This is a genomic window from Halopiger djelfimassiliensis, assembly GCF_000455365.1.
GTDB lineage: Archaea > Halobacteriota > Halobacteria > Halobacteriales > Natrialbaceae > Halopiger_B > Halopiger_B djelfimassiliensis.
Map to the genome: position 1 here is coordinate 1 of NZ_HG315687.1, position 55713 is coordinate 55713.

Here is a 55713-nt window from a genome sequence, read left to right on the forward strand (position 1 = left end):
GGTGCGACCTCGCGGGAATCCCCCATCGACCCCCGCCGACCGCCGGACTCGAGCGGGCCGGTTCGGCACGACCGCCGAACGCGACCCAAACACGCACCTCGGACGCGCCGCTATCCGTGTCGAGCGAACGGAATGTCGTGCGAGACGTTTATGTCTCGGGAGCGGGTACGCAATCATGGCTTCAGACCTTTCCGGGTTGGAAGCCACGTCTCGGGTGCCTCTAACACCCGGGGCATTTCAGCGCATGCCCCCTGCGACCGATTGGAGACTGTAGCTTCCGGAAAGAACTAACGCACAGATAGACTTATATCTACTGATGAGTGTGCGAAACTATCGCCATCGAGGGCTTCATCGACGCTGCACTCGGATCGAGAACGATGGGACGGGTTGGGTGGCTCGAGTCGCTGTCGGGGCGGCCGAGCACGAAGAACCACCGAGTAGGGCCAAACGCTAGCAACTCGACCGTCAATCCGGTTTGCGGTCGGGGTTGTCGCTTACCGCCGTGATCACGGCTGCGACAACGGTCGTGAGATTCATGCACCCGGAGCGCCAACCGGGGCGCATGAACAGACGGAACAAAGTCCTCGCGTTCCTGTTTGCCGTGCTCATGGCGACGTCGATGGTCGCCATGCCTGCGATGCATCTCTTCTAGGCTTGCGGCCCCCCGCCACGGTGGGTGGGAACCCGCCTGCGTCTACCCGTCGGTATCCCAGACGTCAGCCAGCGGGCTCGAGTCCGACGACCGGCGTCTCCGACCCGACCGCCCGCCGTCGCGGTCGGTTCCCGGGTCGCTCGTCGTCCCGGCCGTCGACCCCGTTCCGGAACTCGCGGTCGTGGTTCCGGTCCCCGACCCTCGTCGCCGGCCGCGCGTCGGCGTCGACGAGGTCGTCCCGAGCGCCGCTCGCGGCTCGAATTCGGGGAGGTCCGGGCGTTCCATCCGGTCGACCTGCGATTCGAACCAGTCGGGCATATCAGTCCGCGCACGCTCGAAGAGATCCACCAGACTCGAGTCCGCGAGATAGGTCGCCCCGTGATCGTCGGGTGCCCGAACGACGCGGCCACAGGCCTGAATGACCGTGCGCAACGTGGTGCGATAGTACCACGCCCATTGTCCCTCCTCTAAGCGGTGGGCGACCCGCGAGTCGCCGGTGTTGAGAAACGGCGCTTTACAGAGGACCTGCCAGCGACAGAGTTCACCTTTGAGATCCAGCGCTTCCTCCATCTTGACCGAGAGGAAGACGTCGGGATCGTCGCTCGCCTTCCACCCCTCGAGGGCGGCGTCGCGGCCGTCCCGGTCGTGGACCCGGATTCGGTCGCCGACGCCGAAGTCACACAGGAGATCCGCGAGCCGTTCCTGAATGTCGTAGGAGTGGGCGTGAACCAGCCCCTTCTCGTCGGGGTGTCGCTGCATGAGCCGAACGATCGTCCGGGCGATCTTCGGCGTCGTTTCGTCGCGGTGTTCGTAGGTCATCTTCCCCTGTGTCACGTCGTACAGCGGGCGGTGTTCGACGGGGAAGGTGTGACCGACGTCGACCAGCGCGACGTTGTCAGGGGTCAGCCCCACCTGCCGGCAGAACGCGTCCTTGTTGAGGATCGTCGCCGACAGGAGCGCGAACCGGTTACCCCGATCCCAGACGGTGTGCTGGAGGTACTTCTCGGGGTTCATCGGCTTGATCGTCAGGGGGCCGCCGCGTGGCTCGTCATCGTCGTCGGCTCGAGCGCCGGGAGCGGGATCGGACTGATCGACCAGCCACGTCGTCGGGCTCTCCGGATCGCGGTAGTCCGAGACGAACCAGTCGAGTTCGCCGATGAGTTCCTGCAGGCGATCGCGCTCGCGTACCTCGGCGGGGGTAAGCGAGTCCTGCGTGAGCAGTTCGTCCTTGCGTCGGGTGCACGTCTGTGCGAGGTTGTCGGCGTACCGGACGGCGCGCTCGACGCCGTCGACCTCGGGGACGCGCAACTCGTCCCAGAACGGGACGGTCCGGGGACCTAACTGGATCGTCGCGTACATCTCGGCCCACTCGGCGAGGCCGTGGGCCTCGTCGACGACGACGACGTCGCGCTTGCGAAAGACCTCGCTGCCGGCGGTTTGCATGAAGTACGCGAGCGTCATCGCCGCGATCTCCCGGTTCGAGGCGATCGCCCGGTCCGAAAAGTAGGGACACCGATGCTTGACCGAGCAGTCGTAGCCCCGTTCGCGGACGCAGGGTGCCTGGTTGACCGGCGTGTTGCGCTCGTCGGGCAGGATACAGGAGTAGTTCGACTTCCCGCGGATGACGTTCAGGTCCGAAAGCAGGTCGTCGGCCGCGACGTCGTCCAGTTGCGAGACCTGCGGCGTCGTGTAGTACGCGCCGGTGGCGTCGCTGGGGTCTGCCTCGTCGACGCGGCGAGCACAGCCCGCCACCGCCCGCGCGAGCAGCGACTTGCCGCTGCCGGTCGGCGCACGGACCAACACGACGTCGTTGCCGGCGTCGAAGGCGTCGCGAATGTCACGGAGAGCCTGCTCCTGATTCCCGCGGTAACTCGGCGCGGGAAACTCCTCGAAGATCCGCTCGGGATTCACCGTTCGACTCACGGATCGGCCGGGTCCTAAAGGCTACGGACCGTTGCGCGCGCCGAAACCGAGCCGGTTCGATCGACGACTCGATCGATCGATCGGTAGGGGCCAGCTACCCGCGGATAGCCGACCGATTACAAATACGAACTCGGCCGTTCGCTTCGAGCGTGGAAGGGTCGCTCAGCGGTAGAGCACCGCGGTGCCACCCGGCCCGCGGCGGCACTTCGCCTCGTGGCGTTCGAATCCCACCCCTTCCGCTTGCGGCTGCGATCACCGCGGCTGTCAGTTGCTCCTGACGGGCGGACTCCCCGCGGTCGCGCTCGTACCCGTGATCGCGTCTCGGACCCGGTCGTCGCCTCCACCGTCGCAGCCGCCCGATTTCGATTTTCGTATGCCGGTCGCCCCCCACCGAGGACACACTGGTTCCGGAACTGATACACGGACCTGTTGGGCCGTGGCGTTATACGGATCCATCGAGTACCTCGCTCGAGAACGGAACCATGGGGAAAACCGACCGCAACCCGGACGACTGGGACCTGTCTATCGAAGACGAACCGGAACCGAGCAACCGCGTGATCGGGGCCGTCGCGAGCGCGGCGAACGTCGACCCGTTCGAGTGTCCGCCGCTCTACGAAACCGTCAATCCGTCGGCGTTAAACGACCTGTTCGACGAACGGGCCGTTCACGGACGGGTCACCTTCGACTACGCCGGATACGAAGTAACGCTTGCCAGTAACGGCGACGTCACGCTCGCCGATCCTGACGAGCCGCCGGAAACCGACTGACTCATCGACGACCGGATCGTCGCGTCGGTCTCACAGCACCCCGAGCCGGGACGTTTCCCCGTCGACCTGCTCGAGGCGAGTGACGTCCTCGGCGGTCGGCTCGTCGGGCAAGGCCTCGATACACGGATAACACAGCAGGTGTTCCGTTCCGTCCTCGAACTCCAGGGTCATCGCGGTCCCGTCGCTTCCGTCGGCCTCGCCGAACGTCCAGATGTTTGCGACGCCGCCAGCGACCGAAACCGTGCGCCCGCAGCCGTCACAGGAGTCCTGTGCCATACACGAGCATCAGTCCCGAGCGCTGAAAGTCGTTCCCCCGGGACCGATCGACGTTTACCGGTCGCAGTGCTACTGTACCCCATGGAGGTGAACTGTGAGGGCTGTGCCGGGTGTTGTCTGGACTGGAAACCGCTACTCGAGGAGACCGAGGGCGGGACCGCCCGGCGCGCACGCGGTTCGTTCGGCGACGGCGAGGCCGACCGACGAGTGCCGCTCGACGACGATCCCAACTTCGTCCCGCTTACCCGCGAGGAGGTCCGGACGTTCCTCGAGCGGGGGCAGGCCGCCGCGTTGACCCCGCGGTTCTGGCACGCCCGGGAGGAAAACGAGGGCGTCGAGATCGACGGCTACCGCGTCGCGGCCGTCGCGGGCCGACCGGCGTTTTTCGTCGGGCTTCGGAAGCCGCCGAAGCCGGTCGCGCCGGTCGGCCGGTCGGAGCCGTCGTGGCTCCCGACGTGTGTTTTTCTCGATCCGACGACGCTCCAGTGTCGCATCCACGACACCGAACTGTACCCCGACGAGTGCAGCGCCTATCCCACGCACAACCTCGCGCTCGAGCACGAAACCGAGTGCGAGCGGGTCGAAGCGGCCGCCGGCGGCGAGCGGTTGCTCGATCGGGACGTCGAACACGAGCCAGAGAGCCTCCTGCTCGGCGTTCAGGCGATCGGCGAGAAACTCTTCTGCCATCCCGATCCCGACGCGCTCGAGGGACTCATCCGACGGTGTGCAAACGGCGACCTGACGGCCGCGGATCGGGCCGAGTGTCTCGCGGTCGCGGCCGCCTCCAGCCCCGGGACCCTCGCGACGTCCGACCACCACTACGAGTGGGGACGAGAGCGGGCGCTCGCGGCGATGGTCGACGGCGACGAACCGGCTCGGAACGACGATTCCTCGTGGGTCGGCCCCGCGATCCGCGAGTGGCACCGACGACGGACGGCGGCGGACGGAGCGGTGCCGTCGGCCGATATCGCGGCCGCTATCGAAACGGCCCGTGGCGCGCCGGAGACGCCGGGGTGGGACGCACTCGAGTAAGGGAACCGACTCCTACGCGCGTCGCTCCCGGGCGACCGGACCGAAGAGAGGAAAGGACAGCCGTTAGTCCGACTTGATCTGCTCGAACTGGTCTAGCAACTCCTCGGTCGAGTCGCCGGAATCGTACTCGACTTCCCCGTGATAGATCGTCCGCTCGTCGTCGAAATCCGCATCCACCTTCGAAGCCTGCTGCTCACGGCGTTCGTGTTCGTCTTCGTCATAGGCACCCATTGACATGGCAAGTATGTACATAGTAGGGGTGTAGCACACATCAATGTAACGGTCCCTCATGTTCCGTTCCCACGCCGACGGGAGAGGCGCGGGAACTGACGTAAGACGTATGGCTTCCCGATCCGTAGCGTGGCTGTGGCACGGCCGCTTCGCTTTCGATATTCGCCGGCGTCCTGGAGCGAGCAACGCGTTCGACACGAAATTCTCCAGCCGCTCCGAACGAACATCGGCGCTCACGCGGTGACGCCGCGGTTCGAGATCGGCGGGAACTGGGCGACCCACCGCTTCGAGATGCAAAACGGCGACGTCGCCCTCTTCGCTCGCAACGGCGAGGAAGCCTACTGGATGGGCAACACGGAGACGCCGTCCGCGCTGTGGCGCACCGACAAGTTCGGCTGGGGAGAGATCCCGTATCACGTCTCGCGGTGGACACAGCGGGAGTTGCTCGCCACGCTGCACGAGGAGGACCCGTGGCTCGCCGAGTACCCGCACCTGTCGTGGTTTTTCCTGCCCGTGTTCATGTCCAAGGACGGCCGCGAGTCGACGCGAGCGTTCTTCCGGGAGCACGCTGCCGGCTTCCCGGACGCCGGCCGGCGGGAGACGACGCGGTTTTTCGAGGCGTTCCTCCGGACCGGAGCGCTCGACGAGTACCGACACGTCATGTCGGGCAAACTCGGGACCAGCGATCACGTCGATCGGGTCCGCATGAGCGCCACCATGGGCGAGTTCATCACCGCGAAACTGCTCACCGATGCCGGGTACGACGTCGTCCCAGAAATCGAAGTCACGACGGGACACTCGCTCGACTTTCGGGCCGAGGCAGAGGGGACGAACGTCCTCGTGGAGGTCACCCGGCCACAGCCGCCGAAACACCGCGCCGCGTCGGGGCCGGTCGCCGCCGTGCGCGATACCGCCGAAACCAAAACGAACGGCCAACTGGCCAAACACGGCGGCGGTGCCGTTCTCTTCGTCGACTGCTCGAGTTTCCGCGACGACACCTGGAACGCCGTCCGCGCCGAACGCCCCGACGTGCGACACCGCCCCGCGGTCGTCTACCGCGCCCGGCCCGATGGCCACGTCGAAGGCTACCGGAAAGGATCGGTACCGCTCGAACTGGACGCTGCGATCGAGTTTCTCGACTGAGTTCGGCCGCGACGAAAACAGGACGGAAACGTTCGTTAAAAGGACACCGCGTCGGGCGAGTACGGACTGCCGACGGGGGTCGGATCGCGGTCGCTGTAGCCGACGCGTCCGACTGCCTTGTCGCTCACCGCGGAGTAGACGGCAAATCGAGCGTCTTCCGGGGACTCGAAGGTTTCCGACTCGAGGCGGGCGAGTACATCGCCGACCGTCTCGGTACCGTTCGGGAGTTCGAGGGTTCGATCGCCGTACTCCTCGATTAGTTCGTCGGTCGTGGCGGGATACTCGTGGTCGTCGATGACCTCGCCGGTGCCGTTGAGCAGCATTACGCCCTATCCTCCGTGAACAATGATTATAAACATTTTCCATATACGACCTGCAGGACGACCATATTCCTTATACTGCTAGTATGGCCTCGGTCGCGGAGTCGAACGAAGAAATCCATTTACGGGCGAGGCTGCTCGGGTAACCTATGCCCTACGCCGATCTGCACGTCCACACGACGCGGTCGGACGGCGGCCTCGACCTCTCGGAGGTTCCCGCTGCCGCACGCCGGGCCGGCGTGGACGTCGTCGCGGTGACGGACCACGACCGGTTGCAACCGTTTGCCGACCCGATCGTCGAGCGCGACGGCGTGACGCTCATCAACGGGATCGAACTCCGCGTCGAGATCGACGCCGACGGGTCGACTGACGCGCCGGACCGCCGCTCCGTCGGCGGCCAGCGCGTCGACCTGCTGGGATACGGGCTCGAGCCGACCCCGGAACTCGAGGGCCTCGTCGACCGCATCCAGACGAACCGCATCGAACGCGGGCGGGCGATCGTCGACCGCGTCGAGGGCCGCCTCGGCGTCGATCTCGGCGTCACCGTCACCGACGGGTTCGGCCGCCCCCACGTCGCTCGCGCCATCGACGCCCACCCCGACCTCGAGTACGACTACGAGGACGCCTTCGAGCGCTTCATCGGGGACGACGGCCCCTGTTTCGTCCCGCGGGACGTGCCGTCGTTCGACCGCGGCCGCGACGTCCTCGCCGACGCCGGAGCGCTCGTCTCGCTGGCCCATCCGTTGCGGTATCCGGAGCCCGAACGTGCTCTCGCGCTTGCGAGCGACCTCGACGCCGTCGAGTTGTGGTACCCGTACGGCCGCGACGTCGATCGAACGCCGGTCGAACGAACGATCGACCGGCACGGACTCCTTCCCACTGGCGGCAGCGACGCCCACGACGAGACCCTCGGCGTCGCCGGCCTCTCGCAAGCCGCCTTCGAGCGACTCGAGCTGACAGCACCCTGATGAAAACCTGGCCGAGAGCGGAGGGTTCAATGCATCGTGGCTCCAATGGCCGATTATGAACTGTCACTACTGTGACCGTGAGGCCGCCTTCGCCGCCGAATCGGAGGGCCTCAAAGTGGGTCTGTGTGAGGAACACTTCCGCGAGCGGTTACAGGAACTCGCCGAAGCCGACGGGCTCGAAGCCCTCAAGGAGAAAGTCGACGTCGACCGGGCCGAGTAGTTCGCCGCCTTTTCGCGTCGGAGCTAGGGATCAGGCCGTCCGTCCGGCGTCGACGTCGATCGCGTCGACCGGACAGACGTCCACACAGAGCATACAATCGATACACTGGGCCTCGTTTGCGGGATCGGCTTTCTCCTCGCTCTCGGGGTGGCCCGGCGTCTCGACCCACTCGAAGACGTCGACGGGACAGTCCTCGAGACAGGCCCCGTCCGCGATACAGAGGTCGAAGTCGACCGCGACGTGCGTGCCGTGGATCCCGAGTTCTTCGGGTTCGTCGACCGGTCCCCAGACGTCGTGGCCGTTGTGTTCGTCGACCTGCTCGCGGTTTTCGTTGAACTGCGGATCTATGGCCATTGCTAGCAGGTCCAAACGGCGGACGCGTACTTAAAATTACGGACTCAGTTCACGAACGTGCGACTGAGAGGCAAACGCTCTGGTCGCCGGACAGCCCGGCGACCGGGAGTCGCTGGAGTCGGAAACGAACGTCCACCGAACGACACCCTCGGGAGTGAGATGGGACGGAAGGACGGGCACATGCAGGGTCACCCGGTTTCTGTCCCCGAACGAACAATACGGAAATGGCATTCGAACCACCGGTGACGTGCCCGATCTGTCAGGATACCTTGACTCCCGATCGAACGCTCGAGGATCACCTCGTCGGGACCCATACGCACCGCGAAGTCGTCCGGTACCTGCTCTTCCGGCGCGAACGGGTTGGAGCCGGAACGATCTAACGGGCAACGCCTCGAGAAGCAACGAGCGGTCGTCGAGACTCGCGCCGCTACCGGACGGAGGTGGTCGCTGACGGATCGGGTCGATCGTCCGACGGCACGAGCGGGGAGAGCGCACTGGCACCGCAGGGACACCCGTCGACGCTACCGATGGGAACGAGATCGTCGGTCGGCGTCACCCAGACCGCGAACGTTCTGTCACACTCGGTACAGCGTGCCGCCGTTTTTCGCCGCGTCTCTGCTGCCATTGGACGGGATTGCACATCGGGATAGATAACTGTCCCGTCGTTTCGAGTGGGATCCTCGGGCTGTTGTAGCGACCGTGACAACGGGATCGTCGCGGACACAGCGACGGTCGGGTCAGTAGCCGAGCGAGAGCGCCCAGTTGACGACGAGCGCGACGAATACGAGGGAGAGCAACGCGGCGAGGACGCCGAACGAGACGCCCCAGCCGAAGAAGTCCGCCACGAGCCCGGTAACGACCGAGCCGAGCGCGCCGACGAAGCCGTAGACTGTCCGGACGAGTCCGAAGCCCGCTCCCCGTTCGGACTCGGAAAGGACGTCCATGAACCGCGGCAACAGGGCTGCCCCCCAGCCGAGGCCGGTCCCGAGCAACAGAACCGCGGCGACGAGGGCGAAAACGCCGGAGACGACCACCAGCAGGACGAAGCCGGTCGTGGCAAGGACCATACAACCCGCGGTCGCGAAGTCGCGCCCGTACCGGTCCGACACCGCGCCGACACCGACCTGCGTTACGGCCTGGACGACGAAGTACGCCGCGAAGACCGTCCCGGCGAGTTCGTCCGACTGCCCGCGATACTCGACGAGAAACGTCGGCAGAAACGATGACGTCGCCTGCCAGACGAACGCGCCCGCGATCGCCAGACAGACCGGAAAGGCGATTTGTGGCCGCGAGAGCAACTCGAGGAGGGGGCCGAGTTCGAATCGCTCGGCCATCGGCTGGTCGGGGCGGCGCGGTGCCGTCGGACGGACGCGCCACGCAAAGAGGACGAAAACCGGGATAGCAACCGCAGTGCCGATAGCGACGGCGGGTCGCCAGCCGTACCGGACGCCGATCCAGACCGCGATCGGCGGCGCGACGAGTCCGGCGGCGGGACCGCCGCTGTTGTGGATACCGATCGCGGCTCCGATTTCGTCGTATGTCCGCGTCAGAAGCGTCGTCGCGACGCTGTAGTGGAGTCCGGCGACGGCCCCGAGCAGGACGGTCCCGATCACGAAGCCCTCGAACACCGGCGCGAGCGCGAGAAAGCCGCTCGCGATCGCCGTCCCGCCGACGGCGACGAGGACGACCGGCCGTTCGCCGTACCGGTCGGCGAGGATGCCGCTTGGAAACTGCGAGAGGAAGTACGCCATCCACATTCCCGTCAGCGAAACGCCGATCAGGGAGTTCGAAACGTCGAACGCGTCGATGATCTGTGGGACAACCGGACTGATCGCCAGCCTCCCGACCATCGTCGCGAAGAACGCGAGCGTACACAGCGTGAGCACCGTCTCCTGATATCGCCAGCGCATCGTCATACCGTCACGTCTCAGCCGGCCATCGAGCGGCTATTCGTTCGTCGCCGGCCCCGACGGATGAGCGTATTGATTCCGGCAGCCGAGCAGCACTCGAGCGTATCAACTCCCGGACACGTGACCGCGTTCTTACGGCTGCTCGAGCACGCGTCCGGTCGCCTCGAACGCGGTGCCACCGTACGTCACCGTCCGCGTTCCGCCGTCGTCGTAGCCGACGGGTCCCAGGGCGGTGCTCCGGTCGGTCTGCAGGCGGACTTCCGTGACCCCGTTCTCGAAGAACGGGAGCGTGTTGCGAAACGCCCGGAACGGACGACGCGACAGTTGTTCCTCGATGAGTCGCTTGTCGCCGTCAGCACCGTCCGTGCGCGTGACCGTGAACGTCGCCGGCCGGCGCGCGTCGTCGTGGTTTGGCAACCGGACGACGATCGTCTCGCCCTCGCGTTCGACCGACGCCTCGGACTCCGGGGCGATCGAAAGGGTCGGTGCCTCGAGATCGAGCATCGCCGCGTGGGTCTCGTCGTCGAGGCTGTAGCCGACGGTGTAGGCGTACCGCCCGCCGCCAAGGTGGCCGACGGTACGAACGCCGTCGACCGGGATCGGCTCGCCGTGATAGAGGTGAAGTTCGGTCTCGTCGATCTCGCCAGGGGTGATGGATCCGGCCGGGAGGGGCCATCCCCACGGCTCGACGGGAAACCACTTCCCGTCGACCAGTTTGTAGAGTCGCCACCGGTACGGGTTCCCGACCATCGGCTCTCGAGCGCGGTTGACGAGGTCGAACTCGACGGCTCCGGGTGCGGTGACGGACTCGACGTCGGGACGGAGGGACACCTCCGTCGTCGGCCCGGCGTCGTGATACCACGCCGTCTCCGAATCGGGGATGGAGGGGACGGCCGCGTCGGCGAACCGCGACGGGGCTGTCGGCCCCGGTTCGTCGGTGGGCCAGATCGCGATCGAGAACCCGTCGCCACGCCGGGAAAACCGGTACGTTCCGGAACCGATCGGCGGTTCATCGCGATCGTGATGGCCGACCAGCGAGTACTCGAGGGCGAGCCGTTGCTCGCCCTCGAGCGTGATCGTCTCGGGGAACCACTCGTCACGGACGGAGGCGACGCGCCAGCGCCCGTCCGCGTCGCGGTCGACGGCGGGAGCCGTCTCGACGAGGTCGTGGTCCGCGGTTGGAACGAGATAGACGATGCCGCCCTCGTCATCGCGACTCAACGGGGGGTCGTCGAGGACGACGAGCCGACGCGGCCTGAACGTCTGGGCGAACGGCCGCCCGTTCTCGATCACGGCCGTCAGGCGGGCCGGCGAGTCGTTCGTCGCCGGCGCTGCTAAATCGATCTCGAGACGGAGCCCATCCGCCGTCGAAAAGCGACCGCCGACGACCGCCGCCGACAGCGGGGCGGTCTCGAAGTCGACGACGGTCGGGACGTCCTCTAGCGGCGACGCGACGTCCCGATCCGCCGGGACCGATCCGGGTTCGTGGCCAGCCGAGCCCGTTTCGTTCGACGATCGTTGTGAATCGCCGGCAAGTTTCAGACACCCGGCGACGAGGGCAGTACTGCCCGAAGCGGTAGCGAGGAACGTACGGCGGTCCATGCGGGAGTAGTCCAGCGGTTCCGACATAAGTTTTCAGGAAAGGAACACGACCGCCGTCGCCGCCGCGACGCCGACGGGTGGGATGGACGGCGAACGCACCGCTTTTGCACGTCCCGTCAGTAACGCCGGTATGGACCTCACCCATCGCCCCCGGCGGCTCCGACAGGACCGGGTTCGCGGGCTCGTCAGCGAGACGCGCCTCGAGCCATCGGATCTCATCGCGCCGGTGTTCGTCGACGCGACGACCGACGAGCGACGGCCGATCGAGTCGATGCCCGGCCACGAACGGGTCCCGATCGACGACGCCGTCGCCCGCGTCGAGGAAGTCCGCGAGACCGGCGTCGAAGCCGTCATGCTCTTCGGGATTCCGGAGTCGAAAGACCCGGAGGGACGCCGCGCCTGGGCCGAAGACGGCGTCGTTCAGGAAGCGGTCCGGCGGATCACCGACGCGACCGACGCCTACGTCATTACCGACGTCTGTCTCTGTGAGTACACCGACCACGGCCACTGTGGCCCGCTCGAGGACGGGTTGCGGACCGACGACGACCACGGCCCGGCCCGCGATCCGACCCTGACCGTCGACAACGACGCGACCCTCGAGTCGCTCGAGCGGATCGCCGTCTCCCACGCCGCGGCGGGCGCGGATATGGTCGCTCCCAGCGGGATGATGGACGGGATGGTGGCCGCCATCCGGACGGCGCTGGATCGGGAGGGCCACGAGCACGTCCCGATCATGAGCTATGCCGCCAAGTACGAAAGCGCCTTCTACGGCCCGTTCCGGGACGCGGCCGACGGCGCGCCGGCGTTCGGAAACCGCCGACACTACCAGATGGACCCCGCGAACGCCCGCGAAGCTCTCCGTGAGGTCAGGCTCGACGTCGAACAGGGGGCCGACGTCCTGATGGTCAAACCCGCCCTGCCGTACCTCGATATCGTCGGCACCGTTCGCCGGGAGTTCGACCACCCGGTCGCCGCCTACAACGTCTCCGGCGAGTACGCCATGCTCCACGCCGCCGCCGAGAAGGGGTGGCTCGATCTGGAGGCGGTCGCCCTCGAATCGCTGCTGTCGATCAAACGCGCGGGCGCGGACCTGATTCTGACGTACTTCGCGGAGGACGTCGCAGAGCGGCTGTAAGCCGTCCCGGCCAGATGCGGCATCGTTTCGACGCCATGCTGGACGACACGTTCGTCGGCGGCGGCCGGCTATTAGACGATCGTCAACTCCCGGGGAGATCCCCGCCGTCGCGCGGCAGATATTGTCGCGCGCGAGCGATCGCCGGCCGATACGTCACGTGAAACCGACGATCGGTCGAAGTTATTGGCCGATCTCCGACGGTAGCGCCCGACGGTGGTTGACGAACGCGGAATAGATGGCCGTCGTTCGAAAAACACGTCGTTTCCAATCCCCTTATATGGATTAAATCCACATTAGATTTGGACGGTTTATCCTATTACCTATTGTTTCCACACGTTTGTCAACACTAAACCTTAAATAGAACAAGTACAACCAAATAGAGCGTGATTCAGAATACAATCATGGCCGATGCACTCAATAAGAACCTTGTTTGTATAGTTATTCCCTGCAAATGTGGCGAGGACATGGAGGTGACCGGTTGATGGATCCGACGCTTCTACAGATCGATCCGCAGGTCGTCGCCGACGGAGTCAATCTCCTGTGGGTGCTGATCGCGACCTTTCTGATCTTCTTCATGCATGCTGGCTTCGCCATGCTCGAGGCGGGCCAAGTGCGCTCGAAGAACGTCGCGAACCAGCTGACGAAGAACCTGCTGACCTGGAGCGTCGGGGTGACGGTGTTCTTCCTGCTCGGTGCCGCGATCGAAAGTTTCGCCGGCGGTACCGGGATATCGTTCGCGTTCGCGGCCGACAAGGCCAATGCGTGGGTCGACTGGCTGTTCGGCGCTGTCTTCGCGATGACGGCGGCGACCATCGTCTCGGGAGCCGTCGCCGGACGCGCGAAGCTCCGGGCATACGTCGGGTACACGTTCGTGCTCGCCGCGGTCATCTACCCGGTCGTCTCCGGGATGGGCTGGGGTGACGCGGGGCCGCTCACCGCCGACGGGATGCTCGGTGACGCGCTCGGCGTCGGCTTCCATGACTTCGCAGGCGGGATGATCGTCCACGGGATGGGCGGCATCGCCGGCCTCACCGCCGCGTGGGTCCTCGGCCCGCGTATGGATCGGTACAACGAGGACGGTACCGCGAACGTCATCCCGGGTCACTCGCTGACCTTCGCTGCGCTCGGCACGCTGATCCTCGCGTTCGGCTGGTACGGGTTCAACGTCGGAACCGCCGCGACGGTGTTCGATCCAGCGGCCGCCGCGGACGGGACGCTCGCTCTCGGCGACTTCGCTACCGTCGGCCGCGTCGCGATGACGACGACGATCGCGATGGCCTGCGGCGCGATCGGGGCCGGCCTGATCGCCTGGCTCAAGACCGGTAAGGTCGACACCCTCTACGTCGCCAACGGGTTGTTGGCCGGCCTGGTCGGCATCACCGCGATTCCCGACACCACCGCCTGGTGGGGCGCGTTCGTCGTCGGCGGCGTCTGCGGGGCACAACTGCCGCTCGTCTTCGAGTTCGTCGAGACACGCCTGCAGATCGACGATGTCTGTGCGGTCTTTCCCGTACACGGCTCGGCGGGGGTCATCGGGACGCTCCTGTTCCCGTTCGTGGCGGCCCCGGGTGAAGTCGCCAGCGTCGGCCCCGCGTTCGCGGCTCAGATTGCGGGCGTCGCCGTCATCACCGCCTGGACGGTCGCTGCGACCGCGATCATCTTCGGCGCGTTCACGGCCGTCGGCCAGGCTCGAGTCACACCCGAACACGAACGGGAGGGACTCGACGTCTCCGAACACGGCGTCGACACGTACCCCGAGTTCGGCCAGCCGGACGTCGCTGCCGACGGCGGCCCCGCCACCGAGGTCCTCCGTGCGGACGGCGGCGACTCCACCGACGGCGACCTCGAGATGGTTACGGCGATCGTCCGCCCCGACCGTCTCGGGGCGATCAAGACGGCGCTTGCGGACGTCGGCGCGCCGTCGTTGACCGTCACGAACGTCTCCGGTCGCGGCTCCCAGCCCGCCAAGAAGGGACAGTGGCGCGGCGAGGAGTACACGGTCGATCTCCACCAGAAAGTCAAGATCGAGTGCGTCGTCGCCGACGTTCCCGCCGCGGACGTCGTCGACGCCATCGCCGAGGCCGCAAACACCGGTGAACCCGGCGACGGGAAGATCTTCGTGTTGCCCGTCGAGGACGCCTACCAGGTCCGGACCGGCAAAACCGGACGGGACGCCGTCTAAGTGCGCGGCTCGAGGGGATCGCCGTCGACCCTTTCCGTTCGTCGATGGGAACGCTCGAGTCGGCCGCTCGTTGCGACACACTCGAGGCGTACACGTTCGGCAGCTAACGGCGGCTCGCGGGGGAATCTCGGTACTACTTTCCCGTCGGCTTTCATACAGCCGGGTATGAGCGACGACAACTCACGCGAGCTGTACGACCGGGCGCTGTCGGTCATGCCCGGCGGGGTCAACTCGGCGGTTCGTGCGGCGATCGAACCCTATCCCTTCTTCGTCCGGAAGGGCGACGGCGGCCACGTCATCGACGCGGACGGCAACCGCTATATCGACTGGGTGATGGGGCTCGGTCCGCTCCTGTTGGGCCACACGCTGCCGGAACAGGTACAGGCGGGGATCCAGCAACGGGCCAGCGAGGGGCCGATGTACGGTGCGCCCACCGAGATCGAGGTCGATCTCGCGGAGTTCGTCGTCCGCCACGTCCCCAGCGTCGAGAAGATCCGGTTCGTCAACTCCGGTACCGAGGCGACGACGTCGGCCGTCCGCCTCGCGCGGGGCTACACCGGCCGGAACAAGATCGTCGTCATGCAGGGTGGCTACCACGGCGCTCAGGAGTCGACGCTGGTCGAGGGTGATGCCGAGAACCCACGCCCCTCCTCGGCGGGGATTCCGCAATCGTTCTCCGAGCACACCCTGCCGGTCCCGTTCAACGACGAGGACGCGATGCGGGCGGTCTTCGAGGACCACGGCGACGACATCGCCGCCGTCCTCACCGAGCCGATCCTCGGCAACCACGGCATCGTCTACCCCGAAGACGGCTACCACGAGTTCCTTCGCGAGATCACCGCGGAACACGGCTCACTGCTGATCTTCGACGAGGTCATCACCGGCTTCCGCGTGGGCGGGCTGGGGTGTGCCCAAAGCGAGTTCGGCGTCACGCCCGACCTGACCACCTTCGGCAAGATCATCGGCGGCGGCTTCCCCGTCGGCGCTATCGGCGGCCGCGCCGACATCATCGAACACTTCACGCCCTCCGGCGACGTCTTCCAGGCCGGCACCTTCTCCGGCCACCCCGTCACGATGGCCGCCGGCCTCGAGACCCTGCAGTTCGCCGCCGAAAACGACGTCTACGGGCACGTCGATCGACTCGGCGACCGATTGCGCCGCGGCCTGACCGACATCGTCGCCGATCAGGCCCCGAGCTACACGGTCACCGGCACCGCCAGCATGTTCAAGGTGATCTTCACCCGGGACGGTCCCGACTCGCTCGAGGGCCAGTGTGAGGCCGGCTGTCGACAGGACGCCGACTGTCCGCGCTACGACTACGCGCCGAAAAACGCCGCCGACGTGAAAAACGCGGAAACCGAGCGCTGGCGGCGCATCTTCTGGGGCCAGATGAAAGACCAGGACGTGTTCCTCTCGCAAAACCAGTTCGAGTGCCAGTTCGTCAGCTACGGCCACACCGACGAGGACGTCGACCGGACGCTCGAGGCCTACAAGGAAGCGCTGTAGGGCCGCAGGTCCCCGCCGGAGGCGAGTCGGGGTGCAGGGATCGACACACGTATCCACCGCGGTCGGGAACGTCAGCCCAGTCGATGACCCCGGTGTCGACGAGCGTCGACGAGACCGACTGGGCGCGGGTCGTCGAGCGGCTCCTGTATCTCTTTCCGCCGGTGGTCGGCGTCGGTATCGTCGGCGTCCTCCAGGAAACCGAGCCCGGCGTTCCCGGACTCCAGCGGGGGTTGCTCCTGCTTAGCTCCGTTGGATACACGTTCCTTACGTTCGGACTGGCGACGGCGCTCTTTTTCGACGCCCGACGGGTTCGCCGGCGGCCACGAGCCAGCGGGAACTGGCAGCCGAACCCGTGGCTCAACGCGGTTTTCGCGCTCGTCTGGGCACCGGTTGCCGGCGTGAGCTATCTCGCGCGCCGACACGGACGCTTCGGAACGCCGCCCGGTCGGGCCGACTGGTGGCTCATCGTCGCGCTCTCGCTCGGAACGACGGTATTCGGCACCGTCGCAGCGGGGGTTGCGGTCGTCTTCTCGCTCCCCGGACTGCTCTCGACGGCCGTTGGAACGGCCGGCGCGGTCGCCTTCGGGACGTTTCCGGTCGCGATCCACCAGGACGCGGCCTACGTCAGCGCCACGAGCGACTCGTGGCGGCCGAACCCGGGGCTGTACCTCGGGTTAGCGTTTCTGAGCCTGTTCGCACCGCCGCTACAGCCGCTCGTCGCCGGGTACTACCTCCTCCGGCGACGGCGGACGCTCGGAACGCCGTAGCGACACAGGCGACGAAAGAACGGAGCGGGAACGTCTCAGTCGTCGTCGCTAACCGGCTCGATGGAGTCGTCGCCGAAGATCCGATCGGCGATGACGTGGCTGCGGGTTTCCTCGGCCGTCGCCTTCCGCTGGAAGAGCAACTTCGCGGCGACGTCCCACGCGAAGACGGCCGCCCCCAGAATCAACAGCGTGTCCCCGGGCATGCGCAGCCAGAACAGCGTCTGGATCAGCCCGCCGTTGTAGAACTCGAGGCTGCGCGAGGCGGCGTACCCCTCGGTAAAGGCGACCTCGAGTTGCAGGAAGCCGACCGGCAACAGCGAGAGGAACAACATGAGCGCGAGGCCGGCGTTGCACAGCCAGAACGACCAGCGGAGTCGCCTGTCCGTCCACTTCTCGGCCCGGGTGGTCACCCGGAGGATGTAGACGGCCATTCCCATCGCGAGGAAGCCGAACGCGCCGAACATCGCGCCGTGGGCGTGGGCGACGGTGAGGTAGGTCCCGCTCTGGAAGTAGCTGATCACCGGCAGGTTGATGAAAAAGCCGATGACGCCCGCGCCGAAGAAGTTCCAGACGCTCGAGGCGACGATGAAGTAAAACGCCATCCGGTAGGGGAAGTCCGTCCCCGCGGTATCCATCGCGCGGTAGTGGCCAAGCGCCTCGTAGAGGATAAACAGCAGCGGGATGAACTCGAGCGTCGAGAAGACGCTCCCGATGGGGAGCCACACTTCGGGGAGGCCGGCCCACCAGTAGTGGTGAGAGACGCCGATGATACCGCTTCCCATCACGAGCGCGGCCTGGAAGATGACGGCCTTCTCGGCGGACTTCTTGGACAGGAGGTTCATCGAAACCAGCGTCAGGGCGATGACGACGAGGACGAAGAATTCGAAGACGCCCTCGACCCACATGTGGACGACCCACCAGCGCCAGAACTCGGTCATGACGAAGTTCGTCTTGGGCGTGTAGAGGAAGCCTGCCATGAACAGCAGCCCGATCGAGCCGCCCGCGTAGACGATCATGTGGGCCAGCCCGTAGCGAGGCTCGCGGTCGAGCAAGGGTTTGAAGCCGCGCGCCACGAGTGCGGTCCACCCGAGGAAGCCGACCAACAGCCCGGTCTGCCAGATGCGCCCGATCTCCAGGTACTCGAGACCTTCGTTACCCAGCAGCCACCACAGTTGACCGTCGAAGGCGTTGTTGATGCCGAGCCAGATACCCGCGAGGCCGCCGACGGCGACCACGAGCAACGCGCCGACGAGGCCTTTGACGTACAGCGCCTGTCGACGCGGCTCACGGCCGGTCAGAAGCGGCGCGAGGAACAGGCCGGCACCGAGCCACATCGTCGCGATCCAGAGGACCCCCAGATCGACGTGCCAGGTTCGAACGATCGTCCACGGGAGATACTCGAGGATGTCGATCCCGACGGCTTCGTGAAGCCCGAAGAAGTCGTCGCGCTCGACGTAGTAGTGGGCGAGCAATCCCCCCAGCAGCGTCTGGGCAACGAACAACAGCGCACCGATGAGGACGAATCTGGTACTCAGGAGTTGACTCGGCGTCAAATCGATATCGCGCGGGTGAGGGATCGAGACGCCCTCGGACTCGGGCTCGGGTAGTTCGACGGCCCGGTAGAGCCAGATGGCGATCCCGGCACCGGCGACCAGCAGGACCATCGCGATGACACTCCAGGTCATCACCGGTCCGCCGGCGTCGTTGCCCGCGGCGGGCGAGTACGGGAAGTCGTTGGTAAACGAGGCGTCCGAACCGGGGCGGTCGGTGTGGGAGATCCAGGCGGTCCACAGCGCGAAGTCGGCGAACTGCTCGGCCTCTTCTTCGCTCGGAATCAGTCCCTCTTGAACGCCACGCTCGCGGTCGCCCTCGTGGTAGCGCTCGACGTACTCTTCACGGACCTGCTCGTGGGCGTACGCCTCGGCCGCGGAGTACTCGACCCGCTCGCCGTGCGTACTCGACTGGAGTTCCTGTCGGACCGTTTCGTCGATCCCGGCCTGTTCGGCCGTCTCGAGGTCCTCGTAGGCCGTCTCGTACTCTTCTTGCGCGTAATAGTCGCGCATGTACTCGGTCTTCAACTCGAGCGCGTCGGCAGTGTAATCCGTATCGTAGTAACTACCGCGGCCCAGCATCGACCCCTGATTCATCAAGCCGTTCTCCTGAAAGACCATCTTCCCGGACTGGACGTCGGCGCTCGTCGCGACGGTCTCACCGTCGGGGCCGACGATGGTATCGGGGATTTCCGGTTCGTTCGCGTAGGACAGCCACGCCCCACCGCCCATGACGATGAGGTTCACGACGAAAATCGTCGCGAGAAACATGGCGAGTTGCTTTCTGGTTACCTTCATCACGTTCGGTACTCGGCCTTCAGTCCCCGTCAAATAACCCAGTAGTTCCTACGAACTGGAAAAAAGCAGGAACACGTTCGCGTCGGGGATTACAAGGTCGGGACCTGAAGGTTAGTTCGGAGCCGTCACGATCGCATCGCGGTACCGCTCGATCTCCTCGAGAACGGTTTGCCGATCGCTCTCGTCGACGTCGAACGATGCCAGCGCCTCGTCGAGGTGGGTCGCGATCGCCTCGAAGTCGTCCGGGCCGATCCCGAGGTCGGCGTGGGCCGCTTCCATGTCCTCGCCCGAGTACTCGACGGGGCCGCCGGTGACGGAACTGATAAACTGAGCCTGATGGGCGCGTTGTTTCTGCATATCCACGTCGTCGAAGTAGTGTGCGACCTGTTCGTCGGCCATGATACGATCGTAGAACTCGTCGACGACGTCGGCGATTACGTCCTCGCCGCCGAGTCGGTCGTAGAGGGTTTCGCTCATCGAACGTGTGTACTAAACTGAGATACATAAAGGACGGTACGAACTGGTTCGGCCGAAATCCCCCGATAGAAATACGTCTCGGGAGCGGACGGTGTGCACTCGAGCGGGCGTCCGTCTCGTCGGGCAAGCGTGCGCTTTTCATACCCCAGGCACCGACTGGCGCGTATGAGAACACGTGGGACGTTGCGACTCGCGACGCGGGGCTCCGCGCTCGCTCGACGACAGGCCTCGCTGGTCAAGGAGGCCCTCGAGGAGCGCCGGTACGAGGTCGAACTCGTCACGGTGGAGACGACGGGGGACCAGATCAGGGACGAACTGATCCATCGGCTCGGGAAAACGGGCGCGTTCGTCCGCGAACTGGACGAACGGGTTCTCGACGGGGACGTCGACGGAGCGATCCACTCGATGAAAGACATGCCGACCGAACAGCCGGGAGAGCTTGTGACCGCGGCGGTCCCGGAGCGGGGTGCGCCCGGCGACGTCCTCGTCACGCCCGACGGAGCGACCCTCGCGGAGTTGCCCGAGGGGGCGACCGTCGGGACCTCGAGCCTCCGTCGGCGCGCGCAACTCCTGTCCGAGCGGCCCGACCTCGAGGTCGAGCCGCTGCGTGGAAACGTGGACACGCGCCTCGAGAAGTTGCTCGCGCCCGCGCTCCAGGCGGAACACCAGGAACGATCTGAGGCGGACAAGGAGCGAAAGGCAAACACCGGCGACGAGGAGTTCGAACCCGAGTACGACCGCACCGTCGACGAGTGGTTCGACGACCTCTCGGAACTCGAACGCCAGGCACTCGGTCGCGAGATCGAGACCGAGTACGACGCCATCGTCCTCGCTCAGGCAGGCCTGGAACGGAGCGGTCTCGCGTACTCCGTCGACTATCAGGAACTGCCGACGGAGACGTTCGTCCCCGCGCCGGGACAGGGGGCGCTCGCGGTGACCGCGACGGACGGGGAGACGGCCCGCGAGATACAGTCCGCCATCGATCACCCGCGAAGCCGCGTCGAGACGACCGTCGAGCGCACCGTGCTCGCCGAACTGGGCGGCGGCTGTATCGCGCCGCTCGGGATCTACGCGATCGTTCAGGGGGAGTACGTGTACACGACCGTGAGCGTCTTCGACCGCGACGGCGAGGAGTCGGTCACCGGCAGCCGGGACCTGCCGATCGAGGGCCACGCCGACGCGGCCCGCGAGTTCGCCGCCGATCTGGCGGGCCGTGGCGCGGCGGCCCTGATCGAGGACGCCCGGACCGACGAAGAGGGCGACGTCTCCGCCGAAGATAAGCCCGCGGGGAAATAGCTAGCCGTATTGAAATGGCAGGACGCGACATCGAACCCGAGTCCGGAACCGTCTATCTCGTCGGCAGCGGCCCCGGCGATCCGGAGCTGCTGACCGTCAAGGCGAAACGACTGCTCGAGCGCGCGGACGTCGTGCTCCACGACAAGCTGCCGGGACCGGAGATCATTGAACTGCTCCCCGCGGACCGGCGGGAGGACGTCGGCAAGCGCGCCGGCGGCGAGCGAACGCCTCAGTCGGCGATCAACGAGCGACTGGTCGAACTCGCCAGCGAGGGGAAATCGGTCGTCCGGCTCAAGGGCGGCGATTCGTTCGTTTTCGGCCGCGGCGGCGAAGAAGCCCAGTACCTCGCCGCCCACGAAATCCCCTTCGAAGTAGTGCCCGCAGTCACCTCGGCGATCGCCGCGCCCGCCGTCGCCGGAATCCCCGTTACCCACCGCGATCACGCCTCCTCGGTGTCGTTCGTCACGGGTCACGAGGACCCGACCAAAGACGAGTCCGCGGTCGACTGGGCGGCCCTGGCCGCCACCGGCGGCACTATCGTCGTGTTGATGGGCGTCGGTCGGCTCCCCGACTACACGGCGGCCCTGCGCGAGGCGGGGATGGACCCCGAAACGCCGGTCGCGCTCGTCGAACGCGGCACCTGGCCCGGCCAGCAGGTCGCGACGGGAACCCTCGAGACGATCGTCGACGTCCGCGACGAGGAAGGCATCGAACCGCCCGCGGTGACGGTGATCGGCGACGTCGCCGGCACCCGCGAGTCGGTCGTCGACTTCCTGCGAAACGATTCCACGGGGGCCGTGGACGCCCCGGAGGACCGGTGATGAGCGACTCGCCGACCGTCGCCGTCTTCCGTCCCGACGACGACCGCATCGAGGCCGCCGTCTCGCTGCTCGAGTCGCTCGATGCCGACCCCGTTCCGGACCCGATGCTCGCGATCGATGCGACGGGCGCGACCCCACGGACCGACGCCGAGTACGTCGTCTTTACGAGCAAGACCGGCGCGGAACTGGTCTCGCGGGTGGGCTGGGAGGCCAGCGACGAAACCGTCTGTGCGATCGGCCCCGCGACGGCCGAGGCGCTGCGCGAGGAGGGGTACGCGGTCGATCTCGTTCCCGAGGAGTACACGTCCAGCGGTCTCGCCGCCGCACTCGAGGGTCGCGTGGCCGGGAGTCGCGTCGAGGTGGCCCGCAGCGACCACGGCAGCGACGTGTTGCTCGAGGGGCTGGTAGACGCGGGCGCGTACGTCCACGAGACGACCCTGTATCGGCTGGTTCGGCCGGAAGACAGCGGGGAATCGACCGCGCTGGCCGCCGCCGGCGAACTCGACGCCGCCTGCTTTACCTCGTCGCTGACCGTCGAGCACTTCCTCGACGCCGCCGAGGCCGGCGGCGTTCTCGAGGCGGCCCGCACCGGCCTCGCGGACGCCGTCGTCGGCGTCATCGGGGAGCCGACGCGCGAGACGGCTCTCGAGCACGGGATCGACGTCGATCTGGTCGCCAGCGAGGCGACGTTCGAACGGCTCGCAAGCGAGACCGTCGCGGAAGCGACGGCGACGGACCGAGCCTGACATCCCCGCAAGTATTTTGATCGGCCGTTCGAACCGTCGATCGATGACCGAAACGGGCCGGAACCACACGCGGACGAACCGAAGCGTCGACGGCGGTCGGCGAGGGAACCGATGAACGGGAGTCGCCGGCGGTTTCTGGCGGCCGCGACCGCGACCGTCCTCGGCGGCTGCGCCGAACCGGGCACCGACGCGACCGGAACGGGGGGTCGAAACGTCGGAGACCGGGCTGTGGCTGACGTCCACCACGACCGCGAGGGAACGACGATCGGATTCGCTGGGGACGCCATGCTCGGGCGCAACCTCGACGAGCGCTACGGGCAAGACGACGCCTCGCCGGCCGCCGTCTGGAGCGACCTCCGGCCGCGGCTCGCGTCCCTCGATGCGGTCTGTTGTAACCTCGAGTGCTGTCTCTCGACGCGCGGGGAGCGGTTTCCGGACCGGGCGTACTACTTCCGCGCCGATCCGGAGTGGGCCGTTCCGGCCCTCGAAGCCGGTAACGTCCGGTTCGTCTCGCTGGCGAACAACCACATGCTCGATTACGGGCCGACCGCACTCGTCGACACCGTCGAAGCGCTGGACGAAGGCGGGATCAACCATGCAGGGGCCGGCAAGGGGCCGGCGGATGCCCACGCCCCGGCCACGTTTACCGTCGACGGCGTCGACGTCGCCGTCGTCTCCTTCGCGGATCACTTCGAGGAGTACGGCGTAACTGACGACCGACCGGGAACGGCGTACATCGAGTGCGACCGCGAAAACGACGAGACGCGTCGCATCGTCGAGGACGCGCTCGAGCGGGCCCGCGAACACGAACCCGACCTGCTCGTCGCGTCGTTGCACTGGGGATCGAACTGGGTCGAAGAGCCCGGCGCGGAGTACGTCGCGTTCGGCCACTGGCTCGTCGACCAGGGTGTCGACCTCGTCCACGGCCACAGCGCCCATATCCCACAGGGGGTCGAACGGTACGGGGACGGCCTTATCCTGCACGATACCGGCGACATCGTCGACGACTACGCCGTCAAACCCGAACTCAGAAACGACCGGACCTTCCTCTTCGAGGTCGGCGTCGACGACGACGGCACGCTCGAGGACCTCCGGCTCGTGCCGGCCCGCATCGACGACTACGCGGTCCATCAGGCGGACGAAACCGACGCCGAGTGGCTACACGAGACGATGGTCGACCGCTCGGAGCCGTTCGGGACGACCTACGAGCGGGACGGAACCCACCTCCACCTCTCGCTGTAACGCGAACGGGGTTCGACGGTCGAGTCCGCGGGTTTATGACGAACGCCGCACCAAGGGTTCGCCAATGGCAGGGCCGATTCCCGATCTCGAGGAGCGTGCGACCCGCTGTGCCCGACGGCTGTGTGCGGCCGACCGCGTGCTGTTGGCCTCCCACATCGACGCCGACGGCCTAACCAGCGCCGCGATCGCCGCGAAAGCCCTCGAGCGGGCGGGGATTCCCTTCGAGACGGTCTTCGAGAAGCAACTCGACGCGGACGCGATCGCCGCGATCGCGGCGACCGACTACGACACGGTCTACTTTACGGACTTCGGGAGCGGCCAACTCGATATCATCGGCGACCACGAGGACGCGGGCGATTTCACGCCGGTCATCGCCGACCACCACCAGCCCGCAACGATCGACGGGGACGGCGAACCGTCACGCGCGGACACCGAGTACCACCTCAACCCGCTGTTGTTCGGGATCGACGGGGCCGCAGAGCTCTCTGGGGCCGGCGCGAGCTACGTCCTCGCACGAGCGCTCGCGGACGTTGCCGACGGATCGGACGCGGCGGTTGCGGCCGACGGAAGCGGAGTGGACACCGCCCCTGCGCGGTCGGACAACCGCGATCTCGCCGCGCTCGCCGTCGTCGGTGCCGTCGGCGACATGCAGGCCTCCGGCGGCGAACTCCACGGCGCGAACGCGAAGATCGTCGACGAAGGCGTCGACGCCGGCGTGCTCGAGACCGGCAAGGACCTCGCCCTCTATGGCAAACAGACCCGGCCGCTCCCGAAACTGCTCGAGTACGCGACCGACGTCCACATCCCCGGCATTTCGAACGACGAACGGGGGGCGCTGCGCTTTCTCGACGGACTCGACCTCGAGTTGAAACGGGACGGGGAGTGGCGGCGCTGGTCGGGACTGACAAACGAGGAGAAGCGAACCGTCGCCAGCGCGCTCGTCAAACGCGCCGTCTCGAGCGGCGTCCCGCCGAAGAAGATCGACCAACTCGTCGGCACCGCCTACGTCCTCAGCGAGGAGCCGGTCGGGACCGAACTCCGGGACGCAAGCGAGTTCTCGACGCTGCTCAACGCGACCGCCAGATACGAGCGGGCCGACGTCGGGCTCGGCGTCTGTCTCGGGGATCGCGGGGCGGCCCTCGAGCGCGCCCGGACGCTCCTGTGCGATCACCGCCGCAATCTCTCGGAGGGGATCGACCTCGTGACTCGCGAGGGGGTCACGGAAGAAACGAACGTCCAGTGGTTCCACGCGGGCGATCGCATCCGCGAGACGATCGTCGGCATCGTCGCGGGGATGGCGATGGGAAACGAGGGGATCAGCCGTTCGAAACCGATCGTCGCGTTTGCGGAGAAATCCGAGTCCGAACTCAAGGTATCGGCACGGGGAACCCACGGACTCGTTCGACGTGGGCTTGACCTCTCGGCCGTGATGAGCGAAGCCTCGCGAGCAGTCGAAGGCGACGGCGGCGGTCACGACGTCGCAGCAGGGGCGACGGTTCCGAAAGGGAAGGAAACGGAGTTCATCGAACGGGTCGACGAGATCGTGGGCGAACAACTCTCCTGACGCGCGGCGGCCGGTTCAGGACCGATCCATCGACGCCGGCACGGTCGGCACAAGCGGCGCGTTCGACGTGAGTAGATACGTCGACTTGCGGACCGCACCCTTGGCGTACTGGACCGTACTCTTGTGGATCGGGGTCCGTTTGCCCCGGATCTGCGTTCGGCCCTCGAGGATGGCCTCGACGAGTTCGTCGCCGTCGATGTCGGCCTTGGTCGGGTTCTCGGCGTCCGGCGTCACGAGGATCTCGGTGTAGGCCTTGCCGACGTTGGGCAGGTAGTGGGCGTCGCTCGCGCCGATCTCCGGATAGCCACGTCTGCGGGCGAACGTCCGGGCCCGCCGGTTTCGATAGCCGGTAAAGAGCATCGAGTTGTAGGTCTCGATCGCGTCGGCGTCCTCGATATGGCGTTTCCGGACGCCGTGGCGGCTGCGCTGGAAGGGATGTGGAACGATCGCGATACCGCCGAGTTTCCGGACGGCCGCGACGGTTTCCATGAACGGCTGGCCGGGATCGGGTCGTTCCTCGACGCCGATCGCAAGCAAGTGGCCGTGTCGCGTCGAGACTTCGACGCCGGGGATGCCGACGAGGCCGTAGTCCGGGGCGAGGTCGGCGGCCCGGATCGATTCGCCGATCTCGTCGTGGTCGGTGATGACGACGCCGTCGAGGCCGATGTCGGCTGCATGTTCCAGAATGAGTTCGATCGGCTCGTGCCCGTCGTAGGAGTCGTCGGAGTGAACGTGAAAATCGATTGCAAACGGAATGTGAGTCGTCATAGGAGTCAGCGGGGTGGGTACCCTCAATAGCTCGTTGGGCCGCATAAACGCTGTGCTGCGCGCCGAGTCACGCGAACCCACCAATTCAATATAGCATTATAAGATTTATCGATGGAGTAGTCGGCCGTTTCGAAACCGGATTCTCCAGTCGGTGTTCCGGACCAACGCGCCGCTGGTTGCTCGAGCGGGCGCTAAAACGCGAACACGCAGGAAGACCAGTTACGATTCCGACCGGCCTCACGATGAAAACGTGAAAGCCACCATCACTGCGACCGAACGACCGGAATCGTCGCCCGCCAGCGGGTATTAGGTTGGCCTAAAATTCGGCAGGTTTATCATGTTTTAGGTCACCCTAAACAATACGAAGCGACGGACCGCGATCCAGTGTCGGCGGAGTCGAGCGGGCCGGCGTCTGGCTGTAGAACGCGGTCACGTACGGGATCAACGCCCAGAGAACCAATGGTCGGAACGACGCTCCGAGAGATACGCCACCGCATCGAACAGTTGGCAACCGACGACGGGGACTACTACGTCATCTGTGGCCGGACGGGGGAGTTTCCCGTTCCGGTCGCCGGCAAACGGTTTCCGACGCGAAAAGCCGCGGCCGACGCCGCTCGAGCGACCGAGCAGTACCGCGCCGCGCTCAGACGATACGATCCGCAGGCACCCTTTTACGAGCCGATCGTCTGCCAGCGACACTCCGTGACGGAGGCGGCGGACCTTCGGGACGCCTCGGTCCGGAAACCGGACCCCGAACGATCCCACCGTTCACACGGCTCGATCGGGACCTCGTCCGAAGACGACACCGACGCCGACGACGAGAGCCCGTTGATCAGCTTCTGTCACGACGTCTCGGGGGCCGTTTTCGAGGCCCTTTCGGCTCGGGATCACGCGGCCGCCGAAACGGCGATCATGGACACCTATCTCGCCGCCGCGGAGGCTGTCACCGACCGGGATGCGCTCTGTCTGGTGTTGCTCGAGACGATGGCGACGGAGCTCGGCCGGCACCTCACCGCGGACGAGCGGGGCCGCCTTCTGCGGACGGCCGCGGCGAACCTCTCGCCGGTTACCCGCGGCGACGATCCGGTCGAGGGGAGCCTGTCGCACCTGCGAACGCTCTCGTTAATCGGCGAATACGACGTGACGCGGTCGACAGCCGACGCCGCCTGGACCGTCTCCCTTCACGGGTACGCCATCGAAAGCGACGGGCGACGGTTCCCGATGCTCCCGATCGGAATCGATATGCTGCGGCGAACGGCGGGTTCGAGCCAGTCGCTCGGCGTCGCGGACGTCACGGCGCTTGGGGACGGCGATTGGGAACTCGTCGTGACAGACGGCGACTCGGAACCGGGCAGTCTGGTCTGTACGGGGAGGATATAACATGGGTGAGACGGCGATCCATCGCGCACTCGAGTGTGTCGACGCCGAACGCGACGCGGTCGCGGAACGCGAGGCCGGGTTCGAGGCGTTCGTACAGCGCGTTCGGGACGTCCCGACGGAAGCGGCCGCGCCCGTCGGAAGCCAGTCGGCGACGCAGGTCGCCTCGACGCCGGCACAGAACGTCGTCTCGGTCCCGAATACCTCGCCGACCCCGACGCCGTCTGCGGACGGCTGTGAGACCGTTCGGCGGGCCTTCGCGGAAACGATACTCCCACACAGTGATGACGACGACAAATCGCTCGTCGAAACCATTGCGGCGGAACTGACCGAGGACATCGCCGTCGCGCTCGCATCGGACGCCCAGTGGACGCCGGCGCTCAAGGAGACCGTCCTCCAGAAGGCGACCGAGCGCCGACGGCAAGCCGACCTGCTGCAGGAGACCCTCGAGACCGAAACGCAAACGCTGGCGGACGCGGCCGAGGAGATCGACGAGATCAGCGCGTGGCTCCAGACGACCGCCGAGGAGTCGCTGTTCGACTACGGGTTCGAGGAACTCCGGACGAAACACGACCGCCTCGAGACGTTCCGAACGCGTCTGGAAACGCTGCTCGAGGAGCGACAGCGACAGTTTTCCGAGTCGACGAACCGGTACGGTCGGGGCGGGACATCGTATCGGACGCTGGTGTCGTACCTGTACACCGACGGAACCACGCAGTATCCGGTCCTCTCGACCGGCGTTCGGTTATACGAGATCTGTGGCTCCTGCCAGCGAACGGTTCGAACGCATCTCACGCGACGCGTCTAACACGGCGCGGGCGGCCAGTTATCCCGGTTCGGAGAGCCCGTTCGGGACGAGGTCGGCGAAGGAAACCCGGTCGAGGATGCTGCCGATCTCGATCGGATTCGTCGGTTCTTCGACGTGGTCGTGGATCCGGTGCATACACTCGAGCAGACCGTCGACGGCTGCCTGCCGCGTCGAGACGCGGCCGATGGCTTCGGTGATCGCCCGATCGGCCAGCAGGTACCGGTATCGGAGTTCCCAGCAGTGACTGAGTCCCAGTCCCGGATGGCACCGATCGGGGGTTGTCCGGTCCGCGATCAACTCGAGCGGAGGGCAATTGCGACGGTACGAAAACCGCCCGTCACGGAGTTCAGCGGGTCCCCACCCCGGCGGGAGGGCCTCGCGGGGAATGGGGTGTTGATCGGTCGTCATGTAGGTCGATATCGACGGTGACTCGGGTGTCGGTTCCGCTTGCGTACGCACCCCCCTATGTAGGGACCCCCTACGGTCCCAGCGTGACGACCGGTTCCCATGTGCCGGCCGATCGTCCGACTTTTGTCTCCGCTCGCGCTCGTATTCGACATGGCCGACTCCAGCGCGGATTTCGATCCCGAAAAGTTCGAGGACAAGTACGCCAACTACTTCCCGGAACTCCAGCAGGCGTACAAGAACGCGTTCAACCGGATGAACGACCGGTACGACTCCGAACTCGTCCACGCGATCGACCAACAGGTGTTGAACGAGAGCGAACCGTTCTACGAGGGCGACGGCGAGTTCCGCGTCGAGCTGCCGGACGATCCGTACGATCGGCTCTCGGGCGTCCTCGTCGAGCAGGAGCGGTTCGAGTCGGTCCTCGAGACCCACGTCGAGGAGATCGAGGCGGAACTCCAGCGGGTCTTCGGGTTCGTCTGAGCCGGCGCTCGGTCCGCACCGCTGTCGGCAGGCGAACATGGAGGACGGAAGGTTTAGGGGGGCTGATACCCAAGGGTGCGCTATGAGCACCGAGACCCAAAACGACGGGGACGACCTCGAAGACCGCGTCGCGAACTTCCTGCGACGGAACTTCCCGCAGATCCAGATGCACGGCGGCAGCGCAGCGATTCAGGACCTCGATCGCGAGACCGGTGAAGTCACCATCGCACTCGGTGGGGCCTGCAGCGGCTGTGGCATCTCCCCGATGACGATTCAGGCGATCAAGAGCCGGATGGTCAAGGAGATCCCCGAGATCGAGCAGGTCAACGCACACACCGGCATGGATGCCGGTGGCGACATGGGCGGCGGAATGAGTCCGTCCTTCCCCGGCGAAACCGTCGAGGACGACGACGGCGAAGCCGACGAAGGGCCGGAAGCACCGTTCTAGGTCGTCGCCGTCGCTTCGCTCCGACCGGTATTCGAGTTTTCCTCGCGACAGCTATCCGATAGCGGCGAGTAGACGGACCCGATCAGCGCAGCCCTCGACCCCGCTCCCACGTTCGAACGAGCGCCGTCAGCGTCCGGTTGATCGGGACCTCGAGTCCCAGTCGGTCGGCCTTGTCGACGACGTAGCCGTTGATGGCATCGATTTCCGTACGCCGGTCCGCCAGCACGTCCTGGTACATCGAGGACGTGTTCGTGGCCGTCTCCGCTGCGACCTGTGCTATCGCCTCGATCGCCGTCCGGTTCGAAAGGTCGATGTCGGTCCCGCGAGCGACGCGAGCCGTCTCACGCGCCGCCGTACGAGCGATGTCGTTTGCCGGCGGCTCGAGGACGGCCCCGTTTTCGGTCGCCGTCAGGGCCGTCACCGCGTTGATCCCGGCGTTGACCGCGAGCTTTTCCCACTGCCGGGAGGGCATATCGTCGGCGACGGTCGTCTCGAGTCCTGCCGCCGAGAACGCGTCCCCGACCCGGTCGGCGCGTTCCGACCGTCCGCCCGTCGGGGGACCGAGCACGATTTCGCCGGTCCCCGTACACTCGACGACGCCCGGATCCCGGCGGATCGCGCCGTAGGTCGCCGTCCCCGCGAGAACCGGCGCATCGAGACGCGCCGCGAGGCGTTCCTCGTTTCCCATCCCGTTTTGCAACGAGAGGATCGCGTCGAACGATCCCGTTTCCAGTGTGTCTGCCGCCGAATCGGTGTCGAAGGACTTGACCGTGACGACGACGAGGTCGGCCGCGAGGTTCCGGCCGTCGGTCGTCGCCTCCGGGGTGACGCGGGCCTGGACTCGTCCCTCGACCCGAAGACCGGACCGGGAGATGGCGTCCGCGTGTGCCCGGCGTGCCACCAGCGTGACGTCGTGCTCGCGAGCGAGCATCCCCCCGACGAGACTCCCGAGGCTGCCAGCACCGAAGACGACGACCTCCATATAGCTCGCAGTGGGGGAAGCCCGCTAAAAACAGTTTTCGTCCGGCCTCAGTCCTCGGTCCAGTAGTAGAGGGATTCCCGCGTGGCACCACAGGACGGACAGCGGTCGGGAAGGTCCCGCTCGAGTGCCCCCAGTTCACCGCAGTCCAGACACCGCCACATGAGTTCGGCCTCGCCGAAGTTCTTGCCCGCCCGAACGTGGTGGACGCTCATCCCCTCGAGTCCCTCCCGGAAGGACACGTAGAAGCCGTCTTCGTCGATCCCGCGGACGTGCCCGATTTTCGTCCCGTCCTCGGTGTAGACGTCCGTTCCGAACCCGATCCGTGGGAGTTCTCGTTCCATCCCCATGTGAATCGGTGACACCCGGAGGAAGATAAAGGGAGTCCCAGTGTTACTGCGGGTGAATTCGACGAGTTCGTGAGTGTTTCGAACCTCTGGACGCTCCGTCTATAAATTACATTGTGCGATATAAAATATCCCGGCGACGGGAAGCGATCGGCGGGTCGACGTGTACGGTATGACAGAATCACCCATGGTAATAGAAATCGATATAATCCCGCAGTCCAGACGAATGGAGAGTGATCTCCGTGACCTCGTATTCGTCTGCTGTCGATTTCCTCGCCGAAACCCTCCGGTTCGGCTTCGAACGACGCATCGATCGGCCTACTCCCGGAACAGGCCGCAGTAGAAACCGGCGGAGAGGTCGCCCCGCTTGTCCCGTATCGAGCCACGACGCCCCCGCGACGGACGGCCATCGATCATGACCGGAACCGGCGTTACCACGGTCGGCGACTGTCGAATCGCCTATCGGCGGGCGGGAACGGACGGACCGCCGATCGTATTGCTCCACGGTGCCGGGATCGACGACGCGACGGTTTCCTGGCGACACACCATCGACGCGCTCTCCGACGAGTACCGGGTCTACGCACCCGACTGGCCGGAGTACGGGGAGAGTACGGGTTCGGTCGCGCACACGATCGACACGTACGTCGAGGTCCTCGACGGGTTCGTCGAGACGCTCCCACACGACCGCGTCTCGCTTGCCGGCATCTCGATGGGCGGCGGCGCGGCTCTCGGATACGCGCTCGAGCGCCCCGAGCGTATCGCGTCACTGACGCTCGTCGACAGCTACGGACTGGGCGAGCGGCTTCCGAACGCGATCCCGTGGAAGCTCCTGACCCAGGTTCCCGGAGCCGCCGAGTTCGGAAAGGTCGCCTGTAGCATCACTCACGAAACCGTTCGGCTGGTTCTGGACAGGCTCGTCGCCGACGCCGGCGCGCTTCCCCAGCCGTTCATCGAAGACGTCAGAGGAAAGCTCATGACACCGGGATCGATGCAGGCGTTCAAGGCGTTCCAGCGGAACGAACTCTCGTTCGACGGGCAGGTGGCGACGAACTTCGTCGACGAACTCGAGTCGCTGTCGGTCCCGACGCTGCTCGTCCACGGCAAACAGGACCCGCTCGTCCCCCCGGAGTGGTCGGTACGGGCCGCGGATCGGATCCCGGACGCCGAACTGGATCTGATTGGAAACTGCGGTCACTGGGTCTCGCGGGAGCGACCGAACCGGTTCAACCGGCGGCTTCGGGAGTGGCTCCCCGACGAGCAACGCGTCACTGCCCGCCGGTATTCAAAGGGTCGGATGCCGGGCGTTACTCGCCGGCACTGAACGCTCGACGACGGGCCGAGACGCGTCTCAGTCCTCGGTCCAGTACATCAGATCCTCCCGTTGGGTACCGCAGTTCGGACACGTCTCCGGAAGTCCGGCATCGATATCGCCCATCTCGCCACACTCCATACAGCGCCACATCAGGTGTGCTTCGCCGAACTCGTGGCCCGAACGGGCGTGCTCGACGCTCATCGCCTCGGCCCCCTCGCGGGTCGTGACGAAAAACCCACTGCGCTCGAACCCCCGAACCCGGCCGATTTCGGTTCCGTCCTCGTCGTAAACCCGCTGGCCGAGACCCACGTCGTGGACCGCTTCGACGGCCTCCGATTCGCCCTCTCTCGACGGTGTTTCCCCGGTTTCAACCATACGCTCTCTCCGCCGCTGAGACGGATAAAGACACAGCGCGCATTGTTCGAGGGAGTCGCTTCGGGACGGCGAGTCGATCACCCCCGACGTCGGTTACATGAAGTCCTCGATACCCGACTGTTTGTTCTTGTCGTTCTCGAAGATGCTCTCGAGGGATCGTTCGAGCACCTCGAGCCGCTGTTTCGTGTAATCCCGGCAGTCGTACTCCTCGGCGACCTGAATGGCCGTCTGCATGTACTTGTTGACAGAGCCCTCGTGGACGGTGAGGTTGACCCGGCCACCACATTCCCGACAGTCCCCGGTCAGGGGCATCCGGCGGAACTTCTCGCCGCAGTCGAGACACCGGGTTTCCTGCCGGGAAAACGCCCGGAGGTTCCCGATGAGGTCCGGCAGGAAGTGATACTCGATGACCCGCTCCGCGACGTCGGTTTCGTCGACGGCCTCGAGTTTGCGCGAAAGCTCGAGTTGCGCGTCCATCTTCTCCATCATCGATCCCAGCGTCTTGTACGCCGAGAGGTCGGGACCCATCGCGATGTCGCTCGTATCGTGGGTGTGCTCGAAGCCGGTGTATTCGCCGTCGGTGCCGAGCGTCTCCTCGGCGATCCGGATGTCGACCTCGCCGGGATCGGCCTGCTCGCGGGTGGCGAGGTAGAACTCGCGTGGGTACTGGGAGACGATGTCCATGTTGTGGGCCTCGTCGTCGATCTCGGAGGGATCGATGCGGGAGGACATGACCAGGGGCGCGTCCATCTTACCACCCCTCTTGTCCGGAAGGAACGATTTACTAAAGTTGAGAAGTCCGTCGAGTAACAGCATCACACAGTCCTCGTCACCGTCGCACTGACCGACGAATACGTCGTTGGCAACGAGCGTGTTCGTCCCCTCGACAGTGAGACAGTACGTATAGTCGATATCGCTTTCGACGATCTCGACTGACGTGACTTCGTCGAGCCAGACATCTCCACCGTCGGCAAAGAGACGCTGCGAGCGCAGTTCCGTCGACGCGAGAACGTCGTCGATCGTCTCCTGTTTTCGCTCGAGGTGGAATCCGACGTGTTCGGCGAACCGCGCGGCGTTTTCGGATGTGATCTTGAGGACGTGTGTTTCGAATTCCGGGATTGGTTCTTCGTCTCCGTAGAATTCGGAAATAGCTCCGGTAGATGGCTGTCGCGTTTCCCGATACGTCTTCGCGGCGACCCCGAACCGTTTCAGCGCGGCAACGAGATCGTTCGCGAGTTCGTCGCTGATCGGATGTGCTCGAATCTCGATACGATCACTCGAGGCGCTTCCGTCGCCGCTGAAATACGCGGCTAAGAATGCACGTAAGTGGGACCGAGGGCTATCGAAGAGATACTGGGGGATGCGTTTCGTCTCCGCAGTCGAGCCGAGGTCGAGTACGTCGGCGAACAGCGTCGAGACAAGCCGGCTCGAAACGGTTATCTTCCACTCGTTTTCTTCGAACGCCTCGATCGACAGGGCATCCCGGAACGCGTCGACGATCTCTTCTCTGGCCGCTTCGTCCGGTGTACAGATAGTCGTCTGGTAGAACGAGCCGTCCTCGCGACGAGTGAACCCTTCCGCAGCGTAGTACCCGAGTAGCGTCGCGATCGATTCGTCGATTTCGAAGCGGCGGCGAACGCTCGCGGTGTCGCGTTTCACGCCCAGTGTCACGTCGTCGGGGACACGCTCAAGGAGTTCGTCGCGGTCGAACAGCGAGAGAAGCGGACCGACCGGGACGCTGTCGCGATTGACCCAGTTATAGACTGTCGACTGAGAGAGATCGAGGCGTTCGGCAACTGGTTTGAGATACGCCCTTTCCGCCGTCGCGTCGTCGAGAAGGCTTTTGATTCGATCGGAGCCGAGGTCTCGAACCACGAGCGATTCATTGGGAATCGCGTCTGCGTCGATAAACGCATCCAGTAGGTCGATCGTTTGCGACGTTCCCTCGACGTCGATCGACTTGGGAGTGGGAAGTTCGTCACCGGTCGAGAGCGTACGGGCATCGATCGATTCGAGCCCAGACGGGGTCCATCTGTGGAACGTGTGATCAGGGGTTACGGTCAGGGCTCGCCCGCTCCGAGTTTCGACGCGAACGAGATGATCGGGTGCAGGGTGTTTCGAGATCGACTCCACCGGACGCTCGACGGTCGTTCCGTCCGACGTTACCGATGGGGTGGAGAGACCGTCGACCTCCTGAACGAGCGTCCCGACATCGTCTTCGGTCGGGTCCGTCAACCGATCTTCGACGAGCCGTTCGATCGGTTCGTAGACTCGGCTGCCGTTCTCGTCCTGATACCAGATCTTCGTCTCGGGATGGAAACAGTTCCGTCGCTTTGCGGCGTGGAAGTACGGGTGGGCGTACCCAACTGCCGCGCTCGTAAATCCGACGACCCGACCAACCGTCGCCGCGCTCGTGTGCGGTGCCATCCCAAACACCAGTTCACCGACCAGATCCTGTCGGTCCTCGAGTTCGTAGAACGGTTCGAGCCCGTAGTACTGTTCCAGCAGATCGTCGATGAAGTCCGCGGTCTGCATCATGTGCTCGGCCGCGCCGTCCGAGAGGACGATGTCCTGAACCTTGAGTTCGACCAGTTGGTCCTCGTGGGTCAGCGGCTCGCCGTGGATGTCCGTCTCGTAGCCAAGCGCCTGAAGCTGGCCGACGTCGACGTCGAGTTCGCTGGCCCGGACGGCCGTGACCGGCAGGTCGGTCATGTCGTAGCGGACGGTGCCGTCCTTGAACGCCGAGACGTCGTGTTTCGCCCGCAGAACCCCCTTCTCGATCGGTTCCGGGATCTTGTTCGTCGACGACAGCCCCTTGACGCCTTTGAGGATGTCGAAGGCGTTCTCGCGTTCGCCGACCGCCGACAGGGCGGATCGGAACTCGTCGTTGACGTCGATCTCGCGGGGTTCGACGCAGGTGGCCTCGATCTCACAGCGGTCACACTCCACGCGGCCGGCCTCGTCGGGTTCGACCCGCTGGTCGCAGTCGGGACACCGATAGTCCGGGACAGTCCGTGCGTTGCAGTCGGGACAGCGGTTCTTGAACGTCTCCGCCCCACAGTCGGGACAGCGCTGTCGGCCGACCTGTACCTCGACGACCCCGGGAGTATCGGACATCGTCTCGGCGTGTTTGGCGGCGTCGGCGACGTTGCGCTGTGCGCCGCCGGCTTCGCCGATCGGGAACAGGGTATGGACCGGCGGACTCAGGTCGCGGCGCTCGGACTTTTCGGGCCGGCCCATCCGGTTGCCGATCCGTGTCGGCGCGCGTTCGCGGACCTCGAAGGGGGCGACCTCGTTGACCGCCTCGATCGCGTTGTCGCCGTCCTCGTCGTGCCCCCAGTTGCGGGCGCATTCCGAGAGGTCGTCGCCGGCCCACGTCCGCTCGAGTTCGATGCCGGCCTCCGGGGGTTCCAGCGTCGCCCCGTCGGCGACCGCCTGCCGGGGCTTGCAGCCGACCGTACGGACGAACGGCCGCCAGTCGTCGATTTCGATGCGGCCGTCGCCCTCGCGCTGGCGGTGCTCGATGACGATCGTCTCGAGGGCGTCGGCGACGGCGTCGTCGTACTCGAGGACGAGGATGCTGTCGTCCCCGTTGCCGTTGACGCTGCCGTCGCCGTCCCCCTCGATCCGCCCCTCGGCGACCGCCGCCGCGAGCGTCCGAAAGTCGTCGACCGAGAGATCGTGCCAGAGGTAGGTGTATTCGGGGTGTAAGGGCGAGTCGTACGCGAGCGCCCATTCGAGGGCGTCCTCGGGGGCGGGAAACTCGAGGTCGATCCGGGGGTCGTCCTCCAGTGCCTGAACGTCGACACCGGCGGCCTCGAGGTCCTGCACCCACCACTCGTAGGTGTAGGAGGCGGGCGCAAGCGGGTGGTTGTTCTCGACGAACTCGCCGTAGTTGACCAGGTACTCGCCGAGATCGAGGATCTTCTCGACGCCGTTGCGGATCTCGAGGGCGTCCGCGGGATCGTCGATCCGGCGGACGTCGCCGTTTGCGAGTTTGACGGTCGGACCCTCGATGGAGTCGACGGGGACGACCCCGGCCGCTTTGCCGGGCCGTTCGGTCTTGATCTGGGTTCCGGTCGCGAGGAAGTCGTCGACGAGGTGCATCGCCGCGGGGTGGACGCCGGCAGTCGCGAACCCGTGATTGCGCGCGCGGCCGTAACGCAGCCGGAAACCGCCCTCGGCACAGGGGTGGGAGAAGACGGGACGACCCGCGATCAGGTCCCGGAGGAACTTCGTCGATTCGTCGACGCGGGGCGGCCCCTGCGGTCGGTCGGCGGACTCGTCCGTCGATTCCCCGCCGTCTGCCTCGTCCCCGTCCGTCTCGTCGGGTTCTTCCTCGTCATCGCCGTCGTCGGCGTCCGACTCGTCCACCTCGTCGCCGTCGTCGTAGTAGGTGCCGTCGATCAGGTCCTGCAGCCACGGCCAGTCGACCTCGTCGAGGTTAGACGTGTAGCGCTGGATCTTCGGGGCCTTGAGCGCGATCCCCTCCGCGAGGACGAGACACATCCCGCCGCGGGCGCTGTTGGTGTCGACCCGCTCTAGGTCCCGAAAACCGGAGACCTCCTCGTCGCCCGTCGCCTCGCCGTCCAACATGATCGGCATGTGCTCGGCGATGAACTTCGTCTCCTTCCCCTTCGGCGTGTACTGCAGTCCCGTCTCCTTGTCGTAGAGGGCGATCTCCTCGGCGTAGCGTTCGATCTCGTCGTCGCGGGCTTTGTACTGATCGAGGCCCACGAGCGCGCGGGTGTAGTCGGCCACGAGCACCGACAGGGCCTGTGCGGTCCCGCCCGCGGAGCGGATCGGACCGGCGTAGTAGACGTTGACGAACTCGGTGCCGTCGTCGTTCGCTAAGATTTCGACCTTGTCGATCCCCTCGATGGGGGCGGCGACGACCCCCTCGGTCAGCAGGGCAACCGCGGTCCGGACGGCCCCCTCGACCTTGCCGGCTTTCGTCTCGTAGTCGCCGACCCGACCCTCGGCGAAGTCCTCGGCGAGTTCGAGGGCGGCCTCCTCGCGGGACATCTCGCCCTCGAGTTCGCGGACCCGTTCGGCGACGCCGTCGATCCCGAGGATGTTCTCGACCCGGTCGGCCATGTCCTGGGCGACGGGGATCTCGACTTCGGGTTCGGGGTCCGCGCCGCGTTCTTTGGCGCGTTCGGCGACGTCGAACGCCTCGTCGAGTTGGGTTTCGAGCCGCTCGAAGTATCGCTCGTCTTCCTCGCGCATATCAGAGCCAGAGATCGAGGTCGGTGGCGTCGTCGTGGCGTCGCTCGAGTGGGGCCTCGAAGACCCGCATGTGGAGTTCGCCGGCCCAGACAGTCGCCGACTCGAGGTGGCCGGCGTAGGTCCGGCCCTCGTCGTCCGAGAGAACGGCGTGGGTGTGTGCGAAACGCTCATCCTCTAGCAAGGAGACGTTGCCGACACAGCTTGCGACCTCGAGTGGCTCGTCGAACTCGATCGGCGCGTACTCGCGGTCGCGTTGGTCGTAGAACCAGAGTTCGGCGTCCCGGACGGCACCGAGCGCGGTAAACCAGGCCGCGTCGGCCTCGACCTCGGTCGCGAGCGCCTCGATCTCGGCCCGCCAGTCGGCACCGGTCTCGAGGCGGGCGACGTACTCCCCCGCAGGTTCGACGGCTCGGTAGTTCATACGACGCTACTGTGCTCCCGAGTGGAAAAAGAGCACCGTTCGTCCACGACGGGATCGACCGGGAAACCGGAAGGTCATACATGTACGTTTATTCCCACCTTCGTAGCTTTTTGTACTTCATTGGCCAGATAAAAGGCCGTTACTCGGCGGACAGGTCCGGTATCGAGGTGGTTTCCGTGATTTGGGAGAGGATAACAAAGGGTGGCCGAACGTGTACCTCGAGGAGAATGGTACAGAAGTCACCGTATCTGACCCGTCGTCGGGTTCTCGCCTCGGGAGCGGCGATTTCTACGGCGGCCGTGGCAGGGTGTATCGGTGGGGATGGAGACGACGGTCAGGGGAACATCATCGATCCGTCCGAGTACGACTACGACCGGGAGGAGCCGGACGACGAGGAAGCCGCCCGACAGAGCACGATGGAGTACACACAGGAGTTAGAACGGGACGAGGACTTCGACCCGATCCACTCCAACGACGCCTACAGCACGCAGGTGTACCAGCTGGTGTTCGACAGCCTCTACGACTGGGACGATGGACTGACTCTCGAGCCGAAAGTCGCCGTCGACATGCCGGACGTCGAGCGCGACGACACGCGGTATATCTACGAGATCCACGAGGGGATCGAGTTCCACAACGGCGAGGAGATGACGGCGAGCGACGTCGCTCACTCCTTTATGGCCTTTCAGGAGGAGGACAGCGTCAACGAGGCCCAGTACGATATGATCGAGTCTGCCGAGGTCATCGACGACTATCAGGTGCAAGTCGACCTCGAGCACCCCTACGGCCAGTGGGAACTCCAGACGATGGCGATCAGCGTCGTCCCCGAAAGCGAACGCGAGACCGAATCGGACCGCGAGGAGTTCAACACGAACCCCGTCGGCTCGGGGCCGTTCGTCTGGAGCGACTTCGAGTACAACGAGTACGTCACGCTCGAGCGCAACGACGACTACTGGGACGATCCGGAACCGTACCTCGAGGAGATCACGTTCGTCGACAACGTCGACGACGCGAGCCGGATCAGCGAGATCCGGGCCGACGACACGGACGCCATCGCCGCCGTCCCCAACGACGACTGGAGCGAACTGGAGGGCGACGACGACATCCGGGTCCACATCAGTGAGAGCCCGTCGTACATGCACCTGACGTTCAACTGCCGCGGCAGCGCCCCCACGAGCGACCCGGACGTTCGACGCGGGATCTGTCACGCGTTCTCGATGACCGACTTCGTCGAGACGCACATGAACAACACGGCCCAGCCGCTTGCGGCCCCGATTCCGCCGATCACGAACGAACAGTGGAACTTCCCGATCGACGAGTGGCGCGAGGAGTACTACCCCGAGTACGATCCCGATCGGGCCGAGGAACTGCTCGACGGAGCAGTCCCCGACGACTGGAACCCGTCGGTGCTCGCACCGGGCGACGTCCGGGGAGATCTCGCCGAACGAATCGTCACGCGGCTGGACGAACTCGGCTACGACGCCGAAGCGCAAACGCTTGACTTCGGGACCCTGCTCGATCGGACCGTCTACAACGAGGATCCAAGCCCCGACGACTTTCAGGCGTACATCCTCGGGTGGACCGGCGGTCCGGACCCCGACGCCTACCTCTACAACCTCTATCACGAGAGCCAGGTCGGGGTCAATCAGGCCCACTTCTACGAGGGCAGCGATAGCTTTCACGACGACATCGCCAAGGCCCGCGAGATGGCCGATCAGGACGAGCGGTACGACCTCTACGAAGGGGTGATGATCGAGATTCTCGAGGAACTCCCCTCGTTACCGGCCTACTCCGAACACAACACGATGGCCTCCCGGAGATACGTCAAGGATCTGCACGCGCATCCGGAGGTGCAATCGAACCCGCGGATCGTCTCCGGCTACGGGAACGTCTGGACCGACAACTGACCGCCTCCCTATCGTCCGGTTCGGTCAGGCAACCGGGCCGGACGATCCGTGACGACCGAAGGAAGATACGACATGGGACTACTCCGCTACACCACCGTTCGCATCCTGCAAGCGATCCCTGTGCTGATCGGGATCACCGTCATCACGTTCGTCCTCGCGAACCTCGCGCCCGGCGACCCGGTGAAGCTGATGCTGCAAGGACAGGAGGTCGATCAGGAAGTCATCAGACGGATCGAACGACAGTACGGACTCAACCGACCGCTACACGAACGGTACGTTACGTACATGACGAACATCCTGCAGGGGGATTTCGGCCAGAGTATCCACCGCGGGCGGCCCGTCGAGGAGTTGATGCTCGACCGGGCACCGCCGACCCTCCTGTTGGTGCTGTCGGCCTACGCGTTCGCGCTGGTGACCGCGATTCCGCTCGGAATCATCGCCGCGACGCGGCGCAACGAACCCGCCGATCACGTCTCGCGGATCGTGGCGCTCATCGGCGTCAGCACGCCCTCGTTCTGGATCGGCATCATGCTGATCCTCGTTTTCGCCATCCAGCTCGGGTGGTTCCCCTCGAGCGGGCTGGTGTACCCGTGGCGCGGTCCCGATCACTACGGCTACAGCGGCTATCCGGAGCTTGCCTATCAGACGATCAAGCACCTGTTACTGCCGATGGTCGCGCTCGGGACCTTACAGATGGCGACGCTGATGCGCGTCGAGCGCACCCAGATGATCGAATCGTTGCAAGGGGAGTACGTCAAACTCGCTCGAGCGTACGGCGTGCCCGAGCGGACGATCCTCCGGAAACACGCCTTTCAGGTCGCCCAGTTGCCGATCATTACGATCGTCGGCCTCAATCTCTCGACGGCGCTTGGTGGGGCCGTCCTCACCGAGTACGTCTTCAACATCAACGGGATGGGGCGGCTGTTTCTGGAGGCGATCCAGCAGCTCGACTATCAACTGATCATGGGGATCACGATCGTGATCGGGACGATGTTCGTCGTCGGCGTCATCATCACCGACATCTCGTACGCGTACATCGATCCCCGCGTTACCTACGGAGAGCGTGAGTAAGTATGGCAATCGGCGAATCCCAGATGGACAGCGACGCTGGCCCCTCCGAAGACGTCGAGGCGAAGTACGGCTGGCGCTATACGCTGTCGAAGGTCATGGAGGATACGACCGCCCGATGGGGGCTGTACGTCGTCGTGTTCGTCCTGTTGATTTCGGCGTACACGATGATCGATAGCAACCTCTCGCGGCTCACGTTCGGCGCGATGTCGGACTTTACGTTCGCGGAGACGCTCCCGATCTTCGACCATCCCGAACGCATCCCGCCGCCGGGGGAAGGCGAGCCGAACGTCCCGCCGGCGTTTCACGCCGATGGATCGTTGAGCACGCCGCTTGGGACCGATCCGAACGGGCGCGACTACTTCACCCGGATCGTCTACGGCGCACAGGTGTCGGTAAGCGTCGGAATCGCGTCGACGCTCATCGGCTTCGTCGGCGGGACGATCATCGGTGCCGTCTCCGGGTTCTACGGCGGCCGGATCGACGATCTGTTGATGCGGATCGTCGAGACCGTCTACGCGATTCCGCCGCTGATCCTCATCATCGTCTTTACCGTGTTCGTCAGCGGCGGAAGCCCGGATATCACCTACGCGATCGTCGGCGTCGGGATCACGTTCATCCCGGTGTTCGCACGGATCATCCGAAGCGAAGTCCTCTCGGTTCGCGAGATGGACTACATCGAGGCGGCCCGGGCATCCGGCGTCAAGAACCGCAACATCATCCGCAGACACGTGATCCCCAACAGCTTCGCGCCCGTACTCGTCTACGCGACCCTCCAGATCGGCGTGACGATCCTCATCGTCGCCGGGCTCTCGTTTCTCGGCTACGGCGCACAGCCACCCACGCCGGACTGGGGCCAGATGCTCAACACCTCACACGGCTACATGCACTCGAACGTCTGGCTCTCGATCTGGCCGGGACTCGCGATCCTGATCACGATTATGGGCTTTAACCTCTTCGGCGACGGCCTGCAAGACGCCCTCGACCCACGAATCAACGACTAACCCATGTCAGACCCACTCCTCAGCGTCGAGAACCTCAAGACACAGTTTTTCACCGAAGCCGGTACAGTTCGCGCAGTCGACGGGATCTCCTTCGAGGTGTACGAGGGAGAGATCGTCGGCCTCGTCGGTGAAAGCGGTGCCGGAAAGAGCGTCGCCTCGATGAGTTTGCTGCGGCTCGTCGAGAGTCCCGGCGAGATCGTCGCCGGGGAGATCACGTACAAGGGCGAGACCATCTTCGGACTCGAGGAAGGGCCGGACGGCGAACTCCGGGAGCGATCGGAGATGCTCTCGAACGAGGAGATCCGGACCCGAATCCGGGGCAACGAGATCGCCGTCATCTTTCAGGACCCGATGGAGTCGCTCAACCCCGTCTTCACGGTCGGCGGACAGTTGCGGGAGTTCATCGAACTCAACCGCGACCTCCCGGAAGACGAGGCACGGGCCGAAGCGATCGACATGCTCCGGGAGGTCGGAATCCCCGACCCGGAGGAGCGATACGAGGAGTATCCACACCAGTTCTCCGGGGGGATGCGCCAGCGCGTGCTGATCGCCATGGCGCTTGCCTGCGAACCCAGCCTGATCATCGCCGACGAACCGACGACCGCCCTCGACGTCACCGTCGAGGGCCAGATCATCGATCTCGTCGACGAACTCCAGGCGAAGTACGGAACGAGTTTCATCTGGGTCACCCACGACATGGGCGTCGTCGCCGAGATCTGTGATCGGGTGAACGTGATGTATCTGGGCGAAATCGTCGAACAGTCCCCCGTCGACGAACTGTTCTACGAGACGAAACACCCCTACACCGAAGCGCTCCTCGAGTCGATCCCCCGCCCCGATCGGACGGTTGGGGAACTCGATCCGATCGAGGGCGTCATGCCCGAAGCGATCAACCCGCCGTCCGGCTGTCGGTTTCACCCGCGCTGTCCCGACGCGAAAGAGGTCTGTCAGCGCGTCCATCCCGACAACAGGGTCGTCGACCGGGCCGACGGCCACCCCCACCGTGCGGCCTGTGTCAAACACGACGCCTTCGACGTCGGGTACGACGGGAGCAGGCCGCTCGACAACCTCGCCGACACCGGCGACGAATCGGACGATCAGCTAACCGCCCGGACGAACGGCGGAGGTGATGACGGTGAGTAAGAGCGACCGCGACCCCGGACGGCTCGGCTCCGAGATGACGGGTGACGACGTCGCCCACGGCGAGGCGCTGCTCCGGATCGACGGCCTGACGAAGTACTTCAACCAGGAGTCCGGATTGTTGGCCGGTCTCTCGTTCGAACCCGGCCGGTTCCCGCCGGTCAGTGTCGACCAGCAACGCGTCAAGGCCGTCGACGACGTGAGCTTCGACATCCGGCGGGGGGAAACGCTCGGTCTCGTCGGCGAGTCCGGCTGTGGCAAGAGTACGCTCGGCCGGACGATTCTGCGGCTGCTCGAGCCGACGAACGGGAGTATCTACTTCAAAGGAACCGATCTCGCCGCCCTCGGCGGCGAGGAGCTTCGACGAAAGCGGTCGGAGATGCAGATGATCTTTCAGGACCCGCAGTCCTCGCTGGACCCCCGGATGACGATCGGCCAGATCATCGAGGAGCCGATGCGGGCCCACGACATGCTAGACGAGGAGGGCCGGGAGGAACGGGCCAAGATACTGCTCGAGAAGGTCGGATTGGACCCCCACCACTACAACCGCCATCCACACGCGTTCTCGGGCGGCCAGCGCCAGCGGGTCAACCTCGCGCGGGCGCTGTCGGTCAATCCGGACTTCATCGTCTGTGACGAACCGGTAAGCGCGCTCGACGTCTCCATTCAGGCGCAAGTGTTGAACACGATGGAGAAACTCCAGGCAGAGTTCGGCCTCACGTACCTCTTTATCGCACACGACCTCTCGGTGATCCGGCACATCTCCGACCGCGTCGCGGTGATGTACCTCGGGCACGTCGTCGAACTCGCCGAAAAAGAGGAACTGTTCGAGAACCCACAGCACCCGTACACGCGGGCGTTGCTCGAGTCGATCCCCGTGCCCGATCCGCGGGAGACGGGGGCACGCGGGGTCCTCGAAGGCGAGGTGCCGAGTCCAGTCGATCCACCCACCGGCTGCCGGTTCCGGACCCGGTGTCCGCGGTTGATCGCACCGGAGGGTGAGTCATGGAGCGACGAGGAGTGGGCGCGGACGCGGGCGTTCATGCGGGCAGTCAAGCGGCGGACGTTCGAACCGATGCCGGCCGCCGAAATCGAAGCCGAGTTCTTCGACGGCGAACTCCCGGCCGGCCGGGCGGGCGAGGTCGTCGCCGACGCGATCGATCTCGTCGCGTCCGACCGCGACGACCGGGCAGCTACCGACGAGCAGGGCGCGAAATCCGCTAACTGGGCGGCCGCGACCGAGTTGCTACTCGAGTCGTTCGCCGAGCGGAGCATCTGTGCTCGCGAACGACCCGCCTACGAACTCGAGTCGGAACACGGAGCCGGGACGCACTTCGCGGCCTGTCACCTCCACCGATGACGGCTGACGGCGGACCGCTGTAATTCGCCGCCGATCGCGGATCGGCGGCCGTTTCCCACCAGAGAGAACAGATATCAGATATATCAGTACAGCTCTCGGTCAGTAGGTACCCGCCCCGCTATATACGCCGTATATCGGATAGGTAGGACTCGAAACAACTGATCGAGTACCGTGGAAACCGCGACCGCGGCCGTCGGAGTGACACGATCTTTCACATCATAAATACTTATACGGCTGCCAGCTCTATTTACTCGTGTATGAGTAAGATCCTCGCCGCCGTCACGGCCGGAACGGAACGACTCGCAACGGCACGACGAACGATCCGCCACTCCCCGGAGTTCGGGGACGACCGCACCGCGAACGAGGACGGCCGCCCCGCGACGCGTATCCCGCCGGGTGGCTTCCTTACCGGATGAGTCGCCGGCCCGATGCGGTCCGACGTTGCGGTCGCGTTACTCGAACACTGACGCCGGGTTTTTGAGGTACACGTCCTGTTCGGTCACCCGCTCGTAGATCTCGTAGAGCGTTTCCACGGCACCCTCGTCTGGATCGAACCGGATGTGTGGCGCGTTGTAATAGCCGCGACAGCTAAGCAGGAAGAAATACAGCGTTCGGTGATGGGTCGGCGTCGCGTCGACGACGCCCAGTGTCCGCCCGCCCAGATCGTCCGAGAAGTCGTTGAGCAACGAGGCGATATCGTCCTGAAGTTGCTCGTCGGGACGATACCGCGGGACGCCGAACGTCCGTTCCATGTACGTCGTCGCTGCCTCGAGAACCGGGTTCGAGTCGAGTCCGGTCGGATCCACGGTCCGGAACGTCTCGTACAGGCCGAGCACCGTCGACAGTTCCTCGCGGGTGACGGCGATCGGCACGACCGGATCGCCACGCGGGAGCGAGTACTCCGGAAACGTGTGTGCGCCGGGGTCGGGAAGGTCGGTAAACACGCGTTCGAGCGACATGTATGATAGCACGGACCACAGAATCAAACCGGTTCGGGAGTCCGGCGATAACAGGCGTCACTCGATCCGGATCGTCGTCGAATCGCTCGGTCGATACCGGTTCTCGTGTGTCGCGACGAACGCCCGGATCTCGTACTCGCCGGGGTCGGGAACGACGGACTCGCGGCGGTTCTCCGTCCGCTCGAGTCGGCCGTTCCAGGTGATCGACGAGCCGTCACGCTCGAGCGCGTCGGCGTCGGTTCCGGACTGAAGATCGGATCGCGGCTGGCGCGCGTCCATGGCGAGCGACTACTTCACGAACCCCGATAAACGCCGTGCCGATCGAGGCTCCGGAACCGGGACTGCGGTCTCGAGCGGCGATAACATCGCCGTCACCCGGGGAAACCGATGTCCAAGAACGGCTATTACAGTTCGGTTTCTACAGTTGGTTACACGATGTTACCAGTACTCGAAACGCTACCGCTGACCTTCGACGCCCCCGTCACGGGGGAGCTGTTTCTGATCGCGCGACTCCTGTTCGGGGGCACGCTCGCGTTCATGGGCCTGAACCACTTCCTTGACCTCGAGAACATGGCGGGCTACGCCGAGATGAAAGGGATTCCCGCGCCAACGTTCTCGGTCGCCTTCTCCGGCGGTCTGCTCCTTTTCGGCGGTCTCGGCGTCGCCGTCGGCGTCGCCCCGACAGTGGCCGCGAGCGCACTCGCGTTGTTCCTGCTCGTCGCGACGCCGACGATGCACGACTTCTGGGCAGTCCCCGACGAACAGCGCCAGAGCGAACTGACTAGCTTTCTGAAAAACGTCGGCCTGCTGGGCGGGTCACTCGGTCTGCTCGCGCTCGGCGCGCTCGAGTGGCCGTACGCGCTCGGCGTCGGCCTCTTCTAAGAACCCGAGAACGGAGACGAAATCGGCGAACGAATCGACGGGTCCCCCAGTTATCGCCAGGCTCGAAGCGGCATCGCGTCGTCCGCCTGCATCGAAAGCCACGCGCCGTCGGCCGAGATGTCGGCGATGACGTACTCGTCGCTCGAGTCGGTCGAATCGATCGAACCGACGACCGTATCGTCGGACGGCATGGTGTGGGGGTTCGTCACCATGTATGGGAGTGACAACCACCCATATATAAACGCATCGAAACTGACTGTCCGTTCCGCCGACGGATGAGGTGCGTTCGCGGGCACGCGAAACACTGGGTTTATACTCATTTTCGCCCTACGTTGGGGACATGAACGTAGCCGACGCGATGACGCCCCGCGAAGACGTGGTGACCGTGGCGCTACCGGGCACCCGTTCGGACGTTCTCGAGTACCTGCAAGAACGACCGTTCTCGTCCGTCCCGGTCGTCAACCCGACGGACGACGGGCCGGAGTACAGAGGGCTGATCTCGCGCGACGCACTGATCGAACAGCCCGACGAGGACCAACTCGTCATGCTGATGGACGACGTCCCGACGACGACGAAGGAGACGTCGCTCGAGGAAATCGCGCGCACGATGGTCGAAGAGAACGCGCGCCGCGTTCCCGTCGTCGACGGCGAGTTCGAAGGGATCGTGACGGTGACTGACGTGATCCACGCGATCGCGGCGGGCGAGCAGTCGGTCGACGGAGTCGTCGGGGACTACGCGAGCGAAAACGTGAACACGACCTACGAGGGGGCACCGCTGACCGTCGCCGAACGGGAACTCTCGTACGCGAACGTCCCGTACACCGTCGCGCTCGACGACGACGGCGACATGAGCGGAGTCCTGACCGAGGTCGACATCATCGAGGTCGCCCGCATCGTCGAGGGAGAGGAGGAGACCGGCGATAACTTCGGCGATCAGGACGACGAGTGGTCTTGGGAGGGGATCAAAGCCGTCGGCAGTCGGTATCTGCCGACGCGGGACATCGAAATCCCGAACGGTCCCGTCCGGGAGTTCATGAGCGACGACGTGGTGACGGTCTCGGCCGAGACGTCGATCACGGAAGCCGCACAGCGGATGATCAGCAACGACATCGAACAGATCCCGATGGTCACGGGCGAGCAACTCGTCGGCATCGTCTGTGACGTCGACGTTCTGGAGGCACTTTATGAGTGAACACGAGCACGCAGCCGCGGACGAAAGCACGACGGAGGCAACGAGCGAAAAGCTGGTCGAACTGGCCAAGCGGCGGGGGTACTTCTTCCAGTCCTCCGGGGCCTACGGCGGCGTCGGCGGCTTTTACACCTTCGGTCCGCAGGGAGCGTCCCTGAAAGGCAACGTCGAGGACGCCTGGCGTGATCGGTTCGCCGTCGCCGAGGGCAACATGGAGATCGACGCGCCGACGATCATGCCCGAACCCGTCTTCGAAGCCTCCGGCCATCTGGACGGCTTCGACGACATGCTCGTCGAGTGTCCGGACTGCGGGGAGAGCCACCGCGCCGACCACGTCGTCGAGGACAACACCGAGTACGAGGACGCCGAGAGCCTTCCCATCCCCGAAGTCGAGGAGGTAATCGCCGAGTACGAGCTCGTCTGTCCCTCCTGTGGCGCGGGGCTTGCGGGCCAGGCCGTCGAGACGTTCAACCTCATGTTCGCGACGAACATCGGTCCCGGCGACTCCGACCCCGGCTACCTGCGCCCCGAGACGGCACAGGGCATCTTCGTCGAGTTCCCCCGCCTGAAGGAGTACGCACGCAATCAGCTTCCCTTCGGCGTCACCCAGATCGGCCGCGCCTACCGCAACGAGATCAGTCCGCGTCGCTCCATCATTCGCGTCCGCGAGTTCACGCAGGCCGAACTCGAGTACTTCATCGACCCCGAAGAGGACGACCCCGACCTCGAGCGCGTCGCGGACGTCGAGGTAACGCTGTATCCGGCCGCCGAACAGAACGCCGAGGACGGGTCGCCGATCGAGACGACGATCGGCGAGGCCGTCGAGGAGGGCGTCATCTCGAGTCCGTGGGTCGCGTACTTCCTCGGCGTCGCCAAACCGTGGTACGAGGGGGTCGGCGTCGACATGGACCGGTTCCGGTTCCGCCAGCACCTCTCGGGCGAGCGCGCCCACTACGCCGCGGACTGCTGGGACGCCGAGGGCGAGATCGACGGCAACTGGATCGAACTGGCCGGCTTCGCCTACCGGAGCGATTACGACCTCTCGAAACACGAGGAGTACTCCGAGGACCGGTTCACGATCTTCAAGCAGTACGATGAACCCAAGACCGTCGAGCGCGCGACGGTCGACCCCGACATGAGCTACCTCGGTCCCGAGTTCGGCGGCGCGGCCCAAGACGTCGTCGACGAACTCGAGGCCCTCGCGGCCCGCGACCGCGAGGCCTTCGCGGGCGAGACAGTCGCGATCGAACTCGAGGACGAGACCCACGAGATCCCCGTCGAGAAGACCGGCTTCGCGGTCGAAGAACAGACCGAAGCGGGCGAGCACATCGTCCCCCACGTCGTCGAACCCTCCTTCGGCGTCGGTCGGCTGGTCTACACTGTCCTCCACCACGCGTATCGGGAAGACGAGGTCGACGGCGAACAGCGGACCTACCTCGCACTCGAACCCGAGGTCGCGCCCACGTTCGTCGGCGTCTTCCCGCTGCAAAGCGACGACGACCTCGAGACGACCGCCCGGGAGATCGTCGACGACCTGCGCGGGGCCGGCCTGTCGGTCACCTACGACGACTCGGGCAACATCGGCCGTCGCTACCGCCGACAGGACGAGGTCGGCACGCCCTTCTGCGTGACCGTCGATTACGAGACCCTCGAGAACGAGGCGACGACCGTCACGGTCCGCGAACGGGACACGACCGACCAGAAACGGCTGCCGATCGACGAGCTAGCGGAGACGCTGTCGGCGATTCGAGACGGCGAGTTGGCGTTCGAGGAGCTGTAAGTCGTCCTCGAACGGAGTCCCATCCGGAACCGGTTGGCAGTGATCGACGGACTGAAGGTCGCTTTGTTCGAGGAGTGAGGTGATGGCCGACGAACTGAAGCGCCGACTCGTTCACGCGAGCGGCTCGGGACTGGTCGCACTCTATCTGCTCGCGGACTACGTCGATCTGGGGCTGACGTGGCCCCGGTTTCGGGTCCTGATGGTCGTCCTCGCGGTCGGGACGCTCGCCCTCGAGTTCATCCGACTGCGCGTCGGGCTCGAGTGGTGGCTCTACGAGAAGCTCACCCGGGAGTACGAACAGGACCAGTTCGCGGGCTATGGCTACTACATGGTCAGTATGACGATCGTCGTCCTCGTGTTCCCCGCCGTGATCGCCCTGCCGGCGATGTTGATGCTCGCGCTCGGCGATCCGATCAGCGGGGCCGTCTCGGACGATTCGCTCAAAGCGGTCAAGGGACCGAAAGTGCTCGTTACGATGTTCGTCGTGAGCGCGCTCATCGCCGCCCCGTTTCTCTACACGACGCCGCTGGCGATCGTCGCCGCGGCCCTCGGCGCGACGCTCGCCGACGGCGTCACGGTCCGGCTCGACGACTTCGTCGTCGACGATAACCTGACGATCCCGATCTACGCCGCCTGTCTGGCGTATCTCGCCGTGGAGTTCGTCCCGGTCTGACCCGACCCGACTCCAAGCGCCGCTGCCATCACCCGTTCAGTCGCCATGGTTCGGCGTTGAGAACCGCTGCAAAGGTGATCCATACGAGATACGGCACGAGCAGCAAGCCGGCTCGGCGATCCGCCGAAACGCGATGATCGTCCCGGCGACGAGCGCCCAGAGGACAACGACGACCGAAAGCGCGAGTCCCAACAGGACGAACAGGGCCGTCCAAGCCACCGGGAACGCGATGTCGGGCGGATAGAACCACGGTTTCTCGAGCGCGCGTTTCACTTTCACCGCGCATTCTCAACCCTTAACCGCGACCGCGTCGAACCGGCGGCCATGCCAGCACAGGACGAGGAACCGCCCTCCATCGAGCATCCGCTGCTCGAGCCCGATTTCCTCGAGCGCCGACTCTACCAGTTGAAACTCGCCGGAACGGCGGCGAACGACCACACGCTCGTCTGTCTCCCCACCGGGCTGGGGAAGACGACGGTGAGCCTGCTGGTCACGGCCCGCAGGCTCGAGGAGGTCGGCGGGAAGTCGCTGATGCTCGCGCCCACCAAGCCCCTCGTCCAGCAACACGCCGATTTCTACCGGGACGCGCTGCGGATTCCGGACGAGGAGATCGTCGTCTTCACCGGCGACGTCAGTCCCGACGAGCGCGCCGCCCTGTGGGACGGGGCGACGGTCGTGATGGCGACGCCGCAGGTGATCGAGAACGACCTCGTCGGCAGCCGCGTCTCGCTGGCCGACGTCACCCACCTGACCTTCGACGAGTGCCATCGGGCGACCGGCGACTACGCCTACAACTACATCGCCGAGCGCTACCACGCGGACGCCCGCGACCCGCTCGTAACGGGGATGAGCGCATCGCCCGGCGGCGACGAGGAGGCTATCCTCGAGGTCTGTGAGAACCTCGGCATTCGGGACGTCGAGGTGATGACCGAGGAGGACGCCGACGTCGAGGAGTTCACCCACGACACCGACGTCGAATGGGAGCGGATCGAACTCCCCGAAGCCGTGCTCGAAATCCGGGACGCCCTGAACGAGGTCATCAAAGAGCGTCTCGAGAAGCTCAAGGAACTGGGAGTGGCGAGTTCGACCCAGCCCGACCAGTCCCAGAAGGACCTGAACCGGATGCGGGCCGAACTCCAGCAGTTGATCAACAACGACCAGTCGGAGGGGTTCGAGGGGATGTCGCTCCACGCGGAAGTGATGAAGCTCCGGCAGGCCGTCACGCTCGTCGAGACCCAAAGCGTCGAGGCCGTCCGGCGGTACTTCGAGCGCCAGCGCAATCAGGCCCGTTCCTCGGGCGCGTCCAAGGCGAGCCAGCGGCTGGTCTCGGACCCCCGCGTTCGGGAGGCCATGCGCAAGGCCGATGGGTTCGACCAGCTCCACCCCAAATACCGGAAAACGCGGATGCTGCTGGCCGAGACCCTCGGCCTCGAGGGCGGCGAGCGGGTGATCGTCTTCACGGAGTCCCGCGATACCGCGGAGGCGCTGACGGACTTCCTGTCGGGGAGTTTCGACGCCAAACGGTTCGTCGGCCAAGGTGACCGCGAGGGGTCGGACGGGATGACCCAGAACGAACAACAGGAGGTACTGGACGAGTTCCGGGCGGGCGAGTTCGAAGTGCTCGTCTCGACCTCCGTCGCCGAGGAGGGACTTGACGTGCCGGAAGTCGACCTCGTGCTCTTTTACGAACCGGTTCCGACGGCGATCCGCTCGATCCAGCGCAAGGGGCGGACGGGTCGGCAATCCGAGGGGCGGGTGGTCGTTCTCATGGCCGAAGACACCCGCGACGAGGCGTACTTCTGGATCTCGCGCCGTCGCGAGAAGGAGATGGAGTCGGAACTGCGCGAACTGAAGGGGATGGCCGACGACCTCGCGGACGAACTCGACGATTCCCAGCAGGCCCTGACCGATTTCGAGACCGACGGCGACCGCGGGGCGGAAGTGAACGACGAGGGGGCCGACCCCGACGCCGTCACCGATTCCTCCAGTGGAAGCGGGGGGGATTCGACGCGGCCCGGGTTACAGGAGTTTTCGGACGCGGTGCCACAGGTCGAGGACAATATCGAGACACACGAGCCGTCGGCCGACGGCGACGCCGTCGCGGTCGTCGCCGACCAGCGGGAGATGGACGCCAACATCGCCCGGGATCTCTCGAAACGTGAGGAGATCGACGTTCGGCTCGAGACCCTCGACGTCGGCGACTACGTCCTGTCGGATCGGGTCGTCGTCGAGCGCAAGTCCGTCGCCGACTTCGTCGACTCGCTGGTCGAGGGCGACCGGTCGGTCTTCGAGCAGGTCGGCGCGATGGCCCGCCACTACTCGCGGCCGATCGTCATCGTGGAAGGCGACGGCCTGTACGAACAGCGGGACGTCCATCCGAACGCGGTTCGCGGCGCGCTCTCGAGTCTCGCGGTCGATTTCGGCGCGAGCGTCCTGCGGACCGAAGGCGAGGGCGAAACCACCGAACTGCTGGCGGTGATCGCGGGCCGCGAGCAGGAGAACGCGGACCGAACGGTGTCGGTCCACGGCGAGAAGGGGTCGAAGACGCTGGCCGAGCAACAGGAGTACGTCGTCTCCTCGATCGCCGAAATCGGCCCCGTCACCGCCCGCTCGCTGCTCGAGGAGTTCGGCACCGTCGAGGCGGTGATGATCGCGAGCGAGGACGAGTTACGGGAGGCCGACGGCGTCGGCGAGGTGACCGCCGAGCGGATCCGTGAAGTAATCGGCAGCGAGTACACGGGAACCGGCCGCTGACGGCTCGAGCACGTCGCGGGGCCGGCAGGGAGGTTACCCCTCGTAGCCCGCGTACTCCATCAGGTCCGCGAAGACGTCGGTGTCCATGACGTCCCGGTAGACGATGGCGTTGACCATCCCGCCGGGGTAGGCGTTCCCGTTCATCGCGTGGTCGACCTTGTGACAGTGCAGCAGGTAGATGCCGGGATCGGCGTCGGCCTCGAACTCGATGGTGTGTCGTTGCGCGGGGGCGATGTTCGTCACGTCCTGTTCGTACTGGGCGGCTTCTGGGATCTGGCCGCCGTCTTTCTCGACGACTCTAAAGCGGTGGTTGTGCGTGTGCATCGGATGGGACATGTAGCCGGCGTTGACCATGTGGAGGCGAACGGTGTCCCCGCGGTCGACGATGATCGGCGAGCCGTCCTCCGGGTGGATGGTCCGCGGGAGGCTCTTGCCGTTCATGGTGAACACGTCCGGGTTCCGATCCCGAGGGCTGTAATCGACGTCTTCGCCCGCGAACTGCCGGTTCAGCCGGGAGTCCCAGTCTTTCACGGTGAAGAAGTACTCCTTGTCGGCGGGCTCGTACCCCTTCGGGTCGACGCGGAAGATGCCGTACATCCCCATGTCGATGTGGCGGTGAGTCTGGTAGTGGCAGTGATAGAGGTGGGTCCCCGGGACGTTCGCCGGAATCGTGTAGGTGTGTTTCTCGCCGGGATCGACCGTGATCCCGGTCGTCGTCGGCACGCCGTCGTTCTCCCAGGTCTTCTTCGCGCCGTGGAAGTGCAGCGTGTGCGGGTGGTCGTTGTCCGTGTTGTCAAGCGTCACTTCGATGTCGTTCCCTTCGGTCGTCCGGAGGATCGGCCCCGGGACGCTGGGCTCGCCGTCATCGGCTTGGAACGCCCAGACCCGCGGGAGTTCGACCGGGCCGCCCATCGAATCGAGCGGGTGGACGGCATGTTGGGCCGACACCGAACGCAGCGTGACGCTGCCGCCCTGTTCGTCGACCTGGACGACCTCGGGGGGACTCGTCCAGGGAAGCGACGAGGAGTCGTCGGCCGGCGGCTCCGCGGCCGCCGGCTGCGGCTGGGACCCACCCTGATTCGTCGTACAGCCGGCCAGCGCCGCCGTTCCGGCACCCGTTGCGGCGATAAACTCGCGTCGCGATACCCCCAGTCCGGGCGCACCAATACGATCTCTCATGACAGCTTATCCTACGAAGACCCACCGTATAACGGGGGTAGCTGGTTCCTACCGGACGGGAACTGACGGAACCGGGTCGGTACCGAAAGACGTCCCTCGAGTCGACTCCCGGTCTCGTCGGCGCACGCAGCGTCGGTTCGCACTGGTCGTGGCTCGAGCGGTTGGAGAACCTTAGCGGAGCGTGTTCAACGTCTCGCTGGCTTCGCGAGCGGCCTCGAGACACGCCGTCGCGTGACGCGGGTCGTCGGTCGCGGCCGCCTCGCCGGCGAACTTCTCGAGGGCGCGAACGAGCGACTCGCGGGCGGCCTCGAGGTCGCCGTCGACCGGCGTCGACGTGCCGGAACGCTGTCCGCGACGCCCCACCGAGCGGCGTTCGTCGCCGGCGGATCGGTCGGTCGATGCCGACTGTGAGGGCGGCGTTCGGACCGGTTGTGACCGGGCCGCGGTTTCAGGGGCCGACTCCCGATCGGTCGGCGTCGCGTCGGCCCCGCCGCGTTCCTGACGCTCCCGGCCGGACGGGTCGATGGCCGCATCGCCGTCGGTCGTCGCGTCGGTACCGGCAGCGGGCGTCGAATCCGTCCCCGGCTCCGCCGCTCCGGTTTCGGTCTCGGTATCGGCACCGTCGGCTTCGTCTTCGGCCGGCTGGGCCTCGAGATCGGTCCCCTCGACGGCGTCGGGGTTGCCGTGACAGCTCGGACAGAAGGTCGTCCCGTTTTGCTTGAACAGCGGGTCGCCACAGGTCCCACAGTGGGTGTTGGTCATCGTCGCACCCTTGAGAAGCAGGTCGCTCATCCGCTGGGTGGCCTCCCGCTCGGCCTTGTCGCGCTCGTACTTCTCCCGAAGTTTCTCGCGCTCGGCTTCCTTGTCGAAGTCGCTCATGTCCGTCTAGAGGGTCTCGGGTGTCGAAAAGGCTACGACACGACTCGAGACCGGACGTTCGACGGCGACCATTCGATGGGATCGCTTCGACTCGAGCCGCGAGCCGACAGGGGTCAACTCACTCGATGCGACGGTACATCGCCTTCGAGTCGGGACGGGTCTCTTCGTACCCGAACTGTTCGTAGAACCCGTCGACGTCGGCCACGAGGTTCACGTACGCGTTCGGCGGAGCCGTCCCTTCGAGGAAGGTCTCGAGGGCGGACATGATCCGCTTCCCCAGTCCCCGGCGCTGGTGGTCCGGATGGACCGCCATATCCGTGATCTGGTAGACGGTCCCGCCGTCGCCGACGATTCGGCCCATGCCGACGACCTCGTCGGTCGGTTCGTGAACCGCAATCGCGCCGTACAGCGAGTTCGGCAAGCCGCGTTCGATCCCCTCGAGCGATCGCGGCGGCATCCCGGCAGCCTCGCGCAACGCGGCGAAGGTCTCGGGATCGGGGAGTTCCTC

Annotated in this window: 54 protein-coding genes, 1 tRNA gene and 1 pseudogene (1 of these 56 only partly in view); 32 read left to right on the plus strand and 24 right to left on the minus strand. The window is 65.5% G+C overall.

All coding sequences use genetic code 11. From position 1 onward, the window contains the following. Positions 1-694 precede the first annotated feature (694 nt). The gene (locus TX80_RS15395; RefSeq protein ID WP_049924117.1) at positions 695-2563 is read right to left on the minus strand and encodes a helicase C-terminal domain-containing protein; all 1869 of its coding nucleotides are present in this window, start codon (positions 2561-2563) and stop codon (positions 695-697) included. A gap of 163 nt (positions 2564-2726) precedes the next feature. Here TX80_RS15395 and TX80_RS15400 point away from each other — a divergent pair. Both TX80_RS15400 and TX80_RS15405 read left to right on the plus strand, forming a co-directional pair. Then, a tRNA-Gly gene (locus tag TX80_RS15400) sits at positions 2727-2814 on the plus strand. A 243-nt stretch (positions 2815-3057) separates the two neighbouring features. Continuing rightward, a complete protein-coding gene (locus tag TX80_RS15405; RefSeq protein WP_049924118.1) occupies positions 3058-3342 on the plus strand; it encodes a HalOD1 output domain-containing protein in 285 nt (94 codons plus the stop codon). 30 nt (positions 3343-3372) lie between these two features. On the opposite strand, the gene TX80_RS15410 is transcribed toward TX80_RS15405, so the two are convergent. Further along, positions 3373-3618, minus strand: a complete 246-nt coding sequence (locus TX80_RS15410) for a DUF7561 family protein (protein WP_049924119.1) — start codon at positions 3616-3618, stop codon at positions 3373-3375. A gap of 81 nt (positions 3619-3699) precedes the next feature. On the opposite strand from TX80_RS15410, the gene TX80_RS15415 reads away from it, so the two are divergent. Beyond that, positions 3700-4650: a YkgJ family cysteine cluster protein gene (locus TX80_RS15415; RefSeq protein WP_049924120.1), complete on the plus strand. Its 951-nt coding sequence runs from the start codon at positions 3700-3702 to the stop codon at positions 4648-4650. Between the two features lie 63 nt (positions 4651-4713). On the opposite strand, the gene TX80_RS15420 is transcribed toward TX80_RS15415, so the two are convergent. Then, positions 4714-4887 carry a DUF5786 family protein gene (locus tag TX80_RS15420; RefSeq protein ID WP_230198765.1) on the minus strand — a complete coding sequence of 58 codons (174 nt, stop codon included), beginning with the start codon at positions 4885-4887 and terminating at the stop codon, positions 4714-4716. 129 nt (positions 4888-5016) lie between these two features. On the opposite strand from TX80_RS15420, the gene TX80_RS15425 reads away from it, so the two are divergent. Then, positions 5017-6024 carry a DUF5784 family protein gene (locus tag TX80_RS15425; protein WP_049924124.1) on the plus strand — a complete coding sequence of 336 codons (1008 nt, stop codon included), beginning with the start codon at positions 5017-5019 and terminating at the stop codon, positions 6022-6024. A 35-nt stretch (positions 6025-6059) separates the two neighbouring features. Here TX80_RS15425 and TX80_RS15430 read toward each other — a convergent pair whose 3' ends face one another. Continuing rightward, positions 6060-6347 carry a DUF5789 family protein gene (locus TX80_RS15430; protein ID WP_049924126.1) on the minus strand — a complete coding sequence of 96 codons (288 nt, stop codon included), beginning with the start codon at positions 6345-6347 and terminating at the stop codon, positions 6060-6062. Positions 6348-6493: 146 nt separating this feature from the next. On the opposite strand from TX80_RS15430, the gene TX80_RS15435 reads away from it, so the two are divergent. Together TX80_RS15435 and TX80_RS19530 are read left to right on the plus strand one after the other, a co-directional pair. Continuing rightward, the gene (locus tag TX80_RS15435) at positions 6494-7312 is read left to right on the plus strand and encodes a PHP domain-containing protein (protein ID WP_049924127.1); all 819 of its coding nucleotides are present in this window, start codon (positions 6494-6496) and stop codon (positions 7310-7312) included. A 55-nt stretch (positions 7313-7367) separates the two neighbouring features. Further along, positions 7368-7532, plus strand: a complete 165-nt coding sequence (locus tag TX80_RS19530; RefSeq protein WP_195893098.1) for a DUF6757 family protein — start codon at positions 7368-7370, stop codon at positions 7530-7532. Positions 7533-7562: 30 nt separating this feature from the next. Here the strand turns inward: TX80_RS19530 and TX80_RS15440 are convergent, their stop codons facing one another. Further along, positions 7563-7886, minus strand: a complete 324-nt coding sequence (locus TX80_RS15440) for a 4Fe-4S dicluster domain-containing protein (protein WP_049924128.1) — start codon at positions 7884-7886, stop codon at positions 7563-7565. Positions 7887-8110: 224 nt separating this feature from the next. Between TX80_RS15440 and TX80_RS19535 the strand changes: the two genes are divergently transcribed. Continuing rightward, complete coding sequence (locus TX80_RS19535) at positions 8111-8266, plus strand: hypothetical protein (protein ID WP_195893099.1); 156 nt, start codon at positions 8111-8113, stop codon at positions 8264-8266. A gap of 47 nt (positions 8267-8313) precedes the next feature. On the opposite strand, the gene TX80_RS15445 is transcribed toward TX80_RS19535, so the two are convergent. The 3 genes from TX80_RS15445 to TX80_RS15455 all read right to left on the minus strand — a co-directional run bounded on the left by TX80_RS15445 (position 8314) and on the right by TX80_RS15455 (position 11398). Beyond that, positions 8314-8511: a hypothetical protein gene (locus TX80_RS15445; RefSeq protein ID WP_049924130.1), complete on the minus strand. Its 198-nt coding sequence runs from the start codon at positions 8509-8511 to the stop codon at positions 8314-8316. A gap of 112 nt (positions 8512-8623) precedes the next feature. Then, positions 8624-9796 carry an MFS transporter gene (locus tag TX80_RS15450; RefSeq protein ID WP_049924518.1) on the minus strand — a complete coding sequence of 391 codons (1173 nt, stop codon included), beginning with the start codon at positions 9794-9796 and terminating at the stop codon, positions 8624-8626. A 132-nt stretch (positions 9797-9928) separates the two neighbouring features. Next, positions 9929-11398, minus strand: a complete 1470-nt coding sequence (locus TX80_RS15455) for a hypothetical protein (protein ID WP_081661660.1) — start codon at positions 11396-11398, stop codon at positions 9929-9931. Positions 11399-11528: 130 nt separating this feature from the next. Here TX80_RS15455 and hemB point away from each other — a divergent pair, with 130 nt between their 5' ends. From hemB to TX80_RS15475, 4 genes are all read left to right on the plus strand, one after another. After that, positions 11529-12533 carry a porphobilinogen synthase gene (hemB, locus tag TX80_RS15460; protein WP_049924520.1) on the plus strand — a complete coding sequence of 335 codons (1005 nt, stop codon included), beginning with the start codon at positions 11529-11531 and terminating at the stop codon, positions 12531-12533. Between the two features lie 481 nt (positions 12534-13014). Then, the gene (locus TX80_RS15465; RefSeq protein ID WP_049924132.1) at positions 13015-14715 is read left to right on the plus strand and encodes an ammonium transporter; all 1701 of its coding nucleotides are present in this window, start codon (positions 13015-13017) and stop codon (positions 14713-14715) included. Between the two features lie 165 nt (positions 14716-14880). Beyond that, positions 14881-16221 carry a glutamate-1-semialdehyde 2,1-aminomutase gene (hemL, locus tag TX80_RS15470; protein ID WP_049924133.1) on the plus strand — a complete coding sequence of 447 codons (1341 nt, stop codon included), beginning with the start codon at positions 14881-14883 and terminating at the stop codon, positions 16219-16221. A 92-nt stretch (positions 16222-16313) separates the two neighbouring features. Continuing rightward, a complete protein-coding gene (locus tag TX80_RS15475; protein WP_049924521.1) occupies positions 16314-16988 on the plus strand; it encodes a hypothetical protein in 675 nt (224 codons plus the stop codon). Positions 16989-17023: 35 nt separating this feature from the next. Here the strand turns inward: TX80_RS15475 and TX80_RS15480 are convergent, their stop codons facing one another. Beyond that, the gene (locus TX80_RS15480; RefSeq protein WP_049924134.1) at positions 17024-19336 is read right to left on the minus strand and encodes a nitric-oxide reductase large subunit; all 2313 of its coding nucleotides are present in this window, start codon (positions 19334-19336) and stop codon (positions 17024-17026) included. A gap of 111 nt (positions 19337-19447) precedes the next feature. Further along, a complete protein-coding gene (locus tag TX80_RS15485) occupies positions 19448-19813 on the minus strand; it encodes a group I truncated hemoglobin (RefSeq protein WP_049924135.1) in 366 nt (121 codons plus the stop codon). Positions 19814-19978: 165 nt separating this feature from the next. Between TX80_RS15485 and hemC the strand changes: the two genes are divergently transcribed. From hemC to TX80_RS15510, 5 genes are all read left to right on the plus strand, one after another. Next, positions 19979-21109 carry a hydroxymethylbilane synthase gene (hemC, locus tag TX80_RS15490; protein ID WP_049924136.1) on the plus strand — a complete coding sequence of 377 codons (1131 nt, stop codon included), beginning with the start codon at positions 19979-19981 and terminating at the stop codon, positions 21107-21109. Positions 21110-21123: 14 nt separating this feature from the next. Beyond that, positions 21124-21930, plus strand: coding sequence for a uroporphyrinogen-III C-methyltransferase (gene cobA / locus TX80_RS15495; protein ID WP_049924137.1), 807 nt, complete (start codon positions 21124-21126; stop codon positions 21928-21930). Beyond that, a complete protein-coding gene (locus TX80_RS15500; protein WP_049924522.1) occupies positions 21930-22676 on the plus strand; it encodes a uroporphyrinogen-III synthase in 747 nt (248 codons plus the stop codon). The genes cobA and TX80_RS15500 overlap by 1 nt, the downstream gene beginning before the upstream one ends. Positions 22677-22787: 111 nt before the next feature. Beyond that, entirely contained in the window at positions 22788-23918 is a 1131-nt protein-coding gene (locus TX80_RS15505) for a CapA family protein (protein WP_049924139.1), read from the plus strand. 64 nt (positions 23919-23982) lie between these two features. Then, on the plus strand, positions 23983-25482 hold the full coding sequence (locus tag TX80_RS15510; protein WP_049924140.1) for a DHH family phosphoesterase: 1500 nt from the start codon (positions 23983-23985) through the stop codon (positions 25480-25482). A 15-nt stretch (positions 25483-25497) separates the two neighbouring features. Here the strand turns inward: TX80_RS15510 and TX80_RS15515 are convergent, their stop codons facing one another. Next, a complete protein-coding gene (locus TX80_RS15515; protein WP_049924142.1) occupies positions 25498-26250 on the minus strand; it encodes a PHP-associated domain-containing protein in 753 nt (250 codons plus the stop codon). Positions 26251-26709: 459 nt separating this feature from the next. Here TX80_RS15515 and TX80_RS15520 point away from each other — a divergent pair, with 459 nt between their 5' ends. Then, complete coding sequence (locus TX80_RS15520) at positions 26710-27630, plus strand: DUF7551 domain-containing protein (RefSeq protein WP_049924143.1); 921 nt, start codon at positions 26710-26712, stop codon at positions 27628-27630. A 1-nt stretch (position 27631) separates the two neighbouring features. Next, complete coding sequence (locus TX80_RS15525) at positions 27632-28435, plus strand: DUF7260 family protein (RefSeq protein WP_049924145.1); 804 nt, start codon at positions 27632-27634, stop codon at positions 28433-28435. An 18-nt stretch (positions 28436-28453) separates the two neighbouring features. On the opposite strand, the gene TX80_RS15530 is transcribed toward TX80_RS15525, so the two are convergent. Further along, entirely contained in the window at positions 28454-28843 is a 390-nt protein-coding gene (locus tag TX80_RS15530) for a hypothetical protein (protein WP_049924146.1), read from the minus strand. Positions 28844-28993: 150 nt separating this feature from the next. On the opposite strand from TX80_RS15530, the gene TX80_RS15535 reads away from it, so the two are divergent. Beyond that, positions 28994-29323, plus strand: coding sequence for a DUF5783 family protein (locus TX80_RS15535; RefSeq protein ID WP_049924523.1), 330 nt, complete (start codon positions 28994-28996; stop codon positions 29321-29323). A gap of 82 nt (positions 29324-29405) precedes the next feature. Then, entirely contained in the window at positions 29406-29771 is a 366-nt protein-coding gene (locus TX80_RS15540; protein ID WP_049924147.1) for an iron-sulfur cluster biogenesis protein NfuA, read from the plus strand. A gap of 82 nt (positions 29772-29853) precedes the next feature. On the opposite strand, the gene TX80_RS15545 is transcribed toward TX80_RS15540, so the two are convergent. Together TX80_RS15545 and TX80_RS15550 are read right to left on the minus strand one after the other, a co-directional pair. Continuing rightward, entirely contained in the window at positions 29854-30753 is a 900-nt protein-coding gene (locus tag TX80_RS15545) for a ketopantoate reductase family protein (RefSeq protein ID WP_049924148.1), read from the minus strand. Positions 30754-30800: 47 nt separating this feature from the next. Continuing rightward, a complete protein-coding gene (locus TX80_RS15550) occupies positions 30801-31094 on the minus strand; it encodes a DUF7130 family rubredoxin-like protein (RefSeq protein WP_195893108.1) in 294 nt (97 codons plus the stop codon). Positions 31095-31512: 418 nt separating this feature from the next. Between TX80_RS15550 and TX80_RS15555 the strand changes: the two genes are divergently transcribed. Continuing rightward, the gene (locus TX80_RS15555; RefSeq protein ID WP_049924150.1) at positions 31513-32418 is read left to right on the plus strand and encodes an alpha/beta fold hydrolase; all 906 of its coding nucleotides are present in this window, start codon (positions 31513-31515) and stop codon (positions 32416-32418) included. Between the two features lie 27 nt (positions 32419-32445). On the opposite strand, the gene TX80_RS15560 is transcribed toward TX80_RS15555, so the two are convergent. From TX80_RS15560 to TX80_RS15570, 3 genes are all read right to left on the minus strand, one after another. Next, a complete protein-coding gene (locus TX80_RS15560; protein WP_049924151.1) occupies positions 32446-32784 on the minus strand; it encodes a DUF7130 family rubredoxin-like protein in 339 nt (112 codons plus the stop codon). 93 nt (positions 32785-32877) lie between these two features. Beyond that, positions 32878-38013, minus strand: a complete 5136-nt coding sequence (locus TX80_RS15565; RefSeq protein ID WP_049924152.1) for a DNA polymerase II large subunit — start codon at positions 38011-38013, stop codon at positions 32878-32880. 1 nt (position 38014) lies between these two features. Further along, positions 38015-38434: a PPC domain-containing DNA-binding protein gene (locus TX80_RS15570; protein WP_049924153.1), complete on the minus strand. Its 420-nt coding sequence runs from the start codon at positions 38432-38434 to the stop codon at positions 38015-38017. Positions 38435-38661: 227 nt separating this feature from the next. On the opposite strand from TX80_RS15570, the gene TX80_RS15575 reads away from it, so the two are divergent. The 6 genes from TX80_RS15575 (at position 38662) to TX80_RS19540 (ending at position 45326) form a co-directional block, all read left to right on the plus strand. Continuing rightward, on the plus strand, positions 38662-40338 hold the full coding sequence (locus TX80_RS15575; RefSeq protein ID WP_049924154.1) for an ABC transporter substrate-binding protein: 1677 nt from the start codon (positions 38662-38664) through the stop codon (positions 40336-40338). 72 nt (positions 40339-40410) lie between these two features. Then, a complete protein-coding gene (locus tag TX80_RS15580; protein WP_049924155.1) occupies positions 40411-41409 on the plus strand; it encodes an ABC transporter permease in 999 nt (332 codons plus the stop codon). 2 nt (positions 41410-41411) lie between these two features. Continuing rightward, positions 41412-42410, plus strand: coding sequence for an ABC transporter permease (locus TX80_RS15585; RefSeq protein ID WP_049924156.1), 999 nt, complete (start codon positions 41412-41414; stop codon positions 42408-42410). A gap of 3 nt (positions 42411-42413) precedes the next feature. Next, entirely contained in the window at positions 42414-43553 is a 1140-nt protein-coding gene (locus TX80_RS15590) for an ABC transporter ATP-binding protein (protein WP_049924157.1), read from the plus strand. Positions 43554-43587: 34 nt separating this feature from the next. Next, positions 43588-44910, plus strand: coding sequence for an ABC transporter ATP-binding protein (locus tag TX80_RS15595; protein WP_154658696.1), 1323 nt, complete (start codon positions 43588-43590; stop codon positions 44908-44910). Between the two features lie 257 nt (positions 44911-45167). Continuing rightward, the gene (locus TX80_RS19540; RefSeq protein ID WP_195893100.1) at positions 45168-45326 is read left to right on the plus strand and encodes a hypothetical protein; all 159 of its coding nucleotides are present in this window, start codon (positions 45168-45170) and stop codon (positions 45324-45326) included. A 36-nt stretch (positions 45327-45362) separates the two neighbouring features. Here TX80_RS19540 and TX80_RS15600 read toward each other — a convergent pair whose 3' ends face one another. Both TX80_RS15600 and TX80_RS15605 read right to left on the minus strand, forming a co-directional pair. Continuing rightward, positions 45363-45869 (minus strand): hypothetical protein, encoded by a 507-nt coding sequence (locus TX80_RS15600; RefSeq protein WP_049924160.1) that lies wholly within the window; start codon positions 45867-45869, stop codon positions 45363-45365. A gap of 57 nt (positions 45870-45926) precedes the next feature. After that, entirely contained in the window at positions 45927-46148 is a 222-nt protein-coding gene (locus TX80_RS15605; protein ID WP_049924162.1) for a hypothetical protein, read from the minus strand. A 156-nt stretch (positions 46149-46304) separates the two neighbouring features. On the opposite strand from TX80_RS15605, the gene TX80_RS15610 reads away from it, so the two are divergent. Next, entirely contained in the window at positions 46305-46751 is a 447-nt protein-coding gene (locus TX80_RS15610) for a DoxX family membrane protein (RefSeq protein WP_049924163.1), read from the plus strand. 50 nt (positions 46752-46801) lie between these two features. Here TX80_RS15610 and TX80_RS19545 read toward each other — a convergent pair whose 3' ends face one another. After that, the gene (locus TX80_RS19545; RefSeq protein WP_195893101.1) at positions 46802-46963 is read right to left on the minus strand and encodes a DUF7556 family protein; all 162 of its coding nucleotides are present in this window, start codon (positions 46961-46963) and stop codon (positions 46802-46804) included. Positions 46964-47091: 128 nt separating this feature from the next. Here TX80_RS19545 and TX80_RS15615 point away from each other — a divergent pair, with 128 nt between their 5' ends. From TX80_RS15615 to TX80_RS15625, 3 genes are all read left to right on the plus strand, one after another. Then, positions 47092-47943, plus strand: a complete 852-nt coding sequence (locus TX80_RS15615) for a CBS domain-containing protein (protein WP_049924164.1) — start codon at positions 47092-47094, stop codon at positions 47941-47943. Then, complete coding sequence (glyS, locus tag TX80_RS15620) at positions 47936-49720, plus strand: glycine--tRNA ligase (protein ID WP_049924165.1); 1785 nt, start codon at positions 47936-47938, stop codon at positions 49718-49720. Before TX80_RS15615 ends, glyS begins: the two co-directional genes overlap by 8 nt. Positions 49721-49802: 82 nt before the next feature. Then, positions 49803-50393: a diacylglycerol/polyprenol kinase family protein gene (locus TX80_RS15625; protein ID WP_049924166.1), complete on the plus strand. Its 591-nt coding sequence runs from the start codon at positions 49803-49805 to the stop codon at positions 50391-50393. A 28-nt stretch (positions 50394-50421) separates the two neighbouring features. Here TX80_RS15625 and TX80_RS15630 read toward each other — a convergent pair. Beyond that, a pseudogene (locus TX80_RS15630) lies at positions 50422-50660 on the minus strand (tryptophan-rich sensory protein); the annotation flags it as partial. Between the two features lie 57 nt (positions 50661-50717). Between TX80_RS15630 and TX80_RS15635 the strand changes: the two are divergent. Beyond that, a complete protein-coding gene (locus TX80_RS15635; RefSeq protein ID WP_049924168.1) occupies positions 50718-53147 on the plus strand; it encodes a DEAD/DEAH box helicase in 2430 nt (809 codons plus the stop codon). 33 nt (positions 53148-53180) lie between these two features. Here TX80_RS15635 and TX80_RS15640 read toward each other — a convergent pair whose 3' ends face one another. The 3 genes from TX80_RS15640 to TX80_RS15650 form a co-directional block, all read right to left on the minus strand. Then, positions 53181-54326 carry a multicopper oxidase domain-containing protein gene (locus tag TX80_RS15640; protein WP_049924169.1) on the minus strand — a complete coding sequence of 382 codons (1146 nt, stop codon included), beginning with the start codon at positions 54324-54326 and terminating at the stop codon, positions 53181-53183. 171 nt (positions 54327-54497) lie between these two features. Continuing rightward, positions 54498-55205 carry an Sjogren's syndrome/scleroderma autoantigen 1 family protein gene (locus TX80_RS15645; protein WP_049924171.1) on the minus strand — a complete coding sequence of 236 codons (708 nt, stop codon included), beginning with the start codon at positions 55203-55205 and terminating at the stop codon, positions 54498-54500. 118 nt (positions 55206-55323) lie between these two features. Further along, positions 55324-55713: the 3' portion of a GNAT family N-acetyltransferase gene (locus tag TX80_RS15650; RefSeq protein WP_049924173.1), read on the minus strand. The gene runs 39 nt beyond the window's last position; 390 of the gene's 429 nt are visible here — the last part of the coding sequence; its start codon lies beyond the right edge, outside the window; the stop codon is at positions 55324-55326.

Coding starts and splice junctions, on each gene's coding strand:
- TX80_RS15435 (WP_049924127.1), top strand. CDS start 6,494: ATGCCCTACGCCGATCTGCACGTCCACACGACGCGGTCGGACGGCGGC.
- TX80_RS15575 (WP_049924154.1), top strand. CDS start 38,662: ATGGTACAGAAGTCACCGTATCTGACCCGTCGTCGGGTTCTCGCCTCG.
- cobA (WP_049924137.1), top strand. CDS start 21,124: ATGGCAGGACGCGACATCGAACCCGAGTCCGGAACCGTCTATCTCGTC.
- TX80_RS15410 (WP_049924119.1), bottom strand. CDS start 3,618: ATGGCACAGGACTCCTGTGACGGCTGCGGGCGCACGGTTTCGGTCGCT.
- TX80_RS15585 (WP_049924156.1), top strand. CDS start 41,412: ATGGCAATCGGCGAATCCCAGATGGACAGCGACGCTGGCCCCTCCGAA.
- TX80_RS15560 (WP_049924151.1), bottom strand. CDS start 32,784: ATGGTTGAAACCGGGGAAACACCGTCGAGAGAGGGCGAATCGGAGGCC.
- TX80_RS15605 (WP_049924162.1), bottom strand. CDS start 46,148: ATGGACGCGCGCCAGCCGCGATCCGATCTTCAGTCCGGAACCGACGCC.
- TX80_RS15640 (WP_049924169.1), bottom strand. CDS start 54,326: ATGAGAGATCGTATTGGTGCGCCCGGACTGGGGGTATCGCGACGCGAG.
- TX80_RS15610 (WP_049924163.1), top strand. CDS start 46,305: ATGTTACCAGTACTCGAAACGCTACCGCTGACCTTCGACGCCCCCGTC.
- TX80_RS15550 (WP_195893108.1), bottom strand. CDS start 31,094: ATGGAACGAGAACTCCCACGGATCGGGTTCGGAACGGACGTCTACACC.
- TX80_RS15420 (WP_230198765.1), bottom strand. CDS start 4,887: ATGTCAATGGGTGCCTATGACGAAGACGAACACGAACGCCGTGAGCAG.
- TX80_RS15445 (WP_049924130.1), bottom strand. CDS start 8,511: ATGGCAGCAGAGACGCGGCGAAAAACGGCGGCACGCTGTACCGAGTGT.
- TX80_RS15500 (WP_049924522.1), top strand. CDS start 21,930: ATGAGCGACTCGCCGACCGTCGCCGTCTTCCGTCCCGACGACGACCGC.
- glyS (WP_049924165.1), top strand. CDS start 47,936: ATGAGTGAACACGAGCACGCAGCCGCGGACGAAAGCACGACGGAGGCA.
- TX80_RS15405 (WP_049924118.1), top strand. CDS start 3,058: ATGGGGAAAACCGACCGCAACCCGGACGACTGGGACCTGTCTATCGAA.
- TX80_RS15570 (WP_049924153.1), bottom strand. CDS start 38,434: ATGAACTACCGAGCCGTCGAACCTGCGGGGGAGTACGTCGCCCGCCTC.
- TX80_RS15415 (WP_049924120.1), top strand. CDS start 3,700: ATGGAGGTGAACTGTGAGGGCTGTGCCGGGTGTTGTCTGGACTGGAAA.
- hemC (WP_049924136.1), top strand. CDS start 19,979: ATGAGAACACGTGGGACGTTGCGACTCGCGACGCGGGGCTCCGCGCTC.
- TX80_RS15485 (WP_049924135.1), bottom strand. CDS start 19,813: ATGAGCGAAACCCTCTACGACCGACTCGGCGGCGAGGACGTAATCGCC.
- TX80_RS15635 (WP_049924168.1), top strand. CDS start 50,718: ATGCCAGCACAGGACGAGGAACCGCCCTCCATCGAGCATCCGCTGCTC.
- TX80_RS15545 (WP_049924148.1), bottom strand. CDS start 30,753: ATGGAGGTCGTCGTCTTCGGTGCTGGCAGCCTCGGGAGTCTCGTCGGG.
- TX80_RS15455 (WP_081661660.1), bottom strand. CDS start 11,398: ATGGACCGCCGTACGTTCCTCGCTACCGCTTCGGGCAGTACTGCCCTC.
- TX80_RS15565 (WP_049924152.1), bottom strand. CDS start 38,013: ATGCGCGAGGAAGACGAGCGATACTTCGAGCGGCTCGAAACCCAACTC.
- TX80_RS15555 (WP_049924150.1), top strand. CDS start 31,513: ATGACCGGAACCGGCGTTACCACGGTCGGCGACTGTCGAATCGCCTAT.
- TX80_RS15430 (WP_049924126.1), bottom strand. CDS start 6,347: ATGCTGCTCAACGGCACCGGCGAGGTCATCGACGACCACGAGTATCCC.
- TX80_RS15600 (WP_049924160.1), bottom strand. CDS start 45,869: ATGTCGCTCGAACGCGTGTTTACCGACCTTCCCGACCCCGGCGCACAC.
- hemB (WP_049924520.1), top strand. CDS start 11,529: ATGGACCTCACCCATCGCCCCCGGCGGCTCCGACAGGACCGGGTTCGC.
- TX80_RS15525 (WP_049924145.1), top strand. CDS start 27,632: ATGGGTGAGACGGCGATCCATCGCGCACTCGAGTGTGTCGACGCCGAA.
- TX80_RS15480 (WP_049924134.1), bottom strand. CDS start 19,336: ATGAAGGTAACCAGAAAGCAACTCGCCATGTTTCTCGCGACGATTTTC.
- TX80_RS15615 (WP_049924164.1), top strand. CDS start 47,092: ATGAACGTAGCCGACGCGATGACGCCCCGCGAAGACGTGGTGACCGTG.
- TX80_RS15625 (WP_049924166.1), top strand. CDS start 49,803: ATGGCCGACGAACTGAAGCGCCGACTCGTTCACGCGAGCGGCTCGGGA.
- TX80_RS15535 (WP_049924523.1), top strand. CDS start 28,994: ATGGCCGACTCCAGCGCGGATTTCGATCCCGAAAAGTTCGAGGACAAG.
- TX80_RS15505 (WP_049924139.1), top strand. CDS start 22,788: ATGAACGGGAGTCGCCGGCGGTTTCTGGCGGCCGCGACCGCGACCGTC.
- TX80_RS15510 (WP_049924140.1), top strand. CDS start 23,983: ATGGCAGGGCCGATTCCCGATCTCGAGGAGCGTGCGACCCGCTGTGCC.
- TX80_RS15450 (WP_049924518.1), bottom strand. CDS start 9,796: ATGCGCTGGCGATATCAGGAGACGGTGCTCACGCTGTGTACGCTCGCG.
- TX80_RS15530 (WP_049924146.1), bottom strand. CDS start 28,843: ATGACGACCGATCAACACCCCATTCCCCGCGAGGCCCTCCCGCCGGGG.
- TX80_RS19535 (WP_195893099.1), top strand. CDS start 8,111: ATGGCATTCGAACCACCGGTGACGTGCCCGATCTGTCAGGATACCTTG.
- TX80_RS15440 (WP_049924128.1), bottom strand. CDS start 7,886: ATGGCCATAGATCCGCAGTTCAACGAAAACCGCGAGCAGGTCGACGAA.
- TX80_RS15515 (WP_049924142.1), bottom strand. CDS start 26,250: ATGACGACTCACATTCCGTTTGCAATCGATTTTCACGTTCACTCCGAC.
- TX80_RS15595 (WP_154658696.1), top strand. CDS start 43,588: ATGACGGGTGACGACGTCGCCCACGGCGAGGCGCTGCTCCGGATCGAC.
- TX80_RS15580 (WP_049924155.1), top strand. CDS start 40,411: ATGGGACTACTCCGCTACACCACCGTTCGCATCCTGCAAGCGATCCCT.
- TX80_RS15590 (WP_049924157.1), top strand. CDS start 42,414: ATGTCAGACCCACTCCTCAGCGTCGAGAACCTCAAGACACAGTTTTTC.
- TX80_RS15540 (WP_049924147.1), top strand. CDS start 29,406: ATGAGCACCGAGACCCAAAACGACGGGGACGACCTCGAAGACCGCGTC.
- TX80_RS15645 (WP_049924171.1), bottom strand. CDS start 55,205: ATGAGCGACTTCGACAAGGAAGCCGAGCGCGAGAAACTTCGGGAGAAG.
- hemL (WP_049924133.1), top strand. CDS start 14,881: ATGAGCGACGACAACTCACGCGAGCTGTACGACCGGGCGCTGTCGGTC.
- TX80_RS15520 (WP_049924143.1), top strand. CDS start 26,710: ATGGTCGGAACGACGCTCCGAGAGATACGCCACCGCATCGAACAGTTG.
- TX80_RS19530 (WP_195893098.1), top strand. CDS start 7,368: ATGAACTGTCACTACTGTGACCGTGAGGCCGCCTTCGCCGCCGAATCG.
- TX80_RS15465 (WP_049924132.1), top strand. CDS start 13,015: ATGGATCCGACGCTTCTACAGATCGATCCGCAGGTCGTCGCCGACGGA.
- TX80_RS19540 (WP_195893100.1), top strand. CDS start 45,168: ATGAGTAAGATCCTCGCCGCCGTCACGGCCGGAACGGAACGACTCGCA.
- TX80_RS19545 (WP_195893101.1), bottom strand. CDS start 46,963: ATGGTGACGAACCCCCACACCATGCCGTCCGACGATACGGTCGTCGGT.